The following is a 57671-nucleotide window of genomic DNA, read 5'->3' as shown; positions in this document are numbered from 1 at the left end:
ACGTTTCTCATCCGGCGAGGGGTGAAACCCGTCTCGGCGAAGGCCAGGTCCCGACGGACACCACACCGCTCCGCCAGATGGATAGCCTCCGCCGCAACCGCGTACCGAACCGACGCGGGTACAAGCCACGACACCAACGCGGCACCGTACCGCTTGAGGTTGTCCTGCGCGGCAGCCATCCGCTGCACATGCCCGACTTCATGCTCCATGGTCATACCCACCGGCCATAGCGGAACGCGCCACGGTCACTTCCACGGCCAGGGTCGGTACCTGCGGTAGTGGGCTCGGGATGAGAATCCGTGAGAGGTCCCCGACTACCGCGAGCACCGCCGCCAATTCTGCCGGCTGCTCGAAACCGGGGATGCCGACCGGTGAGGTCGTCGAACACGAGGACTCGCCATCCGTCGACCGCCAGCGTGAACCACACTGCCGGTGTCGGGATCCCCGCCGGGAGCTGCGACGTGGTGTCCCCCTCAATCCGGTACCGGTCTGCAAAGCTGTCCCTGGTAGGGATCGCTTTGGCGAACACTGTGCGGCCGTCCGCCAAGGCCAACCGAGACGCCATTCCGCAGCTGAAGCCTCCCAGTTGGGTCGATCCCGAACGCACTCCCGCGCCCAAGCGATTCTCGATCTCGCCTCGCACTGGCGCGGGCAGCTCATTCCCCGCGAGCCGGGACACCGGGACTTCGATCTCGATCATCAGACAATCGTGCAGCTCGAACGCCCGGCAGGTGCATGTCCAACTCGTCCCCCGCAAGCGTCCATCGGTCGATCGACCCGTGATAACCAGACTCTCCGGGCAAGGGTGTGCTTCGCTACACGAGGTCATGGGTGGCCGGTGTGCGACCATGATCCGCTGCCGAGCGGAGGGGTTTTGGGGAATGTGACCGGCAGTTGGTGGAGTGCTCGGTGGAAGGGTCCGGGTCGCCAGCGCAGCGCGTTGGCGGGTGTGGCGAGCTGGATGTCGGGGAGAGTGTCGAGGAGTTGGTTGATGGTGTGTTCGGCGATGAGGTACACGACGTTTTCGGCGGGGCAGACATGCGGCCCGGCACCCCAGGCGAGATGTGAGCGATTGCCAATGCGGTCGTTTCCGGTGATGGCGGGGTCGCGGTTGCAGGCGGCGAGGCTGATGAGGACGGGCTGGTCGGCGGGTATCCAGGTGTCATCGACCATGATCGGCTGACGTGGGTAGCTGGGGCAGAAGTTCGCCATCGGCGGGTCGGTGAACAGCAGTTCATCGAGCGCGTCGCGGGTCGAGAGGGCTCCGCTGAGCAGGCCGCCGCCGAACCGGTCGTCGGTCAGCATCAGCAGCAGAGTGTTGGTGATGAGGTTGCGGGTGGGTTCGATGCCCGCGCCGTAGAAGCTCATCAACTGGGCCAGCAGCTCGGTGTCGGTGAGGTTGGCACGATGGTGCGCCAGGCGTGAGGTGATGTCATCACCCGGCTGGGCGCGTTTGAGCCGGATCAGTTCCCGCAGAGCTGTTTTCAGCGCATTCATGCCCAGCGCCGCCTCGGAGCCGGAATCGAAGCGGGCAGCCATACCGGCGGCGATCTGGCTCCCGAGCTGCGGTGGGCAGCCGATGATCTGGTTGAGGGCGTGGAAGATGAGCGGGAAGGCGTAGTCGGCGGCCAAGTCCGCGCTGCCGTGGCCGCTGAAGGTGTTGATCAGTGGGATGGCAATGGCTTCGACGGTGACGTGCAGGCCGTGCAGATCGATCCCGGCGATGGCGGCGGCGGATGCCGTGCGGTAGCGCTCGTGAGCCGTCCCGTCGTGAAATCGTGCGGCGGGCTGCCAGCCGAGCATCCCTCGAATCGGTGAGTCGGGCGGGATGGTCTGTTCCCAGGTGCGTGGGTCGGCGGGGAAATGGGCGGGATCTTGCAGGATGTTCACCCCGGTGCGATAGCCCAGGACCAATGTCGCGGGTATGCCGGGGGCGAGTTCGATCGGCGCCAGCGCGCCGAACCGGTCACGCATCTGTCGATAGACGCTGTGCGGATCGGCGGCGAATTCTTCGGTGTGCAGCGGTACCCGGGGGACGTTTCCGGTGTCGACGGGCGATCCGTACCGCAGGGGGCAGCTTCCGCCGGATGTCGGGGACGTAGGCGGGGGCGGCGGAATGGTCATTCGAGGTGACTCCAGATGAGGATGCGGAGGTGACGGGCAGCACGGAGCCATGTGGCGAGACCCGGAGTGGTACGCCGGGCCGAGGACCCAGGAAGCGAAGACGCGTAAACAGCAAAAGGAACAGCGACGACGGGGTTGCCGCGTGGCTGAAGTTAGGTGAGGTCGGTGCCGAGTGTGGTGAGTAGCGTGTGCTGCTGCGGTAGTTCGCACAGGTGGTGGATGTGGCCGTCGGGGCGCAGCAGGCACAGGGCGTCGGTGTCGTAGGCGCCGTACAGGTTGTGGGCAGCGTCGCTGTCGGCGATGACAGCGCCGTCTGGTGCGAGCCAGCGCTGATCAGGGGCGGTGATCACCGATACCTGCACTCGCGCACCGAACCGCTGCCCGACGTGATCGCGCAACGCCCGCAAAGCCGGTGTTGACTGGGCGTGGCGCTGGAATGCCAGCACGGTGTGCCCGGGATGACGCAGCAGGTCGTGCACGCTGCACCGTGGGGTGAGAGCGGTGTCGGGGGCGCGGTCTCCGACGGCGAGCCCACCGCGCGAGTTTATCGCCGGGGTATTGGGGTCGGTGGCGCGGTACGTGGTCGCGATACCCGAGATTCCTGTTACTGCTCGGTGAGTGAAGCCCGGATCCCGCAGGATCGCGAGGCGCTCGGCCAACGGTGTGCCGTGCGCCATGAGCAGGTCGTGGAGCTGTTTGGTGCGTGCGATCACCTGGTGGGCCACCGGGACCCGTTCACGCTCATAGCCCTCAAGGATCGCTGGAGGGGCCTCCCCCCGGGCGACGAGCGCGAGCCGCCATCCGAGGTTGACCGCGTCCTGCATGCCCAGATTCATCCCTTGCCCACCCGCCGGTGAGTGGATGTGCGCCGCGTCACCCGCGAGGAAGATGTTGCCGCGCCGGAATCGGTTGCTGACGCGGTTGCGGATGTAGAAGTTCGCCGTGCCCTTGAGGTCGCCGAGGGTGAGCACGCCGCGGAAGTAGTCATCGAGCGCCGACTGGAAACCCGCCCGCGAGGTGCCGGTTCCCGACACCTGGTTCATGTCGCTGACCAGCACCCGATGGGTCCGGCCGGGCAGCGGGATCAGCAGCGCCATACGATGTTCGTGGATGTGGTAGTCCAGATCATCACCCGGCAGCGGAAGTTCGCTGGAGGTCGCCGTCAACACCGCGTCGGTCATTCTCATCTCGCCGGCGTGGTACTCGCCACCGACGAAAGCCAGGCCGATGTGGCGTCGGATGGTGCTGTTGAGCCCGTCGCAGCCAACGACCCACTGCGGATGCAGCGTCTCCTCACGGCCGGTCGTGGTATCGATCACCCGTACAGTGACAGCACCGGCGTGATCGCCACTGAGCGAACGTAATTCGGTGTTCCATTCGATCTCGCCGCCCAGACAGGCGAGATGCTCGCGCAGGATCTGTTCGATGACGCTCTGCGGAATGGTGAGCAGATAAGGGTAGCGGCTATCCAAATCCGTGAAGTCCAGCCGCGCGACCTCGGCCACCGCCCCCGCATCGTCGTAGAAGTGATAGTTCATCGCCCTGACGCGGCGGCCCCGCGTCACGAACGGTTCATCAATCCCGGCTTGGGCTAGGTGTTCGAGTGTGCGGGTGTGCACGACGCAGGCGCGTGAGGTCTCCGCGTGGGCGCTGGCCTTATCGAAGACTCGGCACGCCACTCCACGCCGAAACAATTCGATAGCATGCATCAGCCCGACCGGGCCCGCGCCGACGACAGCGATCCGGTTGCGTAAGACAGAATCAGACATCAGCGGACCTTCCTGATTCCGGTCACGGTTGGCGAGAGAGGGAGCCGTAGGCGAAGATCGGGCGGATCTGGCCGACCTCGATTTCGGTCGGGCGGTGTCACCGACCTGGGCGGGAACTCGTCCGTCGCTTGCTCAGGCAGCCTTATGAGCCCGCGCTGCACCCGATCGACCAACGCATCGAACGACTCGATGCACCATGACAATTCGACAGTGTCACGCTCATGGCATTCGAGATCGTGCTGCCGCAGCGCGTACAACAAGTACTTCCACACCAGCCACGAGACCCACTGGCCGTATGACGACGGCGTGACCGCAGCGTCGGCCTGGACCGCGATATCTCTCGTGTGACCGGCGGCTTCCCGGTCGATGAACCAGGTGTACAGGTTCAGCTGTTCATCGAGCGTGCCACCGTTCGCCTTCGCTGCCGCCCCATGTTGGAAGGTGTGCCGCCAGATACCGACGATCTCCCGCGCACTACGCAGCATGACCGTGGTCGGCTCCTCGACTCCGGCGCACATCCGCAGGAAGTGCCCGGCGTCCGGGAGCGGCTGGTCGGGTCGGGCTTCCACCGGCGGCAGTGTGATGGCGACCGGCCGGTCGGGGGTCAATCCGTAGTAGACGGCGTACTGCGGGCGATCTTCGGGCACAGCAAAGTCCGTTCGACATGAGTGAGCATTAAAAGGTCTGAAATACAGAGGCTTCAGCGATCAATCCCCGGCACGCGGCAACGGCGGCATGTCAGCGCGCACGTCGTCATCGACGGTCACCGCCAGCACCCCGCCCGCGAACACACCCGCCAACTCGGCCGCAACCTGCCGGGCTTGTTCGGCAGACGCCTGGTAATCCAAGATCAGAGCACCGAACTCGATATGGATGTGCCGGATACTCCGGGGCGGGCAGACAGGCCACATTTCGGATCACCCCCGGGCGTTAACGCCGACCGATTTCAATTTCGGCGACCAGAAAGCCGGACGCCCGGTACAGCTCCCGCGACTGCTCGGCTGCAGGGCAGTCCGGCTCCCGCTACGCAGCTTTAGCGTTCATCGTTTCCCACAGATTCCAGATCACCGGGGATGGGTCGTGGACGGCACGAGTCGGCCAGCGGCGGCGAGGGACTCGAGCGCGGCGGCTTTTCTGGGGCACCACTTCGCGCGGCAGGCAATATGAAACTGCGTCACGCGGTGGGCCTCGGCAACCGTGAACGGCGTCGGCGGTGGCTGATGAGTTTCTTGCTGGGTCATGACGACTGCGTGGTGCATGGCCAGGGTGTGCATCGGTACGGACCTCCGTCGCGCCAGAACATGAGTGGCACCCGGCACCGGGGGCGTTGCGCCACAGGAAGCCGCGCCGTTGCGGCGGCCCGTGCGCTGCCTCTCATGCGTGCGAGTTTGGCAGCGTCGGCCCGATGCCGGGTAGGTCCGACCGTAGGGCCGCAAATAGCCAGGTAGAAGCCATATCCGGGTTATGGATCGGTTTATCCGAGAGTCCGTATATGGTGCTAGGACAATGATTTTCGGATAGGACTGACTGAACGATCCGGCCGATAGGTTATGGGGGTTTGAGGTATGTATATGACGACCGGCGAAGTCATCCGGCGGGTCAGAAAGTCCCTCGGCATGACCCAGGCCGAGTTCGGACAGCTGATCAACTTCTCACAACCCGCAGTATCGCTGCTCGAAAACGGCGGCCCTGCCTCCCACGACATCCGGATCCTGCGTCTCGTAGCCCGCGCCCTCGGGGTACCGCTTGCCATACTGGTAGTGGACTCGGACGAGGAGGCAGACGTGAAACGACGCAAATTCTTCAGGGCCGGAGCTGTAGGAACTGCCGGAGCTGCCATGATGGCCGCCACGGGAGGACCCGCCTCATCGGCATCGGGCGTCAGGGTCGGTGCCGCCGACGTGGCCGAGATGCAAAACAGCATCAACCAAATTCACGAACTCGATCTTCTGGTTGGCGGAGACCGCCTCTGCCACCTGGCAGCCGGGCAAACACGCTACATTCAGCATCTGCTGGACACCGCCAGCTACAGCGACGATACCGGCCGGGCCCTCACCAGCACGGCGGCCGAGATGATGACCGCTACGGGTTGGGTCCATTTCGATGCAGGCCGCTTGGACGAGGCGCGGCGGTATTACGCGGATGCCGCTCAAGCCGCGACTACCGCTGATGACGGGGTCGGTGTTTCCCACGCCCTACTTAACGCCGCAATCCTCAATTACCAGGAGAAGTCCCGCCACCGGGAAGGCATCCAACTGGCAGAAGCCGCACAGTCGGCGGCACTGCGGCAGGGCGGACCGCGGCTGCGGGCACTCGGCGCCATCCGCGAGGCCGAAGCGCGTGGTGTGGCCGGCGACGCACCCTCCATGGCCAAGGCGATCAGTCGCGCACACCGCGCTTTCGACTCCAGCCACGGTTACGACCCCGAGTGGGTCTTTTTCCCTCCAGCGGAACTGCACGGCATCACCGGCCTGGCCTACATGCAGATCGGCGATCACCGAACCGCCACAAGACACCTGCAGGCAGCGATCGACACCTCCGCCTCATGGCCCCGTGAACGCGCGGAGTGGCGCATTCGTCTGGCCGAGAACCTCATCAAGGCAGAAGAGATCGCTGAAGGCTGCTCCGTTCTCACCAGCAACTTCCATGAGATAGATGGACCGATCTCCACTCGCCAGCGGTGGAAGCTCGACACTATTGAGCAGCAAGTACGGTCACATGCCGCAGTGCCAGAAGTCAAAGAGTTCATCGGGCTGCGCGCGACGCACACCTAGACCTGAATGTCTCGCAGTTGCGATCCTCGGCGCGTTCCTGAGCCTCCTGGACGCGACGACCAACCTGCCAACTTGGCGACCGGCCTGTCCGGTACCCGAAACGCCAGGTCGCGGCCCGAGATGGGATCGGCACCCGGCCTGACTCAGCGAGGGCCCGCTAGGGGCAGACCCCCCACGGTCGGCGATCAAGTTCTCAAACTTGTGCCTACGCACTTTCGCCCAATCCACGATGTGGTCGATGCCCACTGGGTACTGTCGACCGATGGGAATCGCGCAGCGGTGTGCGCTTCGACCAACACGACCGGCGAAGCTCGACTTTGCCGGAGTGAACTGCCGGGCTACGAGTTTCACTCGATCGCCGCAGCCTAGATCCGATCGGTACTGGTGGTCGAAGCTCCGGTCGCGCGGGGTACGGCGAACCGTTTGTGTCACCACACGGTCATCGGCGTATACCCGTGCGTCGGACTGGGCCAGTGCCGAGGAATTGGACACTGCCCCTCTCCCAGCCTCATTCCGAGGCTGGGAGATAGGGACTCCTCTGGCCTATTAACCGTTGTCAGTCAGGCGAACTGTCGATGGGACGATCGAGTTTCGGGCTGGTGGTTGTATCGGATGAGTATTTAAAACCTGCATGATCGCGACGACGCAGGTATTAATGTCTCGAACAATTTGGCCACCCCAGAAGGCCAGGACCGTCCAGCCGCTGGCCCGCATCGCATCCCGTTTGGTCTTGTCCTCGGCTTGTTGCTCTGGCGTGTGGTGGTGTTGCCAGCCGTCGCAAAAGACCGCGACTTTGTGCTCAGGCCAAGCGAAGTCAGCAATGGTGACGGGGCGGGGTGTGCCATCGGTGGATCCGCGGTCGCCCCAGGCGTACTGAGCATGCCCCCGCGGGGCCTGGGCTTCGATGAGGGCCAGGGCCAGGCGGCGTTCGATCGGGGATCGGGGCAGGCCGTGGAAGCCGTCAGCGAAGGAGCCGACGCGATGGAGGACGGCAGCTGGCGCATTGATGAACTGACGCAAGAAGTCCGCGGCAACGTGTCGATTCAGCAGGTGGCCTTCGAGCTGGTTGTTGTATGAGCGCAGGCAGGCGTAGCAGGCGCGCTCGCAGGTGCAGCCGTCGAGAACGGGGACGAGGGCGGTGGCGACTTCGCCGAAGCGTTCTGCGAGTTGGCGCAGATATCCTGCTCCTCCAGGGACCTCCTCGTACAGTACCGCCAGTCGTAGAAGCGCCTCGGCACTGTCTGGGTCAGGGCGCGGCCAGTCGAAGCCTGCGACCTCGTCCTCGCCGGCTTGCAGGACCACGCGGCACCCAAGGTCGAGTGCGGCCCTGACACTGGCGAGGAATTCCTCCAGTTGGCTGGCTCGGATGTCGAGCGCCTCTAGATCGGGAAGAACATGCAAGCAATCGACGCCACGAGCGGTAGACAACACACTGAGCTCATATCGGTGGCTGGCACAGATCGTGTCGTGCAACTTCGCGCGGCGACGTTGCGACTCGGTGGGGTTGGGGCCGGGAATGGAATCGAAGCACAACCCGCAACTGGTACAGATGGCGAATTGCTCGGGGTGGGCGCCATGCTGCACGCGGCCCCGGTTGAGCACGGTTAGGGCAGCATTGCGTTCCCACTGGAGCACCAAACCCGGACGCTCGAACAGCCACGTTTCGGCGGTGTTGGGAGCGCCGAGGTGGTGAGTCACCTCGAACGGCTGCCTAGAACGGTTCTCCTCGTCGGCGCCGATGCGCTGGCGGCGCGATGCCCGCATCGCCCGCATCGGGACTGTGACCAGTGTTAGGAGGTCGACGTTGTCACAGGCCAGACAGCTGGCCGAGGTGGAGTCGTTGATGGTGTCGCAGCGGGGGCAAAGGTTGGCCTGCGGAACGGCGCCGTGGCCGTCGGAATTGACGAGGTTGGAGCGCCGGAAGTCGACCTGATCGACAAACCATTTCGCGCCGCGCGCGTAAACGAGCTGTCCGGGTGCGTAGTCCTTAACGGCTTGGATGCTGTCTTGGGACAGCTCGGCAGTCTCGCCTTCCATGGATAAAGTGGCCGTGTCGGTCGGAAATGCATAGGAGGGCAGGAACCCGACGGTGCTCAGGTAAGACAGCACGTAGGCGCGAGTCCGGTCGCTGCGTCGCATCGCCATCAGGCTGGCACTAATGGTCTGCAGTGCCCTGGTGGAATCCGATTTCCCCGGTGTGGCGGCGGCTTGGCTCCACTCCTCCAGGAGGGTCTTCTGCTTGAGGCGATAGGGCCCGACGGCCTCGTCAAGGTTCTCCAGCCACGTTGTCACGATCCCGCGTGCCCAGTCGGCATCCAGCCACGGCAAGTCCTCCTCACGCAGGCCGTGGCGGAAGGTGGCATGAATCCGTTCAGCGATTCGGTCAGTATCGGCCGTCAGTGCGTCTCGTACCGGTTGCAGGGCTTGGAGTTCACCGGCGTCATCTTCGGAGACGAAATCGCCCATCCAGTTGGGCAGGTTTTCGCCGCACAGTTCTAGTGCCAGCGCGCGGGCATGTCGAGTGATAACCCGTTCGTTGTCCATCAGGAAAGTCGGTGGCCGGATGGCACCGCGGATCATTTCGACTGGCCGCCGGTAGTAATAGCTGTCGTGGGGCATCCCACCCGCGTAGGTAACGATGAGTGCGACTCGTTCCTCGCGGCGTCCTGCTCGGCCCGCACGTTGGGCATAGTTGCTTGGGCGCGGGGGGACGTTGCGCAACACCACCGCCAACAGTTGGCCGAGGTCGACGCCCAACTCGAGGGTCATGGTGCACACGAGCAAGTTCAGCTCACCGTTTTTGAACCGTTCCTCGATGTCCTCGCGCTGCGTCAGTGGTATTTGACCAGAGTGTTCCTCGGCGGTGACCGCCAGTGGGTCGTGTCCTTCCGCCAGCTTCCTTTCGTAGTCGTCCGGGTTGTGCTGCCAAGGCTCCATCACGCCCTTGCAGTTGAAGGTGGCACAAATGTTGCGGGGCGAGGATTGTGATTGCACGGCGCGGCAGGCTCGGCACTGGTAGAGGCTGGTGGCCGGGGGCCGGATCTCCATGGCCTGCGGCGCGAGCTGCCACAGCACTACCTGAGAGCGGCCGGTACCAACCTGTGTCCTGTCAAGAAGGTTGTGCTGCCTCAAGAAGGCAACGAGCGCTCGAACCGTCCGTTCCTGGTCATCGGCGTTGATCAAGTGTGGGAAGGCGATTCGGACCAAGCGGGCAACGGTGCCTCGCGCGCCGAGACTGATCGGGACAGCACCTTTGACCTTCGCCGAGGTCTCACCCAGCCCGACTACGCTCGAACTCGGTCGCATGATGGCCCCAGCCTCAACGAGGTCGTACTGGGCAGAGGGCTCCATCCTGGCCCGCAGCAATTCGTGCGCGACTCCACCACGTGTACGCACCAAGTCCAAGATGCGCCCCAGCAGCCAACGCAGGGAGTTCAGGTCGTTGCCCAGGCTCTCGGTCAAGGAGGACAAATCTTGCGGCGTGAGTCCGTCCAAGCCGGGGTAACCCACGGTGATCATGCCGAGGCGTTCCAAAGTTGGCGGGCGGCGTTCGTCACTGGCCACTTCGCCGAGGACGTCCCATTCGCAGACTCGCCGGACCCGGTTGCTGGCATCCCGACCGGCGGGATCCCCATACAGTCCGATATCGCGTCCCATGCGGAAGACATCCTCGACCAGTCCATCGAAGCTGGCCGCCGGTCGCCCTTGTGTGACGCGCGCCCGAACGGCGCGCGTGATCAATCGCCGAACCTGAACCGCGCGGGAGCGGCCACGGATGTAACCCGCCTGGAAGGCCGTGTCCTGCCGAGAATCGGCGAACACCAACAGCCGACGCAGCATCAAGTCGTCGCTCTGTTCGGCCAGTCCCAGATGCAAGCTGAAGGCGGTCGCCGCAATCGCTGAAGCGGTACGCGCGGTGAACTCCTGTACCGCACCGACGTTGCGCCCGTATCCGCACACCGGACACCGGGTCAGTGGCTTGTCCGGCTCGGGCTCACAGACAAACACGCTTCTGGTAGGTGCGCCGCATCCATGGCAGGACAGGCCCGTGGTGCTCGTGCCACAGCGCACGCACCGCCGCGAAGTAAACCACCGGGTGCGCGGCAGCGGCTGCTCCACTGGGTCGAATGCGGTGCGGCGAACTACGTAGCTGTTGGGATGACCGCCACGGTTGTCGATCTCCAGATCAAAGTCTTGACCGCAGCCCAAGCACACCCCCAGCGGCGTGGTCGCCTGGGCGTCGCAGCCCGCCTCCGGGCAGACCTCGGCTCCGTCCAACAGCAGGTGCTCTCCCTCACCACAGCATCGCACCAGATGGGGAAGCCCTCGCAAGAACAAGTGGACTTTGGCCTCCAGCACCGGCGGCCCCTCCAGGGTGGAGGTACCGGCACCCAGCAGTAGCCAGCCGGCGACCTCGTCGTGCAGCTGGCCTGGGTCGGTCGTGGCCCGTGCCGGTATCTCCGCCAGTTCGGCTACCAGCTCGGTAATGGTGCGGGGTTCCGACAGCTTGGCCCGCAGTAGGTCGAGCATCGGGCTGTCGTTGGGGTCACCGAGAACTGCGCGCAATGCGATCAGGTCGGCCCCATCAGCCAGGGCGGCAGCCAATGCGTCGGCGTCTGGCGAGGGCCCTATCCGCCCCATCTCGGGCGCGGTGGGCGGGATCGGAGTTTCCTCGATGATGGCGCCGACATCGAACGGGGCACCGAAAAGATTGGCGGCGAACTCGGCGGTACGTTCGAGATCGGCGGCGTGGTCACCGCCTGCGCTGACCGTGGCGGACAGACCGACGCAGACCAAGCCGTCGACAACGATGTGGCCGCGCAGGCGCCGCACCAGGCAGGCAATCTCGGTGCCCAGTGCGCCCTGGTAGGTGTGCACCTCGTCCAAGATGAGGTGCCGCAGCACGCCATCCCCGAACAGCTTGCGATCATCGCGGCGGGTGAGCAGATATTCGAGCATGGAGTAGTTCGTCAACAGAATGTCCGGTGGGGAATCCTGCATCGCGTCGCGGAGGTTCTGCGGGGTCGCGCCCGTGTACACCCCATAGCGGAGACCGAGCTGCTCGCAAGCCGCCTTAACCCGGTCTTCTTGGTCGTTGACCAGGGCATTCATCGGATACAGTGCAATCGCCTTCACCCCCCTCCGGTGCCGGTTGGCGTAGGCGTGCGCGACAACCGGAATCAAGAACGCTTCGGTCTTGCCCGAACCTGTACCGGTTGCGACCAGCGTGTTCAATCCGGCGTTGATTCGGGTGATCGCGGAAGCCTGATGGGAGAACAATCGCTCGATCCGAGGAAATGCGGCACAGACCTCCGTGGGCAACCCGATGTGGTCCCCGAGCTCAGCAAGGGTGGTTGCCAGTTCGAACCGGGGCTGGACGGAGAGGAACGGACCGTGCCACAGCAGTGAGTCCTCATCCGCCATTCGCTCCAACCGCTCCCGCAGCAGCGGATCAGCGATCGGATAGGTGGTCCAGGTAAACCGTCGGTAGTCCTCACGAAGGCGGTCAGCAAGCTTCAACGGATCCACGAGTCCGCGTCCCTCCCTTACATGCTTACGGCCAGTTTGCTGTGGGCAATAGCCGTACTCTCATCATGGCGAGCGTCCTGGTGGGCACTCTAACGACCACCACCGACACTTGCCGAGTATTCCGGACGCGCAAAGCTATTGGGTCAGCCGCGCGAATTCCTGGCGAACAAGCTGCTTGTACTCGGTATTCGGACGCACCGGGCTGCTCTCGCTGCTGGCGCTCTGCGCGAAGTCTGCAAGTACCAGTTCCAACTGTTGTGCCGATAAGCCGTACAGGTGCGCGATCCGCGCGTCCAACGCCGCTCGAAGCGCCTGCTCCTGGCCCTGGGACAACGGACCGCACTCAACCCCGAGCACCTCGGCAAGCTCGTTGAATTCTGGTGTGCGGCAAGTCAGGCGGGCCGACAAACCCACTACGGTCTTGCCAGGACCACGATCGAGCGGAACATCGGCAACTGGCAGCGTCGCCATCACCGATTTGCTGACGGTGCTGGAAACCTTGCGTCTTACGACGAAATCAAGGGTCAGGCTGTTTAACAGCGCAACAACATAGACCATTGCCTCCGGACTCAGGACGGTTCGATATCCGTTGGCCGCATGGTCAAATGATGATCGATAGAAGAAATGAAGCTTGCGGGTGAGCGCAGTACCTGGCGGGATCACAGCTGAGATGAGGGTTCGTTCATCAGTCCCCCTCGCCACTTCACGAAAGCATGGGCGGTAGTGATCACACGGAAGCTCCAGAACCCCGGTGCGAGGTTCGACCTGAGACAGAGGCCATTCACCTCGGTGGCGTTTGAGCGACTGGATATTTTTCTTCTTGGCACGCTTTTTCGCGCGAGTCACCAAGGCATCTTCGCCGATCCCCGATTTGAGTCGATAAGTCGGCTTGGCGAAATCATGGACGTACTGGTGGATATGTTTCCCTTCCAGCATCGGCATGCCCGTCGCATCAGCCGCGAAAACCGCACGATCATCGTGGAGGTCAAACTCGCGCCCCCAGTCGATCAACCAACCGCCTGCAGGCATTGTATCGAGCAACAGCGGGCGCCTATCGTAAATTGTGCCCAGTAGTTCCAATAACTCCGAGTCGCGGGCATCGGGGATAGCCAGAGTGTCAGGGGCTAGTGCCTCGATGACCTGCCTCGGGATGGCAACCGTGCGTTCATCCAGTTGAAGCAAGTGTTCAAGGTTGGTGACGCCGCTGGTGAACGACAACGGGTCCGTAGTGCCCCCACGGCCAGCGACCAGCAAAAGGAACTGCTCGCGACTGTCTATGGGGAAGATCTTCTCGTTGTTGTCGCATAGCACGAATCGGTCGACCGTGCAGCGCTCCAGCAATTCCCGGCGGTGTTCTGCCGTAGCGGCATCAGCAACTACCCCAGAATCGATGACCAACCCGATCCGTCCGTTGGATGTCAGCAGCGCCAATTCGCGTTCCAGGAAAGTGCGATAGTAGTTAAAAGTCGTCCCGTGCGAGTACAACATTCGGTAGGTTCCAGATCTTTTGATGAACAGCTTAACACCGTCAAGATGACCATTGTCACGCTTTTTGGCTTCTAAGATGTCCACACGTTCAAGTAAGTGTCCCTGCCGAATCTGTTTGTCAGCCTTTCCTCTCAGCAGGATGTACTCGGGGTCGAAACGACCATAGAATTCGGCGGCCTTGAAGGTGATGCTTTCCCATGGCGGGTTGCCGATCATTGCGTCGAAGCCCCCGTCTGGTCGATGAATACCTGACCGGTCGAAGAACACCTCGGGGAATTCGATCTCCCAGTGAAAGGGTCGTACCTCCTCACGAGTGCGGTCGAGCAACCGTTGACTGTCTCCGTACACAGGTTGGCCGGCAATGATGTCTCTTCGACCTTGCCGCCAGCTGGCTGCGCTCTGCTGTAGCTCGGGGTGAAAGTAGGGTGCGACCCACCAGTCGCCGAGGGCGCGCAGTCGGGTCCAGTCGTCACTTTCGAGCAGCCGAGCGAAGACCTCTTCCTTCTTCCGAACCTGGAGCCGATCATCTGACGGCGTCTCGGCGAGTAGGCGGCGTTGCCGCAGGACATACGTCAGATCGGGGGCATCCGACTCGAACAGCGAGGGCTGTTCTTCGAGGTCCCTTTCGACCCTGCGACCCCGGTCGATTGCCGGCTCTGGGACGCCTTCCCATCTATCGAGGGCAGCGCCGATGACGGAGTTGCCGCAACGCAGGTGGGCATCGAGGAAGGAGAGCGGTTTGCCTGCCGAGCAGGTGGTCAGCCACAGTGACACTTTCGCCAGCTCGACGGCCATCGGGTTGAAATCGACACCGTAGATGCAGCGTTCCACGATCAGTCGGCGGTAACGGGCGCGTTCGGTGTCGTCCAGCTTGTGATCGATGTCCTCACCAGCGCGGGCCAACGCTTCGCCGTATGCCTCGGTGAGAAAGTGCACGGCAGGCACAAGAAATGCGCCGGAACCCATCGCGGGGTCACAGACCCGCAGGTTGAGGATCCGCTCCGGAGTTGCGTTCTCGACAAGGGGGCGCAACGCTTCGCCGACAACGAAATGGGCGAGCTGGCGTGGTGTGTAGTAAGAGCCGGAGCCTTTACGTTGTCCGGTGGCTTCGAACAGGTAGAACGATCCGGTCGGGTACTCCTCGATGACCACTGCCGCGGGCGGGGTGTCCTCCGTGGCAAAGATCTGTTGGCGGGCCTGCTGGCCGGTGCCGACCTGCACGAGCGCTTTCGAGGTGTCGGCGATCTGTGGTTCGAAGGCGAGTAGGCCCTCGTAGATGCTGCCCAACTGTTCCACGCCGAGTTCGCGATAGTTGATCCGTCGGCGGCCGACCTGCCGGTTGTTTGTGCCGGTGATGGGCTGGGTCCAGGACAGAGCGCTGATCATGTCGCGGACGTACCTATCGCCGACAACAAGTTCAGGGTCGTCGAGTTGGGGGCATTTATCGGGGTCGAAGAGCCCGCCATTGAAGCCAGCGATCTGGAGTTCGCCTGCGTTGATGCCGTCGCGCAGCAAACCCCATTGGGCGCGCAGGGCTGCCCACAGGTAGCCGCCGTCGGGCGCCCACACGACGTTGGGGTCGGCGGCATGGTCCCGCAGCATACGCAGCGAGTAGCCGTGGTCGTATGAGGGAGTGCCGACGGGCAGCAAGCCCCGGTCCTCCGAGTATGCGACGAACAGCAACCGGTAGGCGATCTTGAGGGCATCAGAGAACAGTTCGCGCGGGCCAGGTATCGGTGCGCCGCGGCGGCGTAAATCTGCCAAAGCTCCATCGGCGACTGCGCGGATGGCAATGCGGACACCGTCGGAGAGGTTCTCGCTGACAGTGTCTGCGGCTTCGGCACTAGCTTTCTCTGCCCGATCCCACAGACTTCTACCGTCGGTGTCCGGCGTGAAGGCTTCCGGCCGTAGCAGGGCCCACAGCACGCGCCATTCGTGGTCGTCGCCCAGCTCTGCGAGCCCGGCGAGGTCGACGGCCAGGTAGCTGGCTTCCCCTCCGAGCCCGGGATCGCGGCGGATGACACGGAGCTCCGCGCCGTTGGACAACAGTACGGCGGGCAACTGGCCTGACCGGGCCACAGTTTCGGCTTGGCGTTGGGGCCGCAGTTTCCCGGCCCGTCGGCCACTCGGAGATGTATCGAGGTGCTGCCCGGTTGTGGTGATCAGAACCCAAGCCCGGGGTTGCCCCACCCCGGCGTCCTCAGTTGGGTCGTCGTAGGCAATGAGAGGTTCATCGAGGCTGTTGGGCACCACTGGGAAGCGCCAGCCAAAGTAGGCCAGCCAACTCATCATTTGTCTGCGGGCCACCCCGAGAGTGGTGGTTTCGTCGAGGTCGGCAACCAATCGTCGTAATTCACGGCGAGCCGCCCGGATGCCGTCACGGTGTCCCTCGGAGTCGACGCGCGTGCTCTGATCGTGCAGGAACAGACCTGGGTCGGCCAGATAGTAGGTGGACAGGGTAGCCCCAGCGACGGTGATATTGAGCATCAGCGAGCCTCGACCAATAGGAGGCAGCCCACCGGTTCTACGGGGTCGACATCGGCGACCTGGTGTCCCTCGGCCAGGAGCTGGCGGCGCCGGTCGAACTCCGCATTGATCGCTGCCTGTGCATCTTCCAGGGTGTGGAAGGCACTGTGCCCGAGGTCGGTGAACAACCCGAGCTGGAAGAACCCGTCGCCGACGTGATTGCTGAGCCGCTGTTCTGCTTCGTTCAGTTCCGCAGCATGCCAGCGATCCAGCTCACGCGCCATATGCTTGGCTTCCTCGTGCAGTTGGGCTCGCAAACGCTCACCACGCTCGACAAGCCTGCGATTCGCTTCCACCGCTGCAATTTTTGCGGCCTCGATGAACCTGGGTTGAAGGAGCTGGCGCGCCACAGCGACCGGGTCGTGGCCATTGGCCGGAGCTGGCCGCATCCGGAGTTTCTTCAAATCTGCGACGGCGTCGCTACTGGCGGAGCCAGGGGTACCGTCGGCACAGGCGGGCACGAGCACCGGAATGAGAGGCTCTTCCAGTAGCCGTCCATCGGTGGCCGTAATGCGGCCTATATGGGTGAACAGCCATCCCGATTCGCCGTCGGTGATCGCCCTGACGGCCACCCGATCTTGGGGATTTTCCTCGTACAAGCGAGCGCGAACCCGTTGCAGTACAGCATGAACCAGCGGGTGACCTGGAGTCAGGAAGGCCAGTCCCTTGTTTTCTGGCGCTAAAGCGACCCCCCGGCTGAAGGTCGCCTCGAATGCCCACGAGGGAACCTGTGGGTACTGCGATAGCAGCGGGCCCGGCGTGATGGTTACGGTGTCGCCGCTGCCATCAATGCGTCCTCCGTTCTGCTGCACAACTGTGGTCACCAAGCTGCGAAACTCGTCGAAGTCCGGAAGTAGCCATCGACTACGGTCCGTCGCCTCGGTGGCGCCGCGCTCGGCTGCTCCCTCATCGCTCATTCCACGCAGCAGAGCGAGCGCGCCGCTGCGGGACAGGTAGTCGCGGATTTCGACGGCGGCTTTCTCCAACCGCGCCTCCAACTCCTCGGCGGGAATGTCCTCCAACAGTCCGTCGATCACCTCACTGCGACCGGCGACCCCGAGGATGTCGCTGGTGGAGCCGAGCTGCCTAGCGATCTCGGCCAGCTTCTCGCGCAAGCGTTGCAAGATCTCCTCGTCGCGAGTGTCGGCCAAATACAGGTAGCCGATCTCCACGATCTGTTTCTGGCCGAACCGATCTACGCGGCCGTTACGTTGTTCGAGCCGGTTCGGATTCCACGGCAGCTCATAGTGGATCACTACATGGCAGGCCTCCTGCAGGTTCAGGCCCTCCCCGGCAGCATCGGTGGCAAGCAAGAGAGCGCTTGGCGTTGCCGCAAACTCGGCGAGCACGTCTTTGCGTTTGGCCAGCGGCACGGTGCCATCAATTCGCAGAGTCGGCCCGAGGCCGAGGCGTTCCTGCAGGTAGTCCAGGGTGTCGCGGTATTCAGTGAACACGATGATCCGCTCACCCGGCCGAGCGGCGCGGAAGCCTTCCAGCCACCCCCGCAGCCGGGTCAGCTTGCTGTCATCGCCTGCGGTCAGTGCTTCGACCTGCTCGATCAAGGTGCCCACAAGTCGGCGTTCTTCCTGCAGCTCGTCGGCGGCTAGATGCGCCGCAACGCCTTGGAGCGCAAGTTCTTCGGTCTCGATCAGCTCATCCTCGGGAAGAGCGGAATCGCCTCGATAGAGCTGCAGAGCATCCAGTCGACGGTGCCCGGTGTGCTCCACGGGTGTCACTCCGAGGCTTTCAGCCCGTCGACGCAGACTTTGCAGCAGCGCGTGCGGGCTGGACAGGGCCCGCTTGCGGAGCACCTCCAGCGCGAATGCTTGCACGTAGTAGGAGTCGGTGTCCTTCAGGGCGCGCAGCACACGCTTGCTGTGACCACGCAGCCGCTGATGGATCTCCTTCTCCCGAGCGGTCGGCTGTACCTCGATCGGGCGCGGCGGGTGTCGGCGACTGATCGGCTGAGGTGGGTCACCACGCGCAACGTCGTCTTTGAGGCGGCGCACCACATACGGCTTCACCAGCTCAGGCAGCAGCTGACCGTCGTCGCTGGCCAGATGCGGTGAGAGAAGTTGCAGCAGGCTCGCGAACGACTCCTTATAGCCGTTGTGCGGAGTCGCCGACAACAAGAGCAGCTCCTGACTGTGGTCAGCGAGAACACGGGCCAAGCGGCTGCGATCGGTCCCACTCGAGCGGCCCTCACCGGCGTAGGCACGCGCGACATGATGCGCTTCGTCCACGATGACGACATCGAACGGAGGTGCGGCTTGAATGGCGGCAAGGTTGTTCTTCAAATAATCGATCGAGGATACTGCCAGCGGCGCGGCCGTCCACGGGCTCACCGTCGTGGGGTAAGACCGGCGCAGTTCCAGCCACTGCTTGCTGTCGACTTTGGTGAAGTCAAGGTTGAACCGGAACTGCATCTCCTCGACCCACTGCTCCTGCAAGCCAGCGGGACAGGCGATCAGCACACGATCGGCGCGACCTCGCCGGGCAAGCTCCAGCAGAACCAGGCCTGCTTCGACCGTTTTTCCCAGGCCCACGTCATCAGCGATCAGCAGCCTGGTCTTGGACTGGCGCATGGCGGCCAGGACCGGCACCAGTTGATAAGGCTCGACATCGATGCGGCCGTGTTCGACGGCCACCAGGTCACCGCGGCCGTGGGCCATGGTCAGCGCCAACGCATCATGGAGCTGGTTGAGTCGCACCGGGTTGCCCAGCTCGAAACGCAGATCACGCGATGGCTCAAGGTGCAGGCTCGGCTCCAGACTTGGCAGCACCGTCAACCGACGCGGTCCCGGCCTGTCATCCGCCAGGCGCAACTGCAGAAGCGTCTGGGCACCCGCACCACGAACGGATTCGACCTCCCACCGACGGTCACGCAGAAGCACTCGCATCCCGCGCTCAAACACTCACGCCCCCTATAGAACTCGTAGCGAACCTTGAAGGCTCATGGCATGCTGCCGAGGCACCGAGCCTACCTTGCCGCCAACTAGGCAAAGCGACTACGGCGCCAACGCGAGTGGCTGCGGGTGGTGACTGCGCGCATCACCGGCGGCCCGTTGTGCTCGACCTGCATCGATCACGACCGGAGCTGTTTCGGCCGTGCCCCAACTGCGGCACCGCGGCACGCCTACACTACCTCGGGCTCTGCGACGGGTACGCGGCACTGAAACTGCTCGATGCCGCGCTCTCCGGACCGGACGGCACTCTCCGCACCGATCTCGAACTGGTACGGCGCGCGCTGGCTGCCAGCAGATCGACCGGGCTGCTGAACTCGATCCGGCGACGCCCGGCAGCGACGTTGCTGGCGCAGATCGTCGCGTCCGATGGGCCGGTCACCCACGACGCCATCTACCCGGCTCACATCCACCGGACCCGGCCCGCTACCTCCGCCAAGCACTGATGCCTAGGCCGTTCTGTCCGATGGTGACCGGCACCTGGACTATCTACAGCACTGGTTCGACACCAAAACTGGCCGAGATGGACGACCTCGACGAGGGAAGGATCCTGCGGAGCTACCTCACCTGGACCTATCTGCGACGGTTGCGTGCGGCCGAGGTTCCGAGGCTGCTTCTGCGATCGGGAGTATTCGCGATGACTCCTGCCTCACCCGATCATCGCCAACCGCGAAGTCATGATCCACCCCATGAACCTGAACGACGCCGGATACCGACCCGACATCATGATCGATGCTGTAGAGCGATGCGATGAAACCACCACAGGTAGATCCGATCAACCCCCATGGCGGGAACAGCATAGCCAACACCGCCGTGCGGCTCGGGCAGGGCACGGCGAGTGTACCGTTCGACCTTCGTGCTCGAGCGGCCTGTTCGGGCGACAGCGCCTCAGCGGTTGGTCAGCAGCATCGCCGTTGCCCGCGGCGGCCCGCCAAACAACGGCACTGCCCCGCCTACAGCAGGTAAGCGGCCGATCACCAACCGCCCCCAAAAAACCGCAGGTCGTCCCCGTTCCCATGTTCGACCCGCCCCGCCCGAGGCACCCCCGAGTCGGGGCCGGTTGACCCCCTCCCGCAGGGCAACATGATCTCTCAGACGGCATACTTACCCATGATGAACAGGCGTTTCTTGGTTGCCTATGTTTTGTGTGTCCTGCCGAGCACCGGTACCTGCGAGGCACGTTTGCCGAGACTTCTTGAGCTGGGAGTCTCCCGAGGCAACGGCGTCGCCGGTGCCTTGTCCTCAACAAGGTTCAGGATGCCCCTGTGCCGCCGCGACGGCCCCGCTGGTGTAGCAGGTCGCTCGGTCACGACTAGGCAGTGTCTCGAAGTCGGTGTCGTGGTCACAGCCATCGGTCGATGGTGGCGATCTGGATGACGGCGAGGTAGCGGGTGGCGAGTTTCTCGTAGCGGGTGGCGACGGCGCGGTGTTGTTTGAGTCGGTTGATGCCGCGTTCGATGGTGTTGCGGTGCCGGCAGATCTCATGGTCGAACGCCGGTGGTCGTCCGCCTGCGCGGCCGCGGTTGCGGCGGTGCCCCGGTTGATCTGCTGGGACCGGGATCATGGCGGGAATGCCACGCTCGCGCAGGTAGGCGCGGTTGGCGGCCGAGGAATACGCCATGTCCGCCAACACCCGGTCCGGACGCACGCGTGCCCGTCCACGACCCAGGCGCGGGACCCGCATGCTGTCGAGTACCGCGGCGAACCGGGGGCTGTCGCCGGCTCGACCGGCGGTGAGCAGCAGCGACAACGGGCGCAGGCTGTGTTCGCAGGCCAGATGAAGTTTGGTTCCCCATCCGCCCCGGAACCGCCCGAGCGCGTGATCGGCCGGTTCGCTGTGGTGGCCGCCTGGTGCTTCGGCCTGGCGGTCGCCGTCGCGGCGGGCTCCGGCGGCGTGAAAGTGGGCACGCATGATCGTGGAGTCCACGCTTACCAGCCAGCCAGCCGATCGGTTCGCCCGCGTCGGCGATCGCCTGGAGTTGCCGCAGCACATGTGCCCAGATCCCGGCGCGGGTCCAGCGGCCGAACAGTGCGTAGATCGCCTGCCAGGACCCGTACTGCGGTGGGATGCCACGCCACGGGCAGCCGACGCGGATCCGCCAGCGGATCCCGTCGAACAGACGGCGTCGAGTCCATCTCGAGGGGCGGCCGAGTCGTTTCGGGGTGGGTAGCAGCGGTACCAGCCGTGCCCATTGCGCATCGGACAGGTCCGCTCGTGCGGTCACCGCTGGGGTGGTCACGAGGTCCTACCTTCAGTTCCGGGTCGAGCAAGCCAGTCGTAAGGTCTTGCAGGCCCCTGGGGAACCGGGTGTGGCTTTCACGAGGTCGCCGAACATGGCTCCGGAGACTTGGCCGCACGGTTCCCCGTGACGACCCCGGCCGCCAATTGGGATGTGCGAGCAAATCGCTGTGTAGGACAACGCCCGGCCACCTGCGGTTCCACGTGCACTTCACCCCGACCGGCTCGTCGTGGCTCAACCAAGTCGAACGCTGGTTCGGGCTCCTCACCCAACAGCTCCTGCGTCGCAGCGTCCACAAATGTGTTGCCGCACTCGAGAAAGACGTCCGCGACTGGGTCGACCCGCCAGGCACGGGCACATCCAGCGGTCCGCGTGACTTCGACTGCCCCACGTGGCAGTTAAGCGGTAGCGATTCACTATCCAGCAGGCATGCAGGTGCTCTTCCGCACACGCGACGTTGTTACGATGTTGCGGAGTGTGCTTCGTGATGTGATTGACCTGCTGACAGCTGCCCACTGAGATCATTGTGTCGCTGCGCATACCCGTTGGATCCGCCGCTCTCGTGCTGCTTGCTCGGCCCGATGTTCCGTAGACCGTTGTCGTGATTCTGCCGCCGACCACCGGGTTGGAGAAGGACGCCGGCTCACAACGACGCAGGCTAGCCCACGATGCTTGCCGCCCCTTGTCGCATAGGAGCGGTATGTTGCTGCGACACACGTTGTCTCGGCCGTATGACGAGGGGTGGAGCCCATGAAGTGGGTAGATGGTCGAACTGCCGCGAGGAGAGCACGGCATCATCTGCTCGTTGCAGCGATTCACCCGCAACGAGACCCAACCTGCACAACTATGACCGCTACCTGCGATAATAGGGGATCTGGAGTCGTCCGCCGGATTAACCAGGGCTACACAATGGCGACTGGACGGTTTTATTCCCACAGAGGACCGCGTGCGCGAATGCCCGCGACATTAAACCTTCAAGCCGCTAATCTCACTCCTGGAGTCAAGATCATTTCTCTAGAGGGGGCGAGATGGCATCAATTGCACGCCTCGGTCTGCGGCGAAGGAGGCAGGGGTGAGCGCGAGAGTGTGGCAGCGTCATGGTCGATCGGGGGTGCTCGCATGAGTCCGCTTCCTCAGCCGAAAGGGAAGCAGTCCAAGGTTGTCCATCTTTCGTCGGATCGCCACCACGTCGTTCTAGGTACTGCTGGAACCGGAAAATCCACCATGGCGATGATGCGCGCCCTTCATCTCGCCCGGAACTCAACGATCAATAACGGCCCCGTTCTGGTTGTGACGTTCAACAACGCCTTAGTAACCTATTTGAGGTATCTGGGCCCTGAGGCAGCAGAAGCTTCGAGGGTTACGGTACAGACTTATTCCAAATTTGCCACCGGCTACCTTAATTCCATGGGACGGATGTCCAATGGAATAATTGCCCAACCGGGACATGTCGAAGCAGCCATAGGGCAAGCTCTAGAGAAGGTAGTTTCCGAAGGCAGTAGAAGCAATGTACTGGACAGGGAACTCGGCTGGTTCGTTGATGAGTTGCATTGGATCAGCGGTATGGGCATCCCTACTGAAGACAAATATCAGCGCATTCAGCGTGTGGGACGTCATACTCCGTTACCGCCCGGGCAGCCTCGGTCGGTCGTGTGGAGAGTGCGAAATCTCTATCTCGAGTTTCGATCAAATGCCGGATTCAAATATGATTGGTACGATTTGGGCTCCGCCGTCAAAGACGCCCTCCTGGTGGATGACCGCCCGCGACTGTACCGGCATGTGATTATTGATGAAGGACAAGATCTTTCTCCTGAGGAGATACGATCTTTGACTCTGGCGGTCCCCGAAGGAGGATCGGTAACTTTCTTTGGAGACTATCATCAGGCAATCTATGGGCAAGGGATGTCTTGGCGTAGCGCGGGAATACAGCTTGGAAATAGGCCTGTAGAAAAGTTTAAGGACAATTACCGGAATACAGCACAGATTGCACGTGTAGCCATTTCGCTCGCACAGTCACCGTATATGAAATCAAGTAATTCCGATCTCGTTGAGCCGGTTCAACCGACGGCGGCCGGACCTGCGCCGACACTAATCAGATGCCGAGATAAAGCCTCCGAGGGTGCCCTTATCAGGGAGCTTGCCCGCGAAGCTAGCAAGGATCAAAAGGTCGCGATACTCATACGGAATTGGTCAGACGATTGGGTTGTGGAAGGAATACCTCATACGCGACTCAAGAAGAACATGTCAGCCTGGAACGACAATCCCGGCCTGCATATTGGCGCTTACCACTCGGCCAAGGGGCTAGAGTTCGATACAATATATATGCCTTTCCTTTCGGATGACAACGTCCCCGATCATGAGGTAATGCAGAACTTCATCGAAGACGAAGCATGTGCAAGAGAGGCCCGACTTCTGTACGTCGCGGTAACTCGCGCACGTTCCTCCCTAGTGATGAGCTATAGCGGCAGGCTGACGCGGCTGCTGCCTGAGAACATTGGCCTCTGGGACGAGGCGCATATATGACGATTACGGTTGAAGAAGCGCTCAAAAGGGTCCCGGTAAGTCGGCTCATCCATTTCACGCCGGTCTCGAATCTGGAGGGAATCTTCCGCGATCAGGCGATCCGGAGCAGGAGCGACCTCGCCACGAACTCCGCCGATAGCTATGATGCGACAGATTATCGACGGTTCGACAATAACCACGGGCATGTATGCTGTAGTTTCGAATATCCGAACTCCTACTATCAGAACCAGGCAAGCCAAAAAACTGAATTCGTTAATTACCCCGACTGGGTAAGCCTTGTGCTAAATGTTGAGCTAATCAAGCGGCCCGGAACGATGTTTTCTCCTCGTAACGCCGCGAAGCAGAACGGAGCCTGGCTAGAGGAGGGTGGGCAAGCGATGCTCAACTGCTGGGCGAACCCGTCTCCGGGCGGCAGATACCCTCGGCGTCCGAAGCATAACCCCGCGGTACCCACCGACCTTCAGTCGGAGGTTCATATCCCTGGCGCAATATCGCTGTCCGAAGTATCAGCAATTATTGCTCGTAGCGCAGAGCACGCCCGGAGCTTATTTGGTTTCCTGCATAGTTTTGGATATCAACCTGCCCGCTTGGAATGGAGGTACGCACCCATGTTCTTTGAACCTGTGCGGCTCAGGGACGCGATATGGTCTGGCGAGTCGGTGCCCGAGTATGTGTGGTCACCCACAGCTGAGGACTTGGCATGACTGCTGCCGGAACTCAAAAGGTCGCGGGTATGCTGCTTGGCGGTGCTGTCGGTGACGCGTTAGGTTGGCCGCAAGAGAACCGTAGCCACATCGTTGGCGGTAACGCGTCTAGAGCAGTCAATCCGAGTCCTGAGTTCCGAAGTTGGTCCCGCTATGCCGGGACTCAGTTTGGGCGATATGTTGATCCCGTTGCCGCTGGTGAGTACAGCGATGATACTCAGCTACTTCTTGCCGTCGCTCACGCTTGTCTGCGAGGCCACGATTGGCTCAATTGGCTCACGCGAGTCGAGCTGCCCCAATGGATAGAATACCAACGTGGTGGCGGAGGCGCCGTTCTGAGGGCCTCAAGAGCCTGGGCAGAAGGAAGGGCTCCTTGGCAGGTTGTCACACAAAAAGACGAGCCTCAGGTATTGAAATATTATGAGGCTGGAGCCAACGGTGCAGCGATGAGGATCGCGCCACATGTAGTCGTTACAGCGCGATCAGGGCTAGAAGAACTCTATAAACGCGTGATACTCGACAGCCTCTCTACTCATGGGCATCCCCGTGCAGTTATTGGTGCGATCGTTCACGCCCTAGCGCTTCGGAAAGCACTTCTTCAACAAGGAACGTTAGAGTACGGGGCGTTGCTGGAATCAGTCTTGGAAGAAGAATCATGGCAGGACCCGATTATTCTCTTTGAGCACGTACCGACAGAGTGGGTCGATTCATATATTCGAGCAACTCACTCACTCGGATCACAAGATCCGGAAGTCGAATGGAAGCGGGTGGTCGAAGAGACACGAGCAAAGATCCGCATCGCGCTTAGGGGGTTGTCGCAAGGCGCGATCGCGAATGATCAGCAGATTCTTAGTGAGATAGGCTGCTTTGGTCCCGAAGGAGGGGCAGGTACGGTTGCCGCTGTAGCAGCCCTGTACGTCGCCGCACGAACTGCCACACGGCCGATGAGCGGACTCTTGCGAACTGCCTTCCTAGAAAACGCCGATACAGATACGATTGCTTCTATGACCACGTCGCTGCTCGGCGCCCTGCATGGCCCAGGATGGCTAAATGGTCTGGCGCATACAGTTCAGGATCGCGATCACATCATGTATATTGCGGAAATTCTTACCCAGAAGGATCTCCGCAATTTTCGCGTATCTAACTCGTCTTCGATTTCGATCTACAGTAAGCAGACAAAAGCCTGGGCAAAGAGGCTTTTCGATACGGTTTCGGCGTACGCTATACCCGACGGGCGCAGATTCGAAGTGGTTGGAGCACACAGACTTCGTACCAAAACCTCCAATTATGTAGCCCGAGTCATAATACGCACGGTAGACGGACAGACAATGTTCATAGATCGCGTATCTAAGACACAAACTAAGGCTTGGCAGGAGGCAGATCAGGCCGAGAATCTAGCTGTAGATGACAGTGGGAGAGAACTCGCTTCACAGCTCCAACTGAAGGAGGATGTCAGTCGACCGCCAAACGGCACGGTGGTTTCGATCGAGCTACCAGTTAATAGTTTGACCGAGGTGTTCGAGTTTTATAACGATATATTAGGACTCCCCTGCTATATCGAGGGAGACAGAATGCAGGTCGGCGAGTTCCTTCACTTTGTAGCACATGGGCGGACCAGTCGATCCCTCAGCCAGGAAGGTATCATCATTACACTAATGGTACCGGATCTCGAAAGATTGTCTGTTCGTGTCAGGAGTTCCCCTGGATTGCAGTCGAATCGGACACACGATAGGGATTCCCTGTGGGTGGTGGATCCCAACAACAATCGGGTTCGGCTAACGCAGATGAGGCCCAGCGGCTGAAGTATCTCGTCGAATCTTTCGCATGTGACAAGGAAGTGCGTTAGTTTGAGATTCCTCTGAAGTTGAATCAGTGTTGCGCTTGCTGATCGACACCTCAACGTGGCTGGACATCGCCAAACGACGGGACGGTCAACGGTTGATCGGGCCATTGTACGAGCTTAAGCGTCAAGGGAATTGGAATTACTCGTTCCGGAGGTGTTGATCGACGAGTTCGAGCGCGACCGGTCTCGAATCGAGACGTCGATGAAGTCCAGCATCGGACGGGGAACCGTTGCCGGTTGGGCACACCCGACTTCCGCCGCCTCGCTCGCCAACTGCCCCGAGGTGTCAAGAAGTGCAAGCGCATCACTGACGGCTGACACGACCCCACCCCCGACGTCCATCACCCAACCACGTCTTTATCGCCCAGGAACAGAACCTCGCCTGGGACGCCCGCCGGCGCCGAGAATTCAACGGGCGATCGAGCTTCAAGCCGCGGAATACCTCCGTTCCCAGACATTCTCGCTCACCCGACTGGCAACCTTGACCATGCAGCTCGGCGACCCGAAAGAAGCAGTCGCCCTTGGAATCCGTGCAGCCACACAGGCCAGCCAGCTCGATTCCCATCGCATCCACAACGAGCTGCAGCGATTGGCCGCTGCTTCGTCACGTCACCGGCGAATGACCGACGTCGTGGAACTGCGCGAGGTCATCACCAGCCGATGTGCGGTGAGAGCAGCGCTATGACTACCATGACGGAATCCAGCGAAGTACTGGCCAAGGCCGCCCGAAAAGCCGGGCTCGAGCTGCATCAGCCAGAGGCGATCCGCGAAGGATCCCACGCCATTTTCCGGGTCGGTGACATCGTCGCGCGGATCGGGAAGCCCAGCAGCCTGAACGATGCCGAGCGGGAGCTGCGGGTGTCGCGGTGGCTTAACGGTTCTGGTATCCCAACCGTGGAGGCGACATCGGAGCTACCTCAGCCGATCGTTGTCGACGACCGACCCGTCACCTGGTGGCGCCTCATCCCGGACCATCGGCCAGCCACGCCCGCCGAGCTCGGAGCCACACTACGAGCACTCCATTCGTTGACACCGCCGGCCATTCCCGCCTTGCCGAGATATGACCCGTTCAGTGGACTTCGCGAGCGGTTGGTGGCGGCGGGCACGGTGGACAACGATGACCGAACGTGGCTGCTGACGCGCCACGACGAGCTGCGCAAGCGATATGACAAGCTGCTGGATCCCCTACCGCTCACGGTGATTCACGGTGATGCCTGGCAAGGCAACCTGGTCGTGCCGCCATCGGGTATTCCGACGGTGCTGGATCTCGACAAGGTGTCGCTTGGCCGACCGGAATGGGATCTCATTCAACTCGCAGTCGACTACACCGACTTCACAAGAATCCCCGACGCCGACTACCTGTCCTTTGTTGACGCCTATGGTGGCTACGACGTCACGACCCGGCCAGACTTCCGCGTCTTCGCCGACATCCAGGAACTCAGATGGGTCGGTTTTGCTGTTAAACGTGCCTCTGCGAGCAAAACTGCTGCGAGGCAGGCAAATCATCGAATTGCATGCCTCCGGGGAGCAGTGCCGCGGCCGTGGCAATGGGAAGCGCTGTAACGGTGGCAGTGTCGACCAGAAGGCCCTCGTGCCCGCTTAGGCGGAGATCGCGAATTCCTCTCGCGCGTAGTCGACGTACACGGGGTCAAGCCAGGGGTAGTTACACCGTTCACAGCACACCCGTCCTCAGCCCTCCGGTAAAGAAAGGTGCCGATCCCGGAGCAGACCCCACGATAGATCTTGGCCTTTCAAGTTCTATAGCGGTCGGGTTGCGGCGTGATGTCGCAACTCTTGCCGACCGCGTACGAAACATCGGAGCCGACCACCCCGCCGCACTGGATACTCGCAACAAGCTCACCCGATGCGTGTTCATCTTGAGGTTGAAATATTCGAGAGTTGCATGTGGGCCGTCGTGGAGCGCGATCTACATGAGCTGGCTCGATCTGTTCGGGCGAAGCTCTGCGGTGAAGCACACAGGTCGGTCAGTAGGTGTTGGTCCAGCCGTCTCGGTTTCTGCGTTCGAAGTAGGCGTCGTCGGCGGCTTGGATCTCGTCTTCGGAGGGTGCTCGACGGCGATCGTCGGATGGAAGCTCGGTGTGCAGGCGCCGGAGCTGGTTGTGGATGCGGGGGTCGGTATTTTCCAGCAGGCGGTCGACTTTGGTTTTCGCGTCGGCGCGCGCCTTGCGGTGGCAGTCGAGCAAAGCTGTAGTGAGTTGATTGCTACTCCAGCGCATGGCGCCGGGGGCGATCTGCAAGTTGGTGATGTCGCCGTCGGCGTCGATCTCAACGAGGACACCGTGCACTTCGCCGCGGCCACGCACCCCCGAAACGGCACTGGCCAGTTGCTCACCACTGCGGCGAATCTCGGCGAGTTCCGCCTTCAGCTGGCGCTCCCAGTCCTGCATATCGGTCACCACGACTGAGTACCGCCCTCGACCGAAGACGAACCGATCAACCCAGACGCGGCCCGCAACACTGAAGCCGACGCGACGAACGAGACCTTATCCACTCCAGGCCGATGGAAGCCGAGTGCTTCCACAACGTCCCAGTGGATCGTTTGTCCATACAACCACTCAACCCCGTTACCGCCGGTGAATTCTCGCACTGTCCTGCTGACCATGAACAGAGTCGGTTCGACGCTCGCCAGGGAGAGTCTTTCGACGCGGTGATGGTTGATCATGTCATTCCTGGCGTTGGATAACGGTTCCGGCGGTGACGATGGACCGGAGGTCGGCATCCAACACGATCGTCGTCTTGCCTGGCCGACTGTGCAGCTCAATGGATTTGATGGTCGTGAGCGTCGCTTGGTCACCGTTGCGGATAGTCACCTGGTCGCCGATGTTGACCGGGTCGCCGGAGAGCACGCCGGTGACGAACATCCAGCCAGCACGGCTCGGGAGAACATCGACCCGCTCGACGACCATCCGTGAAACCTCGTTGGTCATCGGGTGTTCCTCCTCCAAGTATCGACGAACGCGTCTTCGGCCGCGTACGCCTCTTCCTCCAGGCCACGTGTCATCGAATTGATCTTGCCTTCCGCATATTGACGGACATGCACATTCTCATGCGCCAGCGTACGCACCAGTGTTTCCGGATCCTGAAAGGCCGCCGGTCCCAGCTGGACGCCCTGGGCGTCGGTCCTCGCTATCGCGCCTTGGAAGTCGAGGTAGGAAATAGTGTCGGCATCGTCGAGGATCTCGATCTTCGCGCCCCGAAGGTCGATACCGGCCAATCGGGCGTATTCCTCGATCGTGTCCATATTCCTGGGCAAACCGATATTGCCTTCCAGGACCTCACGATTGGTCAACGCCCCGCCACGCGAAAAAAGAGCGTTGGGGCCGCTGCGACCGAGGAACTTGGCCCGAGCCGCCTGAACCCATGAACGAACCTTGGCGACCAGCGGTTTCAATCGTTCGATGAGTGGTCTGACCACGTCGGTGACGATCTTGGCGACCTTCGTCGCGAGCTCGCCGATGATCGTGGCGATGCGCCGGGCTTTGGCGGTGACACGCACGACCAGGGCCGCGTTGCCCACCCACTCCGAGACCGTCGCCGTGACCGGCGCCAAAGCCGCGAAAATCACTTCCGCTGCAACGGTTTCGATCGCGATGTCCTTGAGTTCTTCGAGGATCCGTGAATGAGCATCATCGAGATAGTGGGCGTACTCCCCGCACGCGTCACCCAGTGCCTGACAGGAGTCGGCCAACGCGTTGAGATCGGCTTGGCGCGTAGTGCAAGTCTGTACCCCGATCTCGATCTCGGGAGACTGCTGGTTCCTCAGCAGATCGACTGCGTTCGGCACCGTGCCGGCCACGGTCCGGAAATCCGACGACGCCGTATGCCACGCCGCCTTGGCGGCGTTCAGCTGGTCTTGATGCCCGTTGGGCCAGGCCCACCCGACCAGATCCTTGATGACCGACCACCCGAACGGCTCCGGTATCCCATCCCCCGCCGCTGAAGCCGCGGTTTCGGGCAGACACGGATCCACCGACAACGACGGTGCCGGCGGCTCCGGCAGTGCTCGGAGATTGGCCGTCGCTTCGGCGACCTGATGGTTGTAGGCCCCGACAACGATCAGGTCCCTGGTCTGCCCACACGCCGTCGTCAGGCTCGACGAGGTCGACAACGCAAGTTGAGCGGCTTCGTCGTAGCCCGCTGCCCACTGCGTACCGACACTGTCGCTACCGGCCATCCCCGCATACGCCGACAGCACCGTGAACAATCCGGAGTGCGTCGTCATGCAATCGGCCGAGACCTGGCCGAAAACCTCACCAGCCGAGGTGTATTCCCCCGCCCGGCAAACAATGATCGGCACAGTCGGTGTCACTGAGGCCACATCTCGACATTGGTCTGCACCGCCGTGGTGTAGCTCGTGTGGGCTCGGCGAGCCACCTCACGCAGTTCCTCAAGGTTTTCTCGCATCTCCGCGGCACCGGCCATCCACCGATCGTGCGCATCGCGCTGGGCCTGTGCGGCCTGGCTCGACCACGACAAATGCAGTTCAGCGACTTTGCCATCGACATCCCGCAGCCACCGCTCGACATCGGCACCGAACGCAGCCATCGTCGCGATCGCTTCATCGAGCTGCGTGAGATTCACCCGATAGCTGTTATCACCCGTCACCAGCTACACCTGCTCGCCAGCACGGTTGACCGCGTCCCGAGTAGCGAAATCACGTACTTCGTACTCATCAGCCGCAACCAGAAGCTTCGTCGCCGACACCTCGAGGGCCGCGACGACCTCCTCGGCACCCTGCTTCCATTCCACCCATGACTCGTCGTAGGCAGACGCCGCACTCCCCTGCCAACCATCCATCAACAACTCCCGACCCACCGTCGCGTCCAGTTTCCCGACCCGATCCCTGATGACCTGGGCTTTCTCGGAAATGAACCGCGCCGTCTCACGCAGCTGCCCCACATCGACCCGCAACTCCGACATGCCGCCTCCCCTCACACGGCCTCGACCAGACCGCCCAAGCATCATAAGACAGCGTCCGACACCGCCCAGCTGCCAATCCGGCCAGCCGAACCCGATTCGAGGCGTCAACACCACTTGCCCGGCATCGGTTTCTCAGGGTCGATATACCCGCCTCGGACGGACGGCCGTCATGAGTTGCATTCGCGACACCCTGCAGTTGGTAGTAGGCCTCGATAACGAGCTGGGGCATCCGAAACCCCTTGTCATCCGCTAACGATGCGGGTGGCTCAATCGCCGAATCCTTATGCTAGGCATGCTTGCATGGGGGGTTCATTGTTAGAGGGAGTTCGCCTGATGAAAGCTGACGCGCTGGCGCCGCGAGCGTTGTTCGACGGTGCCGTGCACTACGAGATCCCGGTCTTCCAGCGGCCGTACGTTTGGTCTGAGGAAGACCAGTGGGCTCCCCTTTGGCAAGACGTCAGGCGGGTCGCTGAGCGGGTTGTAGACGCGAACGGCGACCAGGACACGTTGAAGGAGATCGGTGGACACTTCCTCGGCGCCATCGTCTTCAAGTCCAAACCCCCACTCTCCGGGGACGTCACACGGCACGCAGTCATCGATGGCCAGCAGCGCACGGCCACCCTGCAGCTGCTACTCGATGCCGCTCAGAAAGCCTTCACCGACCTTGGTTTCGCCGACGAGGGCGAGGCCCTCGAGGAGCTGACGGTCAATGCCGCCAAGCGGTTTCGAGGCAAGCCAGAGCAGTTCAAGCTCTGGCCGTCCCGCTCGGACCGTGAGGCGTTCGCCGCCGCCCTTACCCGGACCGACGGCGGGCAGTATCCCGACCACCGCATCACTGACGCGCACGAGTTTTTCAGCACCGAGATCCGCGCATGGATCTCGGGTGAATACGAGGAGAGCGACCCAGAACCGGTTGGGACTGAGAAGCAGCGCGTCGAAGCCCTCACCGACGTGCTGCAATCCCGCCTGCTCGTCGTGGCGATCAACTTGTCCGGGCATGACGACGACCAGCTGATCTTCGAAACGCTCAACGACCGCGGCACACCGCTGCTCAAGGCGGATCTGATCAAGAACTGGGTCTTCCAGCAGGGTGAGCGGCTGCATGCCGACATCGACAGCTGGCCAGACCGGTTCTGGGCCGACTTCGACGACGAGTGGTGGCGCGATGAAGTCCCCCAGGGGCGCCACCTGCGCTCACGTATCGATGCATTCCTGCAGTACTGGCTGACGATGCGCACGCGGGACGACATCCTGGTCGACGACACCTTCCGGGCATTCATCAAGTACGCCGACGATCACATGAAGACTGCCGAATCGGCCGAAGCACTGCTGAGCGAGTTGATCCGTGACGCAGAGACCTACCGCACGCTGGCCGAATGCCCGCCGGACACTGCAGCGGGACGGTTTTACCGGCGGGTGATCCAGGAATTCGAGCTCGCGGCCACGACACCGCTGCTGATGTGGATCGTTTCCGAGAACCACCGGGTCCCTGAAAACCAGGTCGAACTGGCACTGGGTGCGTTGGAAAGCTGGGTGGTGCGCCGGACCTTGCTGCGCTACACCACAAAAGACGTCAATCGGTTCATGGTCTCGGCCCTAGCGATCCTCGACGGCATCGCTCCGGACAAAATTGGCACCGCGCTGTTCGGCTACCTCAGTGTGCAGACCGCAGAGACACGACTGTGGCCGAGTGACGATGAGCTGCACAAATACCTGCCGACACTCCGCATCTACAGGACGATTCGACAAAGCCGACTTCGGGTCGTACTCGAAGCGATCGAGCAGCGGCTCCGATCCGAACGCAATGAATCCGTCAGCCTCAGCGGCCCGCTGCAAATCGAACATGTCATGCCTCAGAAATGGCAGCAGCACTGGGATCACCAGCCACCCCTGACCGGCGAGGCCGCCCGCGAGCGCGACCGCCTCATCAACTCACTCGGCAACCTCACCCTGGTCACACAGAAGCTCAACGGCTCCCTGTCCCATCGCCCCTGGACCGACAGCGAGGCGCAACTCATCGCTCCCACCGGGCGCGAGGCCGGCAAAGGCAAGCGCTCATTGTTGAGCAAGTTCAGCTTGCTTGTCCTCAACAAAGAGCTGATCGACGACCACCCCGACGCATGGACCGACGCCGACATCGCCAAGCGTTCGGCCGAACTGACCAGGCTGATCTGCCAGGAATGGCCCGGTCCACACCAGTTCGGGCCAGCCCACACCACTAAAGATGAGGTGTGAGGGTGGCTGCGGCAATCGACAAGGCACAATGGGTCAACCCGCAGGATCATTCAGCAGCGTCGCCCCGCGAGGTATGAGTGGCAACCAACAACGCCAAGCATGTGGTTGGAAACAGCAACGGTGACCGCATTTCCCTGTTCTACGACGGTCGCGTGAAGGTCCGCTCAACAACCCACCTTTGGACTGTTGGTGGCAGGGAGCGCCAGACCGCTCTGGGTGAGAGTGTCCAGATCGAGATCGGTGAACGCCTAGAGGCCCCTGGGCCAAAGCCGCAGCGTCCCGATATCGACATACCCACCGATCCCGCGCTCGGCCTCACGGTGGCCGCTACTGTCTGCGCCGACAACGGCACATTCGTCCTGCTGTTCCACGATGGCACCATCACCGTCGGAAACGATGGTCGGGATATTGGTGCACTGCTCAACGCGGGGCGATACGCGGACTCGAAACGGAAGCACAATGGGGTGGGTGGCTCGGTCATGGTGCTGTTCGAAGGAACCTACCGCCCGCAGCAGCACCGCCCCTCGGACCACCCGCTGCTTCACATCCCCGAAGACCGGCCACCGAGTCCGCTCAGGCTATACCCGGATGAGTTCGAGATCGAAACACCCGGATTCAGCTGACCGGATCGAGCTGCAAAGAGAATGTCTGTCGCACTCCGCCCGGAAGGATGTTGGGCTGCCCACTTCGGCAGCGCCGAACCGGGCTGGCAACCAGTGAGCAGCGAGAAGGGCAAAGACGAAGACACAATGGTAAGTATTCCGCTTTCACCATCGTTCGAGGTGAACTACAACGCCTATGCGTTCCCAACCGCAGTAAATCCGCATGGCCAGTTGAACTTTCGGACCGAAGAGTTGGCTCATGCACTGTTCGCTACAGGGCGTGCTCCTGGTGACCGCTACCGCTATGGCAGCGCGTCGACCTGGGAATGGCTGTACCGAACATCCCTCATCCCGGCGTACATTCGCCGCCGGCCCTATGGTGCCCTCACCCGTTCACGCCTGGCGCATGAGCTCGACCGATCCGAACTTGTCGGCCTCTCCTATGCTCTCGGCACGGCGATGACAGCCATATTCTGCCGCCGGGTGCTTGATGTCAGCCATCTGCTGCATATCGACCGCTACGCCTCGACATACGGCGTCGTCTTCGGGACCGGCCGTAAGCGCGCGGATCTGTTCGGCCGAGCTCCGTCGGGGTGGGTGGTAGCCGAGGCCAAGGGGCGTTCGCGCGCCATGGAGCGCACTCTTCCCGAGAAACTTCTGGATCAGAAGCGTTCCGTATTGTCGATCGAATCTGGCCCGCCGTGGCTCGCACTGGGATGTGTCGCATCCTTCCCCACCGGGCAGAACCTCGTGGTCGATGCTTTCGACCCCGACGAGCCGGCGGAAGACGCCATTCGACTCGACCACGTCACTCGGGACCGCTACCTGTACGCCTACTACCAGCCGTTCATCAATGCCCTCCAGGCTGGCGACCGCCTTGAGGACACGTCGGTTGAAGTTCCGTTCGAGACGGTCAACTTCGGGGGCTTCCGCGTGCAGCTCGGACTCCTGAGAGGAGTAGCTGACCTCGCCAGAGAGATTTCCGCAAATGATCCGGCCGGATTCGGTGAGCAGGTCTCGGACCTGCTCACTTCAGCTCGCGAACGCGAAACTCGAATGTTCTCTGATGGGTCCATCATCCAAACGGACTGGACGGAAGCCATACAGGCACAAGACTGGCTGATCGGGCCAGAGTAGGTGGTTGAGGCACCCCCGCTTCCTTGGAGGGCGGGACGGACCCGGCGTTCAATAGGTGTAAGGCGATGTTGATCCGCAACGATACGAGTGCGCATTGCTCCGACATGAGGAGCACCTGCATCGTCTAGGGAGGCAGACATACCGCGTGATCTGGTCGAGGTGGCGGTCGGCGAGCTTTGGGCGTATCGGAAGGGAGGAACCGACCCAGTCACTTGTGTGGAAGTGCTTCGGCTTGGCACTGGCAAGCCACCGCGTGTGCTGGTCAAGTTCACCGACGACGGATTCGAAGGACGATCGGAATGGGTGCCGCCCGGAAGTCGGGGAAGCCGCTTTCGAGCAGGTCGAGGGCATGGCCTTCGGTGCTGTTGCGAATGTACTCAGAGCCGTCACGCAACGTCGCCCAGCGCTGTTCGCGGGCTGACCACTCGTCGGCCTGGTCCCACGGCACCTTGAGTCGCTAGCTAACCAGGTCGGTCGGTGTCGGCCGGAAGACGATGTCAGGCTCCAGTCGGCGCGGCTGCGGCCGGTGACCGTGGCCGGGCCCGATGGACAGCGCCAGCGCGTGATGCAATGCGAGCAGCGCGAGGAATTCCAGGACACGGTGCGCCGGGTCCGTGCCGATGTGGAGCCGGTGCGCAAGGACGCCGACATCTTGGGTCGAGTGGACCACCGTCAACGGCGCCCGGTGGGTGGGCTCGACGCTGAGCGGGTTGCAGCGGATCATCGGCGGCCCGTTGCACGACTGTGTCGACTCGTTTGTCGAGGCCGCGCATCGACATGACGCGGCACGGGCAAAGCAACGGCACGCAGCCGCTCGAGGGTCGACACCGAAGAGCGAATGGCCGCGCCGAGATAGGCGCAATTCCGAGCGCCGTAGCTGCGCGACAAGATGAGGGTGGCGGATATCCCGCGTTCAGGAGCCGCCGAGTGAGCGATAGGCGAGCCGATCCGCATAAAACGATCCGAGCCACAGTTCACCACCGACCTGTACGGCGCTCGCAGTACCGGGGAAGTCCGGCGTTGTCGGCCCGCTCGCCAGTTCCGTGGCGACCATCGTCGTCGGGTCGATCGTGTCGACCTTGTAGCCGCGCGAGCACTGGAGCAGGCTTTCTTCCTTTATCGGCGTCCCGCCACAGGAAGGCTCACCGTCGATCATCCCCGCGGTGATCAGCCGATTGTCGGCAGTCCAGTGCACGTTGTCGGGCACGAATCCTGCAAGCTGCGCGAAGCGGAGCGGCGTGCCGGGATTGTTGCGCGCGAACTCGACAACGCGTCTTTCTCTCGGCGACACGACGTAGAACTTGCTGTCGTCCGGGGAAGTCTCGATGCCGTTGTTCCCCAGGAGCTCAGTGCCCGGGAGCGCCTGGAACGCGGCCGACCCAGGCACCCACATGTGCACAGCGCCGGTGGTCTCGCCAGCGAGCACATCGTCGAAAGTTTTGCCCGGCATGTAGGGCACCGTGGCCATGATGGTGCCGTCATGGAAAGCTGCGACGCTGTTTCCTTTCAGACCATCCGGCATGAGCACGCACCCTGTCCAGGTTGCGGACGGCGCGGGTCCGCGGGCGTCGAGATCGAAGACCTCGACCGACTCACGGCCGCCGTGGTTGATCGCATAGACGGTGTATCGGCCGCTTTCGGTTTGCCGGATGCTCAGACCGTGCAGGTCGGCTTCCGCGGGATCCAATGGGCTCGGGCAGCCCGCGTACTTCGCCTGGTCGGGTTCGATCTTCGAGGCGCCGGCCGCGTACAGATTGCTCACGGTCTTCCCGCGCGTGTCGACGAGGTGCAGACCACTGCCTGGCTTCATCCCGCTGGCGAGTATCCAGTCGCTATTCGGAACCAGGACAACGTCTTCCGGGTTCTCGACCCCGCAGATGAAGGTCAGCCCGTCTGACGGCGCACACGAGTCCGGCTCGGAGCTGGTCGGCGCCGACTCGGACGAGTTCGATCCGCAACCTACGACGGCGACCCCCAGCAGGGCGCCGATAAGAATGGTGAACAAGCGTTTCAATTGCCTAGCCCTTTCGTTATCCTGCGTCAGCAACCACCGGCAACCGGGACTGACCAGTGTGTTCGCCGACGACCACCATCTCGCCATCCTGCTGAGCTGGAGCGTCTACCAGCGCATCATCACCGCCTACAGCCATCCGACCGGTCGCGGCAAAACCATGGTCACCACCGTCATCGACTCTCTACACCGCGGTGTGCCCGCCGCACTTCGAGGAACTGGCTCAACTCGGGCACTATCGAACCCGCGACGGTTCCCGGCTGGTCTCGGTCGTGCTCAGCGTGGTGTGGTCGACCCTATCCAGGCCGTCTCGGTCTCCGCGAGGTAGCGGTCGGCGGTCCGCTGCAGGATGACGCCGTCGGCGACGAGCGCGTCGACTACGTCCTTCACCCGCGCACGGTAGTGGTCGTCGCTGGGATAGAGCGCGCGGATCTTCTCGATCGGGAACGGGGTGCTCGTCCCCGAGAGCCCCGGGAAGCCTCGCATGTCCGGTCCTTCGCCGGCGTTGACCGCCGCGGGCACCGCCACAGCGGGCAGGCGGATCCCGCCGAGGACGATCCCGTCGGCGTCGCGGGCAAGGCGTTTGCCGTCCGCGACGAACTCGAAGCGGGGCTGTGCGGACGGCGCCTGGCCGGATTCGAGCCAGCGGTGCATGGCATGCATTCCGGCCTCGACCACTCCGGAAAAGTCGATCAGGCTCGGCGTCACCTCCGACATCACCACGCCGGGAAGCCTGTCGCGCTCGGAGGCGCGACGGCTCACGTCGCCTCCGAGGGCACCCATGTGTGCGCTTCCGGAAACGAACCAGGCGCGGTGCTCATCGGTATCGGGCTGCGCCACGGTGTGCCAGGTGCGGGCCTCGGTCTCGCTGTTGACGACCAGAACTTTCACTCCCAGGTCATCGCGTTTGCGAGTCATCGGGACCCCGTTGGCCGCGAAACCCTCCGGCGTGTACTCGGTCTGCCCGGCCTTGCCGTCATCGGCATCGGCATCGTTGAAGCCTACGTATGCGCCGAAGTCGACGACTTGCAGGTAGCCGTCGAACGCTTTGTCGATCGGCTGGACCGCATTGAGTTGACTCACCAGGCGCTGCGCGGACTGGGAAGCACCCATGGCGACGCGGTGGCGCACCGCAAGACCGTGCAGCGGATCGGCACCGCGCCGCGCGCCGCCCGCACCAACGGCCAGAGCGGACTGCGAGAAGATGTCGAACGAATAAGAATCGCCCGCAATGTGCAGAGAGCCGTACCGTTCGGGATCCCAGGCCTTCAGGCCGAACGGCACATCCGGGAAGCCTTCCAGCCCGACGCGTTGCGCGCTCACAGCCAGGAACGCGAATCCGTCGGCGACAGCCTCGAAATCGTCAATATGCTCCCACCCGGCGCTGACGTTGCTCCAGTGCACGATCAGCGTGCCGTTGAACCGGGCCGGGTCGATGGGGCGGCGCACCACCAGGCGGGTGCGATACGGCGCCGACGCCGCCTCCTTCTCCGAAGCAAACCTGCCGTCGGCAGGTGTGTCGGTGACGACGATGCGATGCGCCTCACCCTCGATGAAGTACTCCTCCTCGACATATCCCAAAGACGCGAGGTCACGCACGGTTCCACCGAACACGTGACCGCGAGAGCCTCCCGAGACGGGACCAGAAATCGTGGGCACAGGCACGGAACCTCCTCGGTCGGGTACCTGGGGGGCGTCCTGTTCACAGGCGGCCAGCACTGACGACATGCCGGCGACACCAAGGCCCACAATGGCGAAGTGCCCCAGTGCCGCTCGCCTCGATAAGCGGGATCGACCCTGATCCGCTGGTGTGTCGCCGAGGCCTGTTGATATGTTTCTTCTCATAGCGTGCTAGCCTCTCGACGGCTGTACTGCGGAGTGGTGAAAAATGCTGTGGGTGAGGGCTATTCGGTCGATGTTGTAGTGAGCCGCAGGGTGCTCGACGTCGGGGTAGCCGAAGGAGATACCGAACAGCAGCTTCATGTGAGAATGCGAGCCCTACGGGAAACACAAAGCAAGGGCAACCGGACCGACGGCTGGGACCAGTTGAATTGGATCTCGGTCGATGACGTCCTGATCTATCGACGGAATACCGAATCGAACATCCGACAGAGTTTTTGCACGGGCCGTAGACATCACCGAACCGACTTGCCGAGCCGCCGCCGGGTCTACGCGAGGCCTTCGATGCCGCCTCCGCACCGAGTCGGCCGTAAACGGAGCATCAGGTGTGCGCACGGGCGGGGAGATTCACATGAATACCGCACGGTTCACGATGACGGCGTGTTCGGGGGTCGACCTCAATTCCTCGATTCGCTCGAACATGACCGCCGCCGCCAGGTCGCGGCGCTTCGGCAACCTCGCGACCTCGGCCGCCGCCAGCGCGGTCCGCATCTCGTCGCTGGTCAGGTCGGTGCAGTAGCAGGGGGCGCCGGGCTGCTGGCGCCACGATTGCGCCAGCGTTCCGGCATCGAATCCGTCGAATCCGGTGTCCTCGACCAATGCCATGCCCACCGCGCGTGCTTTTTCGTCATCGGCGGCGACCGGGATGGCGATGCGTCCATCGGTTCCCGCGGGGGTGCCCCTTTCAGCGAGTGAATAGGCTCCGATGGCGTTCCACGCCTTGACGATCGGCAGACCGAGTTGCTCTGCCACCCACAGGCTTTCGACCTGACCGGCTTCGATGGCCTCGATGACGGAATCGCGTGACGGGTAATAGTTCGAGGTGTCGATGACGACCGTCTCGGCGCGAACGGCGGCGACCAACGGCGCGATGTCCGGAATTCGGTTCAACGGGATGGACAAGATCACGACGTCCACATCCCGCACCGCGTCGGCCGCGGCAACCGCGCGCGCACCCGAGACCAGCAGGTCGGCACCGATCGTCTCCGGGCCCCGCGAGTTGGCCACCTTCACCTCGTGCCCGGCCGCACTCAACTTCACAGCCAGGGTTTTGCCGATAAAACCGGTGCCGATAACGCCTATCCTCATGCAGAAACTCCTTATGTCATTCACCATTTCATCAACGCAGGACGCTCGTTCTGCATGTCCGGTCACGCTGGACATGCACGCGCATCCCGCGCTCTGGTCGGCCTGCTTCACCCGCATGGCCTCCTGCCTGCACCACACCGGACGCAAAGCGGAGGCGCCGTCCGTATTTGAACACCATAATACGGAGGCAGCATCCGGTCAAGTCTGGTGCCGGTAGGGCCTAATCCACGAACCGCTTCCGGGACTACCAACAGAAAGAAACGTCCAGGTCGAACAGTTGCCCCGGTTGGAGCCCACTTGGAAACACGAAACATGGACAACCGGGCTGGCAGCTTGCCGGGATTCAGGACGGGCCGAGTTCAGCGTGGCCCCGCTGCCACTTCAACAGTGCGGCAAGAGCCTTCGCCTGTGCGGCACACGATACGCTTACCTTCCGCGCCGCCAACCCGACGAACCCCGCAACACACCTTCAGCCTCGTCACACACCAGATTTACACCTCGACGCTCGAACACCGCCCCCGTTTCCGAGCGTCTGGCCGCCGCCTCCCGGCCGACCGCTGTCTCGCCGAAGCCGAGACGGCCCGGATAGGGTCGACCGCGCCGCGCCGAGCCCACTTGACCGGATGCCGCCTCCGCTTTATGCTCGAACCCATACGGAGGCGGCATCCCATTTGATTCGGCCGCAGGCCGGTCGGATATCGGGAGGGTGCGTGAACGGGAGTGAACCGCGCGGCCGCAAGCCCCGCGTGGATGTCCAGCGCAACCGCGCAGCCCTGCTGGAGACCGCCCAGCGGCACTTCCGGCAGTACGGGGTCGGCACCTCGCTCGAGGCGGTGGCCAAGGAGGCGGGCGTCGGGCCCGGCACCCTGTACCGACACTTTCCCACCCGGGAGACGCTGCTGGCGGCCGTGCTGCAGACGCGCTCCGAGGAGCTGGCGGCCCGCAGGGCGGATATCGAGAAGCTGGGCGATGCCGGTGCGGCATTGGAGCAGTGGCTGCGGGCCATGGAGGAGTACTTCAGCGCCTTCAGCGGGCTGCCGGAGCCGCTCATGACCGCCGCCCGGGCGCAGGACCCGGACAACCCGCTCACGATTCCTTGCGACATCTTCATCGCCGCCACCGACAAGTACGTGGCAGCCGCACAGCGCGCGGGGTATGTACGCGCGTCGGTACGGGGGACCGACTTGTTCCTCGCGGCCTGTTCGTTTGCCTGGATCAAGGGCAACGGCGCCGATGAGGAGTCGCTCGACCGGCTTCGCACGCTCCTCGCGAGCGGCTACCGCGAACGAGTCGAGAAGGCGTAAAGCGCTGGGTGCCCGGCACTTCGGTAGTGATCCGCAGGTCCACCACCGAGTTCTTCGGCGAGGAGGGACCAGTGCCGAGGTAGCCACACCTGTGCGTCCCAGCCATCGACCAGCTCATTCAGCTCGGCATTGACGACACGGCAGCACAGACACCGGGCGGTCGCGCCGGAACCCGCCGACATCTGTTCGCTGAGCTGCATCGCAACGACGATCGGCGCATCCGGTCGATAGGCTCGGGCCAACACCCGTCCGCACGCCAGGCGAGCGAGAAACGCCATGGCCGCCCGGCCGCCATGGCCGCCGAACAGCCCGAACAATCACTGCTTTCGATTGCCACTGCGTAATCGGCAGGGTATCGCGACACTCAGACCTGGTACGTCCCTACGATGACCAGGCATTTTCCAGTTGCCCATGTTTTGTGTGCCCCGCCGAGGACTCACCGATCACGCTGAGCGGACCGACCTGTGAGGAGTGCGCGACGTGGGTACCGCCGCACAGTTCGCGGCACCATTCCCCGCCGATCTCGACCGCGCGAACGTCTTCGTCGGTCTCGCCGAAAAGGGCCAGGGCTCCGAGTTCGCGGGCCTTGGGCAGTGGCATGTATTCGACGCCGACGGGAAGGTCACGCAGTATGGCGAGGTTGGACACCTATCTCCGTCCGGGTCTCCGGTGAGAGCCCACCGATCCAGGAGAAGCCCAGGCGTAGGTATCCGGGATTGTTGTACGAGCCGCTTTGCAGGGCGGTGGGGCCGAGGACCTTTGGAAACGGCAGGACCGTTGGGCTTGGCGGTCGAGGCTGGCGAGTTATGTCCTCCGAACACAATTGCGCGCAGCACGATTCGCGCCTGCCGAGGCACTATGGAAGCAAGGTCACCAACGCGGCCGGTGCGGTGAAGGGGGGCGGGATGGATCAGGCGTGGGATATCGGTCGGCGGGTCATCGTGGACGCGATCGAACTGAGCTACCACACCGAGGCAACGAGCGGCCCCTACGAATGCGTCGGCTGCGGCTGCCCAGTCACTCCGGCGGCACTGACGTCCGAGCACGTCACACCATACTTCCGGGCAGGAAGACAGCAGCCACATCTACCTGACTGTCAGATCGCCGGGGACCCGGTTCTGGTAAGAAGTTCCGGTCCGCTCGAACCCGCGCGCACCGAACGTCTGGGCGGCGGGGTGAGCGTGCCCTACCAGCTGGTCCGCGCCGAACGCCGCGAACAAGTCGACCCTCATGCGCCGCAAGATCCCGAACGGCAATCCAGCCAAAGCAGAACAAGCTCGACCACCACCAGCGAAGGCAAACGCGGCCTACGGGAAGCCACCGCCTCCACCATTCGCCCCTTCTGCCGCACGTTCACCCGCTACCCGAACAGCCGCACCGTCCTGCGCATCAACCTCCCTGACGTGGACGCCCAGCACTACCAGTACGCATTCAAACGACTAGATCTCTACGCCATCACCGACTACCCCCACCAGCGGATCTTCTACGCCGAGGTGGCCTGGAGCAGTCCGCCTGAATTCACAACCAACACCGCAGTGATATCGCTGTACGCCGGAGACCGAGACCCGGACAACCGGGCGCGAGTAGCCCGCCCGTACCGCGTGGTCATCGACTGGTCGACATGGGGAACGAAACTACGTGCGGCGCTGCGCCGCGAGATCACCGCAGCCAGGCGCGAAGCCCGCGAGTCCACCGGGTCCGAAGCCCGCAGCTGGTTATTCTTCCTCGCACAACAGGAACCCCTCGAACCCGAACGATTCTGGGTAAACCACCACGCCGACTACGCATTCATTACCGCCCACCTCACCTACCCGAACACAAAGAAACCCATCACACGCCCCAGGATGCCGCGGCGAGCTTGAAAGACGCTGCGAGCGCAGGACATCCCACATCGCGGTTGTGGACGGAACTGGTTGGGGTGGCCGGGCGTTAGTCGGTGGCATGGACCCGGATGGCGCTGTGCTTGGTCTACGGGAGACCGGCGAGCGATGCCCCGCGCGCGGGACACCCTCGGCAGATAGGACCTCGAAGCAACGTGCAGTACGGTCCCCTCTCAACCAGGCGGCGGAGACGGCCGTCGAACCGCCGAGCGAGCAGATCCTTGTACGTCGTGAACGTGAGCTGTTGTCGATTCCGTTCGGTCTTTCTGTCGGCGGAACGTGAAAACTGGATCTGGCACGAATTTCGTGATTCGAACCGCCGGGTTTGTCAGTCGTTGAGCAGGATTCGTTTCCGGAGTAGGTCTGGGTTCGCACGTCCGAACATCTGGCGTTTGATCATCTTGGTGCGGTTGACGTGGCCTTCGACCGGGCCGCTGCTCCAGGGCAGGGTCAGGCCGGCGGTGACCGCATCGAGGTCGCGGCGCAGGCCGCGGACGAAGGAGTGCAGGGCGGGCAGGTCGTCGGTGTCGACGGCGGCCATCCATCGCTCCAGCTCCCGGCCAGGAAGATGGGTCATCATCGTCGCGAAGTCCCGCACGTGACCGACCAGGGCGGTGAGGGTGGTGCTCGTGGCGAGGATGGCGTCGAGTCGTCGTTGGTCGTCGGGATCGATGCGTGCGGGATCGCTCATGATCCAGCTCACGACGCGACGGACCGACGGCGGCTTGGGGGCCGGGCGGGGAATGCGCCCGGTGGTGCGGAACGGTTGCAGGTAGTTGAGCAGGGTCTTTGCGCTTCCGCGGTAGCCGAGTGCCTGGATTTCGGTGAACAGCCGAGTGGCGTTGGTGCAGCCCTCGTTCCATCGTTGATGCAGGTAGGGCTTGAACTCCTCGAGCATGCTGGGGCGCTGTCCGGTGCCGTTGTTGACCAGTAGTTCCTCGACGTGGGCGGCGCGGGCGAAGCGGCGAACGGTTCCTCGGGCAAGACCGAGCCGGATCCCGATGGCTCGCAGGCTCACACCGTCGCTGAGCAGTGCGTGGACCGCGGTGTGACGTTCGCGGGTCCGGACAGCCCATTTGTCCGTCCTGGCTGGTGGTGGCTCGATCACGTCGGAAGTCGCCGGTGGCTGCTGTCGGGGCATGATCGCCGGCGCGGTAGCGGAGTCGATATCGGCTGCGGCGGGCAAGCAGTCGCGGTGCCGGGCCACGACGCGTTCGACCGCGTCGCCGAGGTTGTGCCAGATGTGCCATCGGTCCGCGACCTGCAGGGCATCGGGTGCGCCCGGCCCTCACACCTTCGGCGTAGGCGCCGGCACGGTCACGGCAGACGATCTCGACTCCGGGATGAGCACGCAACCAGCCCGCGAGAGTGTCGGCGGTGCGGTCGGCGAGCACGTCGACCGGACGCCGGGTTTCGATATCGATCAGGATCGTGCCGTAGTGGTGCCCGCGACGCAGCGCGAAGTCGTCGACACCGAGGACGCGAGGTGTGCCCGGGTCCGGATCGGGAAGTGCCCGGATCAGCCGCAACAGCGTCATCCGGCTGACCGTGGCCGCCAGATGACCGGTCATCCGGGCGCCCGGGCGGCCACCCAAGGCCAGCGCGACCGCGCACAGAAGACGCTGCAGAATGTTCGTGCGCCGGGCATACCGCCCCGCCAGCCCGGACGGTTGCTCGGCGAAAGTCGTCCTGCAGCACGCGGAGTTGTCGCAGAACAACCGCCGTACTCGCAGCCGGATCACCACCTCCCGGGCGGTGATCGCGGTGTCGGACAGTCGCCGCCGGTAGCGGCTGTGGACCCGCCGCGATGACGTTCCGCAAGCCGGACAGGTGACTGCCTCGTCGATCGTGCTCACGTCGAGGTTCACCCGATGCCCGCTTGAGGTCATGGCGTCGATCTGCAGCCCATCCAGATGCGGGAACAAGACCGCGAACGGCCCAGGATCAGAACACCGGCGACATGATCGAACATCAAGCGCCCATTGGCAATTCAGGCAGGGTCAATCACGCAAACCGTGCCAGATCCTGGATTGGCGTTCCGTTGACACTTTCTGGGACTTGAGGGCCGGGCCTGTAGCCCGATCGGCTCCTGCGCCCTCGCCATACACCGGATTGCGGCCGCCCAAACATGTCTAATTTTCGTCTTGCAGGCCTGCAGTTCGAGCATTCCTTCCGTACTTGCCGATGCAAGCACAGGTGCACAAAACGCCTCGGGATGGATCGACATAGGACTCTCCCCGCGTCAAGACGAGATACTGACGTCCCAAAAGCGCTGATCAGCGACAGTTTCCGAGGTGATCTTGATTCCGCAGCACCCCATCGACACGATGTTCGAGATACTTGAATGTTATGCAATATTAGTTTGAAACGCAGGTGCGCCGATTATCTGACCACGCGCCACTAATTCACGCGAATTTCACGATAAACCAGTCGGATCACGGTTATTCTTCGATGACGATTCGGTTTACGCCACGCCTGAGGTTGGGGGTTGTCGTGGATCGCTTGCCGGTAATCGATCATCCTGCTCTGGCGGTACGTCTGTCCGTGCCACGGGAGCGCTGGGGGTGGGAATTCACAGTCCCCTCCCCGCCACAGCCGAGCCCGCTGCTGGCGCGGATGCCGCGGTGGGTTGACCCACCGCTGCCCGCGCATGTTCAGCGGGAGCAGCGTCGAGCCATCTCCGCGCCAAAGGTTTTCGGCGCGGGATGTGTCGTGTCGGTGTGGGCGGCTGGATTGGCGGCTGCGTGGGGGTTGGCATTGTGGCCAGTGGTTCTGCCAGCGGGGGTTGTGGTGTCGGCCGGGTGGTGGGCGCAGGCGGTGCTGCGGGCGGGAGCGGCGCGGCGCATCTATTTGGACTGGCGCGAGGGCGAGCTCGCGAAATATCAACGTGCCCACGCCGAGTGGTCAGCGCAGGTAAGTGAACATGAGCGGCGTGAGCAGCTGCGGGTGTCGGCGTCTGCGTTGTGGCACCCGGTGGGCTTGAGCAGGCGAGTGCGGCGCGTCGATGTGTTTGGAGGCACTGCCGACGGCTGGGCGAGCCTGTTGGGCACCTTGGGCATGTCCTTGCTGGCTAAGGATGCCCGGTTACTGGTGCTGGACTTCACCGAGCAGCAGGTAGCTGCGGATCTTGCCGCTTTGGCGCGTGTCAGCGACCACGCCGTATCGGTCGTTGATTTCCCGGACGCCGGTGGCGGCCTACTCGAAGGTCTGTCGCCGCAGCATGTCGGCGAGGTGATAGCCGAAGCGTTGACGGAGCTGCGGGTTGGTGAGGGAAGGGCTGCGCAGGTGGTGGCCTTGGACGCCGAACTGGTCACACTGGTGGCGGGGGTGCTGACGGCGCCGGTGACATTCGGTCGGCTCGCCGCAGGGCTGCGAGTACTGCGCAGCATCTATGACGCCGAGCACGAAACGTGGTTGTCCGCCACCGAAATCCTCCGGCTCAACCGGCTGCTGGATGTTGTCGGGTCCTCGGAATCGGTGCGTGAGGAGCTCCGGTTCTTGGCTGGCGTCCTGGGGCTGCTGTCCGATCGCGACGCGGAGTTGGGTGGTAACCCGCTGGTGTGGCCACGCTCTGGACTATCGGTGATTGCGACCTCGGGCGCGAGTGCGCGTAGCAAAGATCTGCTGGATCGGGTCGTGTTTCACCGAGTGCTGCATGCTGTCCGGGCCGGCGACAACGCCGCTTCCCGCACCGTGCTGGCAGTCGCTGGTGTCGATCATCTGGGACTGACCGCCGTAGAGCTCCTCGCCCGACATGCCAGCCGAGCCGGCGTGCGGCTAATCCTGATGCTTGAGCACCTACGCGGCGAGTTCACTCAGCTGCTCGGTGGCGGTGACAGTGCGGCAATCGTGATGCGCCTGGGGAATGCCGCTGAGGCAAGCGCGGCGGCAGATTTCGTCGGCCGGGGGCATCGTTTCGTGCTATCGCAGTTGACTGAGCAGATCGGCCGGAGTTTCACCGACGGCAGCTCTGACACCGTCGGCGATTCAGTGACCTCCACGACGTCCGATAGCTTCTCGGGCGGATCGGGTAGCGTGTCGGATTCACTGTCGCGGGCGAGTACCTGGTCGCGTACCACGAATTGGTCGGAGTCGGACTCTGTCTCCCACAGCCGTACCTACGCCCGAGCCTACGAATACGCGGTGGAACCGACCACCTTCCAGGCTCTACCGACGACTGCCTTCGTGCTCGTCGAAACGGGTGAGCAGGGCAGACGAGTGGTCGCTGGCGACTGCAACCCCGGCATCGCCTTGCTCGACCGCGTCGCCACGAAGCCTCGGCAGCCGCACCGGAGCCGAGCATGAACGAGTTGCGGGGCTTTCGTTTTCATCAACTCGTGTCTGTCCCTTCTGCGGTTGCGAGCGAACATGAGAGCGCCCGCGAAGGGCAGGCAGCGCTATTCGCGGCTCTGACGGCGGCGCATCCCGAGTTGCTTCGCGAAGGTCCGGCGGCGGGGCTAGCAGTCGCGTGGGACCGTAGGCCGGCGGAGCGGGCCATTCGTGTCTTGGTGGGAGGCAATCCTCGGTTTCCGCCGGTAGCGTCCGAAGCTGGAGAGTTGCGGGTGCTGTATCCGCCGGGTACTACCGCCCACTGTGTCGACGATGTCGTTGATCAGTGGGCGCAGCTGCCACGCTGGGTGCGCTGCGGTGGACGCGCTGATTCTCTGTGGTCGGCGGATGGTCCAGCTGGGAAGACACCGCTCCGCGGATGTTTTGAGGACTATGTGGCCCATCTTCCGGGCGCATTTGTATGGCTGGTCGTCGCGCGACCGCTACCAGACACCGATGTCGAGGCCGAGCTGGCCGACCTGGAAGTGCGGCTTCCGCGTTTGCGGGCACGCGAAAACTCCGAACCGGACCGCATCGCACTGCAGCGCGGTGAAGCGCGGTACCGGGAACTGTCCCGCGCGCGGTCAGCGGGCATGTGGGCGGTACATGTGCTCGTCGGCGGCCCGGATGAAACCAGCACCGCTCGCGCAGCTGGGTTGCTCTGCAGTGCTTCGGATTTGGATGCCCTGCCCTATGTACTCAGCCCGCAATCGGACGCGGCGCCTCTGAGGCATACGTGGGAATCGACCACGACCAACGGTACAGGATTTGCTTCCCCGTTCAACGCCAGTGGTGAGCTGCTCGCCGCGCTTGCGCGGCCTCCGCGGCGTGAACTGCCCGGCATCCGCGTGTGCGAGCCGGTCGCCTTCGACCTGACCCCTGAACGCGACGGGCAGATAGATCTCGGGGCGATCCTCGATGACGCCGATACCGAAGTCGGGCGGTTCGGAGTCGGCCTGGACACCCTCAACCGGCACGGCTTCGTCGCCGGAGCGACCGGCTCCGGCAAGTCACAAACCGTCCGACACTTACTCGAAGGATTACATTCCGCCGGAGTGCCGTGGCTGGTGATCGAACCCGCCAAAGCCGAATACGCGGGAATGGCCGGGCGCATCGGCTCCCCGGTGATCCGGATTCGGCCTGGCGATCCGGATGCGGTGCCGGTGGGGCTCAATCCGTTGGAACCCGAGCCGGGCTTCGCGCTGCAAACCCATATCGACCTCGTACGTGCACTGTTTCTGGCGGCATTCGATGCAGTCGAACCCTTCCCCCAGGTGCTCGCGCACGCCCTGAGCACCTGCTACACCAAGCTCGGCTGGGACACAATCATCGGCGCACCGCGCCACGAGACGATCACCCCAAAATACCCCACGCTTTCTGACCTACAGACCACCGCTCTGGCCGTCGTCGACGGCATTGGTTACGGCCGCGAAATCACCGACAACGTCCGCGGATTCATCGACGTCCGGCTCAGTGCCTTGCGCCTGGGTACCCCTGGTCAATTCTTCGAAGGCGGCTACCACCTCGATGTCGCGGATCTATTGTCGCGCAACGCGGTGCTGGAGATCGAGGACATCGGCAGCGACACTGACAAGGCCTTCTTCATCGGTGCAGTCCTCATCCGTGTCTTCGAGCACCTGCGCGCGCACCGCACCAACACCCCACCCACGTTGCGTCACGTGATGGTAGTAGAGGAAGCCCATCGCCTCCTGCGGCGCGCCGAACCAGGCACGCCCGCAGCGCATGCTGTGGAGTTGTTCACCGCGCTGCTGGCTGAGATCCGAGCTTACGGCGAAGGAATTCTCGTCGCCGAACAGATCCCCACCAAGATCTCGACCGATGTCGTCAAGAACACCGCGCTGAAGATCGTGCATCGCCTACCCGCTGCCGAGGACCGTGACCTCGTCGGCGCGACCATGAACATCGACCCGTCACAATCCCGTCACCTTGTCTCGTTACCAGCCGGACGCGCAGTCGTGTTCAGCGACGGCATGGACCGCCCCATCCGTATTGACGTTCCCCTCGGTGAGTCCCGCGAAGCAGACCGACCAGCCCCAACACCAGCGCTTTTCCCCATCCCAACCGAGACACCACTGACCCTGCGAGAGCTGCATCAAGCCCACGCGCTCGCCGATGACCCGAAGTTGACGGTATGGATCGAGCTGATGGTGATCGCGCACCTCGTCGGCCGTCCTAGCCCACGCCCCCGCCTCGACTGGCTCTCGGCATGGGCCGTCGGAACCAAGCCAGCGATCCTGGCCGAAGCCGTCAACCGCCGCATCCGTCTCGCAATCGACCAGCGATACACCGGACTGGCGCTCTACTTTCCACCAGAGCCGCTCGCCGACCATCTTTCTGCACTCGCCACAGCAGCGCTTCACCACACAGCCACCGCGTGCTCGGAAGACGAAACATGCTGGCAGGCAGGCAGATACCGCTGGGCGGATGTCGAATACGCGCTACACGATCCCGCCGTGCCGTTGGACCGACCACACCCCGCCACGAGCATGTGGGCACAGCGTGGACTCCACCTCCATGGCGCGACAGTCGCCGAGCAACGCGACCTTCTTCACGATCACCCGGATAACTGGGCCGACCCCTCTATCGTGACCGGTCCCGATCCTATGGTGCTGACTTCCAGCATTGAACGGCTCAGCCATGCCCGCTCAATCGAGCAACGACTGCGCCACGCTACAACGCACCTCGATGGGCTGACGAGATGGCCGCTGTCCCTGCTTGAAGCGCCCGACGATGCACCGACACCGCTGCGAGGTGAGCCGCGATGATCGCTAGTCTTTCGCGGACACGCAGCGCAATCCGGCCGATGATGTCTGCAGGCGTGCACGCAAAGAGGCATCCGCCCTCCTACCAAGCGGCGCGGCGATCGACGGATGGTCCCCGTCGCTGCGCATTCATCCCCGCACATCGGCCGATACCAACGGCTTCGCGATGTAACCGAGCAGCTTCTCTCGGCACTTCGGTGACCGCTGTTCCTTCTCACCGATCCCACCGCGCAGGACTCGCCATGAACGTCGATGCACGCCGCCACCCGGATGACGATCAAAGCAACCTTGCCCCCGCCGGGGACGAGGCGTCCACGCCGGGTCGCATGCTCGACAACGGCCGCGGCACCACCGATGCCCAACAGATGCGGCACGTCGACACCGGTGACCAGTCCAATGACCGTTCGTTGCAACCTATGACCGGTGCAGACCCACCCCGCACCACTGCCGTCGAATGGCTGCGGCAAAACGACTACCTGGATCCCGTTGCCATCAGTTCGGAACCCGACACCGACTCCAGTGACGGAGTGCTCGGCCAAGCTGCAGAACAGACAGCGACTCACCCGACGTTCGATAAGGCCGCCGCGAGAGACAACGACCTGCCATCAGTTGTCGAGAACCCGCCCGACGCCCGGCTCGAATCCGTGCGGGAGCGGATTTTGGCCGACGCGGCTGCACGCGCTGATCAGCAACTTGATGAAGTGTGCGCCGTTTTCGGCGTTGATACGCCAGACCGGATCAGCGCGGTCGCGAAGGCTCGGGATGTCATCGCAGAGACTTTGGCCCCATTCACCGTAGATGCCACGATCCGGTTGCTTCGCGCCGTACGCAGCGAGATCGCAGAACGACCCGACGCAACTGTTGGCATCGTCTACCGCGACGGTGCCAGCATCGGCTTGGCAATCAAGGAACTCGACCCCGACCTGTTCGAATCACATTGCCGACCGGTGTACCTGTCGCGAAAGACCACGGAGGCCGTCCTGCAGGACCAGGAGAACACCGCAGAACGCGAATTCACCCTCCCCGAGCAGTTTCGCGTGCGGGACAAGGCGGACCCCGAAGAGATTCCCGGCGCTTCCATCCGAGTCGGCAGGCATCTGGTGCTCAGCGGACTACCGGTCACCACCCCCGGTGCCCACATCATCCTGATCGACTCCGGACACAAAGGCACCATCCAGGAGCAACTGAACGCGGCGTTCCCGAAACCGACTTACAGCGGTCACTACCTGTTCTACGTCCAATCCGAACACGATCCACACCCGAACGCCAAGACCGGGCACGTCCTGCACCAATCGCCCGAACGAACCTTTCCGGCCGAAGCCGACGACCCGGCCAGAATCTACGCTGAGAAAGACCCGGCCGTGGTGTTCGAGCACCTTCTGCGCGGAACCATGTCGACCACCCACGGCCACGACAACCGCGGCAGCCCGATCCACGACCGTGAGAGCCCGTCGCTCGACGAGATCAATCCGTTGGTCGTTGCCCCCGAATACGACGATCCAGGCGTGCGGATCGCGATTATGGATATCGCCCAGCGCACCGTCACCAACTACGCCCGAACTATCGCCGAACTCGACAAAGCCGGTATCGACTACCAGCCAAACCTATCCGAACAGGCCCGTGCCTGCACCCAACGAGTGCGATCATGGGCCCACGGCCACGACACCGGTGACCCTGCGTTCAACGCGCTGGCGGACTCGTTCGTCCGCCGCGCCGATAAGGATCTGATCCCCCGATTACGCAACGTCATTACCGACCTCGAACTCGGTGAGGCCGCTACCACTGCGGCATGGCGGGGCTACCAGCAGCTCTCACTCGCCGATAAGGAGCGCTACGTAGAGCAACTCGAACTCACCACTCGATCGCCGGGCTCGGCTCCACCGGAAGGAACACCCCATGGGTGACTACGACGACACCGACGAAACCATCGAATCCGCGCACGCAGCAATGCTGGGGTTCGCCACCCGTTACCCCGAGTACTCCTCCCTTGCCGCCAAACTCCGTGCCGCCGGACCACCATCACCACGAGTCCTCGGCACGCCGATCATTCTGGACACCGACATCGGCGGCGACCCCGATGACGCCGTCGCCCTCACCTGCGCCGCCCGACAACCCGAGCTTGCACTGGTGATCACCGCCGACGAACACAACGGTCAGCGAGCACGGCTCGCCCGCTACCTGCTCGATCTGGTGGGGCGACCTGATGTTCCCGTCGTGGCTGGCGCCGACCTCGGTAACACCCGCGACTGGGTTGCCGAGGGACTGACGCCCACCACCATCGCCCCACAGCCAGATAACGTCATTGCCGCTGTCCGCGCTATCTGCACGGACACCGACGGACCGGTGCGCTGGGTCGGGTGTGCGCCGCTCACCAACCTCGCCGCAGTCCTGCGCGCCGAGCCCGACCTCGCCCGACAACTGGTTATCACCCAGATGGGCGGTGCGATCAACTACCGAGACCCCGCCCGTGCCGAACACAACTTCCGGCTCGACCCCGCCGCCGCCCGCTTCGTCGTCGCCACAGCCCCAGAACTCACACTTGTGCTGTCTGATGTCACATTTACCGACGAGATCGCGATCAGTGCCAGCACCGACGTCTTCACGACCCTCTCGGCACCCGAGGGACCGGAATGGGCCGCGCTGTTGACTGCTCACCTCGAGCGCTGGTTCAGCTTGCGCTACCCCGCCAGCAAGCAGCACGACCCGCTCACCCTCACCGTCGCCCTCGAACTGCCCTTCGTCGAACTCTCTCGTCCCAGCATCCGGGTCGATGCCGACGCCCGAATGAGCGTCGATCCCGCCGGCCGCCCCACCTGGGTGACCTCTGACGCCGACTACCCCGCATTCCGCCGCTGGCTTGCCACCCAACTCGCCACCTAACCCGTGTCGTTCCAGTGCCTCTCCGACAGTGCGAGCGCACATCGGACGCTCACCTGCGGCCACGGACCACCCGCAGGACGACCCCCACAACAGCCGCAATCGCCATGAGCCCCGCTAGCACCACACCAGCGTCGACCGATTCTCGATACCGACTGTGCCTGCCCATCTCGTGATCACTTCCTCTCTCGCGCTTGAAGATCCGGTTGTGACACGTCCGTCGGCAGCGGCCGCGGGCGTCAGGACAGAGCCTACGTCCAACCCGAACCTCCAGTGGGAAGCAATCTTTCGGCGATCTTTGGTGCGGAGCGCCACACCGTCCGCACACAGGGCATCATGTGCCTGTGAGATCATCACGGACCAACACGCCACTTGCTGATGCGCTGTTCAACTTCTTCCGCAAGGGGGCCCGGAAGCTGACGACCGAGGCGCTTGCGGCCACCGGAGATGACGTCATGCGCGCCCTAACCGGCGCTCCCGCCCCTGAAGACCTACCCACCCGCACCGCGCTAGCCAGCTGGATAGTCCACGCTATCGAAGAGCAGATTGCAGCGCTCAATGACCCTATGGAAAAGGGAATCGCACAGATCGCACTTGCTGCACACTCCGATCTGCACGGAAAGTACGTCGAGGAACGTCTCAAACTTATCGGCACCGAGTGCGCACTAACATGGAACCAGTACTGGCGCCATCGCAATCGAGTCGTCGACGAGATCGTGGTTGGCCTCCTCGGCGCTTACAGGGCGCGTCCGCGGAACGAGCCATGTTCCCCGGTACAAGCTCACCACATCACAACACCCGACATCCCCCGCAGCGCAGCCACCCCCAACGTGTTCCTCGCTGGCTACTACACCGGCTCTTCCCTGGATCCCTATGCAACCAGGTTAGGTACTGCTCTGGCACACCAGCCCGTACCCGTCAACCTTTTGTCGATGGCATCCAAGGCTGGACTCCTGACCGGTTACGCCATGGCGGCCGAGTCCAGGAACATGAACACCTACACGCCCGAGCGCTACACCCTCGTCCGCCGCACCGGCTCTCGCAGGCGGCAGCCCATTCACCGCTACCTCGGACGGACCGAGTGCCTTCCTGGGAGTCTCGACGAAGCGCGTCTGAGCATCCTCGGTTCCTCCGATATCGCCATCGTTTTTGCCGGTGACGCTGGAACGGCCTATGAAATCGAGTTGGCCGACCAGCTCGGCATTCCCGTCGTGCCGTTTGCAGCTACCGGAGGAGCTGCCAGGGATCGCTGGCACACGGGCAGCGCCGCCATAGCGCAGCACGACCCGACCATCGCAGCTACGTATCACGATCTTGCCAACCCCGACAAGACCACTTCTTTGCACGCAACGGTTCGTATGGTCACTCACCTGCTCCTAGAACCTGCCTCCTAAGCCAAGTGGCGGGGCCTCAGCCGACGATCAAACGACGGCAGGCCGCGCCATCACGGACGCACACGTCTAGAGCTTCGTCATGACCGCCACCGGGCCAAGCCGTCGCATGTGCTGGCCCCGGCGGCGGTCATCGAACACTCGCGACGCCGAACACAGCCACGCGCACATCACATCAACGGCTTTGTGCCCTGCCCTATTGGCGCCCTTGACCTAACCGAGGAAGTACAGCCCAATGCCCCTTCCGTCCCCAGCCGACTCCCATTGCTCTGCTTCCGAGACTGCTCCGCAAAAACGCAAAACGATACGAGCACCAGGTTTGCGTCTGATCCTCATTCGGCACGGCGAAAGCTTGAGCAATGTCGACGGCGTGGTCGCCGGTCCCCGAACTTGCCTCGGGCTGACCGACCGCGGCCACAGCCAAGCCGTGGCCGTCGCTGACGACCTTGCAGCTGAATGCCATCGATTCGGCACCATTGTGGTGTACTCAACCGCAGTGCGACGAGCTGTACAAACCGCCGAGCCGATCGCAGAGAAACTCGGAGTGCCTCTTCGGCCGGAGTTCCCCTACCACGAACACGGGGACGCCGAAGGTCAACCACGGGTCGAAATCACTGCGGATCCAACACACCCACTGGCTCTGTCCCCCGACTACCCACTTGCAGCAGGAGCCGACTCATGGCCGGTGGCAGCCCAACGAGTCGGCCGCAAACTCGACATGCTGGCGACACAACACCCAGGTGCAACCGTCATACTCGCCTGCCACCGAGAGACAATCCTCGCTGCAGCCCAACACTTCCAACGGATTCCACCAACTCTCGCCTACGCGAGCGCCGAAGTCGATTACACCGCAATCACCGAATGGGAGCGCCGCCCACGGACGAGAAACCCTCAGCAGTGGCGATGGGTACTGATCAGGCATAACGACACCCGACATCTCAGGGGTTCCGGGACACCGGGGGTCTATCTCGCTAACGGTGTTTGCGGCGATCTCCATTAGTAGGTTTGGGCGTCGGGCCAGCGGTCGGCGAAGGTGATCGCGAACGCGTTGACCGCAGGCTTCCAGCGCATCGTCCATCGTGCCCGACCGGCCCCGGTCGGGTCGAGTGATCGGGTGACCAGATACAGGCACTTCAGGGCGGGGTGGATTCAACTGGCCAACGCAACACCGGGTGGATTGCTGTCTGGTTCTGAGAGTAGCTGCTCAAGTGTTTCGGCAGGGCTGCGCCAGCCGAGACGTTTGCGGGGCCGGTTGTTGAGTTCGGCGGCGACGAACTCGAGGTAGTCCGGGTGGTAGCCGGACAGGTCGGTGAACTTCGGAAAATACTGCCGGAGCAGACCGTTCGTGTTCTCGTTCAAGCCGCGCTGCCACGGTGAGTGCGGGTCGCAGAAGTAGATGTCGAGACCCGTCGCGGCGGCGATCTGGATATGGTTGGCCATCTCTTGGCCTTGGTCCCAGGTCAACGTCCGACGCAAAGTCCGCGGCAGCGTCGACATCGTCGTCGTTATCGCTTCCTGGACGTCGAGGGCCTTGTGGGTGTGCGGTAAATGCAGCAACATGACGAATCCGGTCGCGCGCTCGACGAGCGTGCCGATGGCGGAGCCGTTCCCGGCCCCGGTAATGAGATCGCCCTCCCAGTGTCCCGGCACTGTCCGGTCCTCGACTTCGGCGGGCCGTTGACTGATCGAGACCGCACCTGCATGCCGACTTCGGCGCTCGTCGGGCTTCCGGTGCGGCCTGCGCAGCGCACGTCCGGTTCGCAAGCACTGTGCCAGTTCACGTTGGAGCGCCTCACGTCTCCGAACGTAGAGCGACTGATAGATCGTCTCGTGGGACACCCGCATACGTGGATCGTCGGGGAAATCGATCAGCAGTCGACGGCTGATCTGCTCGGGGCTGTGCTTCAACAGCAACTGCCGCTCGACATAGGCACCCAGCAGAGAATCGCGGCGAAGCAACGCGATCTTGGGACGGCGGGCGCGCTTGTGGGCGAGTGCCTGAGCAACAGTCGCCCGGTATCCGGTCTTCGGTCGTCGAGTGCCACGGGCGAGCTCGCGGCTGACGGTCGAGGCAGACCTTTCGATGGACCTGGCGATCGCTCGCATGCTCTCGCCGGCCGCTCGGCGACAAGCGATCTCTTCCCGCTCGGCGAACGACAGTCGGGCCGGGCGAGTCGATTGCTCACACCATTGTGGCGGCATCACTCCGCCAGCCTCGCGGAACCACCGCCAGCCGACCGTCTTCGACACACCAACCGCCGCGGCCGCGGTGTCGATGATCTCGCCCGTACGGATGCACGACCAGAACGAACGCTGAACCTCAACCGATATCGCAGGACGCCCCAACACGAACCCCCACGTCATGCAGGGTGTTGCGTTGACCTCTTGAACCTAGGCGGCTTGCTCGGTCGGGAAGTGGCCTCGGGCCTTGATCGCGCGCCGGTATCGGGCGTTCAAGGATTCGATGGCGTTCGTGCTGCAGATGACACGCCGGATCTCGATGTCGTAGTCGAGGAACGGAATGAACTCCTCCCACGAGTTCTCCCAAAGACGCACGATCGCACCGTATTTCTCGCCCCATCGCTCGGTGAGCTCATCCAGCGCTGCTCGGGCCGCGGCGGCGTTGACGGCGGTGTAGATCGGTTTCACATCCCGCCGCAGCGCGTCCCAGTGCTGGCGGCCGGCAAGCCGGAAGGTGTTGCGGATCAGA

At 63.1% G+C, this 57671-nt stretch carries 41 protein-coding genes and 4 pseudogenes (1 of these 45 running past the window's edge); 18 read left to right on the top strand and 27 right to left on the bottom strand.

Annotated features, from left to right (window positions below; all coding sequences use genetic code 11):
• The 5 genes from ON19_RS37010 to ON19_RS36990 form a co-directional block, all read right to left on the bottom strand.
• A protein-coding gene (locus ON19_RS37010; RefSeq protein ID WP_051169731.1) for a HalD/BesD family halogenase crosses the window boundary here: on the bottom strand, positions 1 to 215 show its beginning. Its footprint begins 502 nt before the window's first position; 215 of the gene's 717 nt are visible here — the first part of the coding sequence; its start codon is at positions 213 to 215; its stop codon lies off the left edge, out of view.
• A gap of 610 nt (positions 216 to 825) precedes the next feature.
• Positions 826 to 2124 (bottom strand): cytochrome P450 family protein, encoded by a 1299-nt coding sequence (locus ON19_RS37005; RefSeq protein ID WP_051169730.1) that lies wholly within the window; start codon positions 2122 to 2124, stop codon positions 826 to 828.
• Positions 2125 to 2276: 152 nt separating this feature from the next.
• Positions 2277 to 3893 carry an FAD-dependent monooxygenase gene (locus ON19_RS37000; protein WP_083899956.1) on the bottom strand — a complete coding sequence of 539 codons (1617 nt, stop codon included), beginning with the start codon at positions 3891 to 3893 and terminating at the stop codon, positions 2277 to 2279.
• Complete coding sequence (locus tag ON19_RS36995; protein ID WP_043704043.1) at positions 3893 to 4540, bottom strand: hypothetical protein; 648 nt, start codon at positions 4538 to 4540, stop codon at positions 3893 to 3895. Before ON19_RS36995 ends, ON19_RS37000 begins: the two co-directional genes overlap by 1 nt.
• A 60-nt stretch (positions 4541 to 4600) precedes the next feature.
• On the bottom strand, positions 4601 to 4804 hold the full coding sequence (locus ON19_RS36990; protein ID WP_043704032.1) for a hypothetical protein: 204 nt from the start codon (positions 4802 to 4804) through the stop codon (positions 4601 to 4603).
• A 660-nt stretch (positions 4805 to 5464) separates the two neighbouring features.
• Here ON19_RS36990 and ON19_RS39585 point away from each other — a divergent pair.
• Positions 5465 to 6667 (top strand): helix-turn-helix domain-containing protein, encoded by a 1203-nt coding sequence (locus tag ON19_RS39585; protein WP_157230066.1) that lies wholly within the window; start codon positions 5465 to 5467, stop codon positions 6665 to 6667.
• A gap of 546 nt (positions 6668 to 7213) precedes the next feature.
• Here the strand turns inward: ON19_RS39585 and ON19_RS36980 are convergent.
• From ON19_RS36980 to ON19_RS36970, 3 genes are all read right to left on the bottom strand, one after another.
• Complete coding sequence (locus tag ON19_RS36980) at positions 7214 to 12196, bottom strand: DEAD/DEAH box helicase (protein ID WP_083899954.1); 4983 nt, start codon at positions 12194 to 12196, stop codon at positions 7214 to 7216.
• 135 nt (positions 12197 to 12331) lie between these two features.
• Positions 12332 to 16171 carry an Eco57I restriction-modification methylase domain-containing protein gene (locus ON19_RS36975; RefSeq protein ID WP_043704019.1) on the bottom strand — a complete coding sequence of 1280 codons (3840 nt, stop codon included), beginning with the start codon at positions 16169 to 16171 and terminating at the stop codon, positions 12332 to 12334.
• Positions 16171 to 19104, bottom strand: coding sequence for a helicase-related protein (locus ON19_RS36970; RefSeq protein ID WP_218006550.1), 2934 nt, complete (start codon positions 19102 to 19104; stop codon positions 16171 to 16173). The genes ON19_RS36975 and ON19_RS36970 overlap by 1 nt, the downstream gene beginning before the upstream one ends.
• A 173-nt stretch (positions 19105 to 19277) precedes the next feature.
• On the opposite strand from ON19_RS36970, the gene ON19_RS36965 reads away from it, so the two are divergent.
• Positions 19278 to 19619 (top strand): hypothetical protein, encoded by a 342-nt coding sequence (locus ON19_RS36965; protein ID WP_043704014.1) that lies wholly within the window; start codon positions 19278 to 19280, stop codon positions 19617 to 19619.
• 896 nt (positions 19620 to 20515) lie between these two features.
• Here the strand turns inward: ON19_RS36965 and ON19_RS36960 are convergent.
• Both ON19_RS36960 and ON19_RS45160 read right to left on the bottom strand, forming a co-directional pair.
• Entirely contained in the window at positions 20516 to 21100 is a 585-nt protein-coding gene (locus ON19_RS36960; RefSeq protein WP_372478697.1) for an IS5 family transposase, read from the bottom strand.
• A gap of 121 nt (positions 21101 to 21221) precedes the next feature.
• Positions 21222 to 21398 (bottom strand): annotated as a pseudogene (locus ON19_RS45160) (transposase); the annotation flags it as partial.
• Positions 21399 to 22532: 1134 nt separating this feature from the next.
• Here ON19_RS45160 and ON19_RS39850 point away from each other — a divergent pair.
• The 5 genes from ON19_RS39850 to ON19_RS36950 all read left to right on the top strand — a co-directional run bounded on the left by ON19_RS39850 (position 22533) and on the right by ON19_RS36950 (position 28046).
• Positions 22533 to 23936, top strand: coding sequence for a 3'-5' exonuclease (locus ON19_RS39850; protein ID WP_043704010.1), 1404 nt, complete (start codon positions 22533 to 22535; stop codon positions 23934 to 23936).
• Entirely contained in the window at positions 23933 to 24640 is a 708-nt protein-coding gene (locus tag ON19_RS44935) for a DarT ssDNA thymidine ADP-ribosyltransferase family protein (protein WP_083899949.1), read from the top strand. Before ON19_RS39850 ends, ON19_RS44935 begins: the two co-directional genes overlap by 4 nt.
• Positions 24637 to 26442, top strand: coding sequence for an ADP-ribosylglycohydrolase family protein (locus ON19_RS41220; protein WP_083899947.1), 1806 nt, complete (start codon positions 24637 to 24639; stop codon positions 26440 to 26442). Before ON19_RS44935 ends, ON19_RS41220 begins: the two co-directional genes overlap by 4 nt.
• Positions 26443 to 26964: 522 nt before the next feature.
• Positions 26965 to 27168: a hypothetical protein gene (locus ON19_RS42680; protein WP_157230064.1), complete on the top strand. Its 204-nt coding sequence runs from the start codon at positions 26965 to 26967 to the stop codon at positions 27166 to 27168.
• Positions 27165 to 28046 (top strand): phosphotransferase enzyme family protein, encoded by an 882-nt coding sequence (locus ON19_RS36950; RefSeq protein ID WP_043704006.1) that lies wholly within the window; start codon positions 27165 to 27167, stop codon positions 28044 to 28046. The genes ON19_RS42680 and ON19_RS36950 overlap by 4 nt, the downstream gene beginning before the upstream one ends.
• Positions 28047 to 28468: 422 nt before the next feature.
• Here ON19_RS36950 and ON19_RS36945 read toward each other — a convergent pair whose 3' ends face one another.
• From ON19_RS36945 to ON19_RS36920, 6 genes are read right to left on the bottom strand one after another with little or no spacing between them, the layout of a single operon-like run.
• On the bottom strand, positions 28469 to 28891 hold the full coding sequence (locus ON19_RS36945) for a hypothetical protein (RefSeq protein WP_227955045.1): 423 nt from the start codon (positions 28889 to 28891) through the stop codon (positions 28469 to 28471).
• A gap of 5 nt (positions 28892 to 28896) precedes the next feature.
• A complete protein-coding gene (locus tag ON19_RS36940; RefSeq protein ID WP_043704003.1) occupies positions 28897 to 29166 on the bottom strand; it encodes a hypothetical protein in 270 nt (89 codons plus the stop codon).
• A gap of 1 nt (position 29167) precedes the next feature.
• Positions 29168 to 29431 carry a hypothetical protein gene (locus tag ON19_RS36935; RefSeq protein ID WP_043704002.1) on the bottom strand — a complete coding sequence of 88 codons (264 nt, stop codon included), beginning with the start codon at positions 29429 to 29431 and terminating at the stop codon, positions 29168 to 29170.
• Positions 29428 to 30813 (bottom strand): WXG100-like domain-containing protein, encoded by a 1386-nt coding sequence (locus tag ON19_RS36930; protein WP_043703998.1) that lies wholly within the window; start codon positions 30811 to 30813, stop codon positions 29428 to 29430. The genes ON19_RS36935 and ON19_RS36930 overlap by 4 nt, the downstream gene beginning before the upstream one ends.
• On the bottom strand, positions 30810 to 31109 hold the full coding sequence (locus tag ON19_RS36925; RefSeq protein WP_043703997.1) for a WXG100 family type VII secretion target: 300 nt from the start codon (positions 31107 to 31109) through the stop codon (positions 30810 to 30812). The genes ON19_RS36930 and ON19_RS36925 overlap by 4 nt, the downstream gene beginning before the upstream one ends.
• A 3-nt stretch (positions 31110 to 31112) precedes the next feature.
• Positions 31113 to 31424, bottom strand: a complete 312-nt coding sequence (locus tag ON19_RS36920) for a WXG100 family type VII secretion target (protein ID WP_043703994.1) — start codon at positions 31422 to 31424, stop codon at positions 31113 to 31115.
• A 333-nt stretch (positions 31425 to 31757) separates the two neighbouring features.
• On the opposite strand from ON19_RS36920, the gene ON19_RS36915 reads away from it, so the two are divergent.
• The 3 genes from ON19_RS36915 (at position 31758) to ON19_RS36905 (ending at position 35398) form a co-directional block, all read left to right on the top strand.
• The gene (locus ON19_RS36915) at positions 31758 to 33659 is read left to right on the top strand and encodes a DUF262 domain-containing protein (RefSeq protein WP_043703991.1); all 1902 of its coding nucleotides are present in this window, start codon (positions 31758 to 31760) and stop codon (positions 33657 to 33659) included.
• A 77-nt stretch (positions 33660 to 33736) separates the two neighbouring features.
• Complete coding sequence (locus ON19_RS42675; protein ID WP_157230063.1) at positions 33737 to 34282, top strand: hypothetical protein; 546 nt, start codon at positions 33737 to 33739, stop codon at positions 34280 to 34282.
• Between the two features lie 159 nt (positions 34283 to 34441).
• The gene (locus ON19_RS36905) at positions 34442 to 35398 is read left to right on the top strand and encodes a hypothetical protein (RefSeq protein WP_157230062.1); all 957 of its coding nucleotides are present in this window, start codon (positions 34442 to 34444) and stop codon (positions 35396 to 35398) included.
• Positions 35399 to 35666: 268 nt separating this feature from the next.
• Here the strand turns inward: ON19_RS36905 and ON19_RS36900 are convergent, their stop codons facing one another.
• The 5 genes from ON19_RS36900 to ON19_RS36880 all read right to left on the bottom strand — a co-directional run bounded on the left by ON19_RS36900 (position 35667) and on the right by ON19_RS36880 (position 40508).
• Positions 35667 to 35846, bottom strand: a complete 180-nt coding sequence (locus ON19_RS36900) for a hypothetical protein (protein ID WP_043703977.1) — start codon at positions 35844 to 35846, stop codon at positions 35667 to 35669.
• 9 nt (positions 35847 to 35855) lie between these two features.
• Positions 35856 to 36122, bottom strand: coding sequence for a hypothetical protein (locus ON19_RS36895; protein ID WP_043703973.1), 267 nt, complete (start codon positions 36120 to 36122; stop codon positions 35856 to 35858).
• A gap of 189 nt (positions 36123 to 36311) precedes the next feature.
• The gene (locus ON19_RS36890; RefSeq protein ID WP_051169727.1) at positions 36312 to 37412 is read right to left on the bottom strand and encodes an ABC transporter substrate-binding protein; all 1101 of its coding nucleotides are present in this window, start codon (positions 37410 to 37412) and stop codon (positions 36312 to 36314) included.
• 273 nt (positions 37413 to 37685) lie between these two features.
• On the bottom strand, positions 37686 to 39137 hold the full coding sequence (locus ON19_RS36885) for an alpha/beta hydrolase domain-containing protein (protein ID WP_227954891.1): 1452 nt from the start codon (positions 39135 to 39137) through the stop codon (positions 37686 to 37688).
• A 519-nt stretch (positions 39138 to 39656) separates the two neighbouring features.
• Positions 39657 to 40508, bottom strand: coding sequence for an NADPH-dependent F420 reductase (locus ON19_RS36880; RefSeq protein ID WP_227954892.1), 852 nt, complete (start codon positions 40506 to 40508; stop codon positions 39657 to 39659).
• Positions 40509 to 41107: 599 nt separating this feature from the next.
• Here ON19_RS36880 and ON19_RS36875 point away from each other — a divergent pair.
• Positions 41108 to 41701, top strand: coding sequence for a TetR/AcrR family transcriptional regulator (locus tag ON19_RS36875; RefSeq protein WP_043703962.1), 594 nt, complete (start codon positions 41108 to 41110; stop codon positions 41699 to 41701).
• Between the two features lie 381 nt (positions 41702 to 42082).
• Here the strand turns inward: ON19_RS36875 and ON19_RS43505 are convergent, their stop codons facing one another.
• Complete coding sequence (locus ON19_RS43505; RefSeq protein ID WP_043703959.1) at positions 42083 to 42349, bottom strand: hypothetical protein; 267 nt, start codon at positions 42347 to 42349, stop codon at positions 42083 to 42085.
• 293 nt (positions 42350 to 42642) lie between these two features.
• On the opposite strand from ON19_RS43505, the gene ON19_RS36865 reads away from it, so the two are divergent.
• On the top strand, positions 42643 to 43563 hold the full coding sequence (locus ON19_RS36865; RefSeq protein ID WP_157230060.1) for a hypothetical protein: 921 nt from the start codon (positions 42643 to 42645) through the stop codon (positions 43561 to 43563).
• A gap of 346 nt (positions 43564 to 43909) precedes the next feature.
• Here the strand turns inward: ON19_RS36865 and ON19_RS45155 are convergent, their stop codons facing one another.
• On the bottom strand, positions 43910 to 44272 hold the full coding sequence (locus tag ON19_RS45155) for a transposase (RefSeq protein WP_438803657.1): 363 nt from the start codon (positions 44270 to 44272) through the stop codon (positions 43910 to 43912).
• Between the two features lie 649 nt (positions 44273 to 44921).
• Positions 44922 to 45470 (bottom strand): annotated as a pseudogene (locus tag ON19_RS44345) (transposase family protein); the annotation flags it as partial.
• 928 nt (positions 45471 to 46398) lie between these two features.
• Here ON19_RS44345 and ON19_RS36855 point away from each other — a divergent pair.
• The 6 genes from ON19_RS36855 to ON19_RS44930 all read left to right on the top strand — a co-directional run bounded on the left by ON19_RS36855 (position 46399) and on the right by ON19_RS44930 (position 55961).
• A complete protein-coding gene (locus tag ON19_RS36855) occupies positions 46399 to 47886 on the top strand; it encodes a hypothetical protein (RefSeq protein ID WP_157230059.1) in 1488 nt (495 codons plus the stop codon).
• 419 nt (positions 47887 to 48305) lie between these two features.
• Positions 48306 to 50696, top strand: a complete 2391-nt coding sequence (locus ON19_RS36850) for an ATP-binding protein (protein WP_227954894.1) — start codon at positions 48306 to 48308, stop codon at positions 50694 to 50696.
• Between the two features lie 239 nt (positions 50697 to 50935).
• Positions 50936 to 52597: a hypothetical protein gene (locus ON19_RS36845; protein WP_043703949.1), complete on the top strand. Its 1662-nt coding sequence runs from the start codon at positions 50936 to 50938 to the stop codon at positions 52595 to 52597.
• Positions 52590 to 53573, top strand: coding sequence for a nucleoside hydrolase (locus ON19_RS36840; RefSeq protein ID WP_043703947.1), 984 nt, complete (start codon positions 52590 to 52592; stop codon positions 53571 to 53573). Before ON19_RS36845 ends, ON19_RS36840 begins: the two co-directional genes overlap by 8 nt.
• Positions 53574 to 53914: 341 nt before the next feature.
• A complete protein-coding gene (locus tag ON19_RS36835; protein ID WP_157230058.1) occupies positions 53915 to 54964 on the top strand; it encodes a hypothetical protein in 1050 nt (349 codons plus the stop codon).
• 232 nt (positions 54965 to 55196) lie between these two features.
• Positions 55197 to 55961, top strand: a complete 765-nt coding sequence (locus ON19_RS44930; RefSeq protein WP_083899943.1) for a histidine phosphatase family protein — start codon at positions 55197 to 55199, stop codon at positions 55959 to 55961.
• Here the strand turns inward: ON19_RS44930 and ON19_RS42670 are convergent.
• The 3 genes and pseudogenes from ON19_RS42670 to ON19_RS36825 form a co-directional block, all read right to left on the bottom strand.
• A pseudogene (locus tag ON19_RS42670) lies at positions 55958 to 56101 on the bottom strand (IS256 family transposase); the annotation flags it as partial. The gene ON19_RS44930 and the pseudogene ON19_RS42670 sit on opposite strands and share 4 nt — an antisense overlap.
• A 9-nt stretch (positions 56102 to 56110) precedes the next feature.
• Positions 56111 to 57325, bottom strand: a complete 1215-nt coding sequence (locus ON19_RS36830) for an IS30 family transposase (RefSeq protein ID WP_083899942.1) — start codon at positions 57323 to 57325, stop codon at positions 56111 to 56113.
• Positions 57326 to 57355: 30 nt separating this feature from the next.
• Positions 57356 to 57671 (bottom strand): annotated as a pseudogene (locus ON19_RS36825) (IS256 family transposase); the annotation flags it as partial.

Source organism: Nocardia abscessus NBRC 100374 (genome assembly GCF_000308455.1).
In the GTDB taxonomy this organism is placed as follows: domain Bacteria; phylum Actinomycetota; class Actinomycetes; order Mycobacteriales; family Mycobacteriaceae; genus Nocardia; species Nocardia abscessus.
Note: the sequence above shows the minus strand (reverse complement) of the source record. Positions and strands in the feature narration are given on the sequence as shown.

Excerpts from the sequence above, each read along its gene's own strand:
- ON19_RS44930 (WP_083899943.1), top strand. The coding sequence starts at position 55,197 with ATGCCCCTTCCGTCCCCAGCCGACTCCCATTGCTCTGCTTCCGAGACT.
- ON19_RS36935 (WP_043704002.1), bottom strand. The coding sequence starts at position 29,431 with ATGACCAACGAGGTTTCACGGATGGTCGTCGAGCGGGTCGATGTTCTC.
- ON19_RS36950 (WP_043704006.1), top strand. The coding sequence starts at position 27,165 with ATGACTACCATGACGGAATCCAGCGAAGTACTGGCCAAGGCCGCCCGA.
- ON19_RS41220 (WP_083899947.1), top strand. The coding sequence starts at position 24,637 with ATGACTGCTGCCGGAACTCAAAAGGTCGCGGGTATGCTGCTTGGCGGT.
- ON19_RS36975 (WP_043704019.1), bottom strand. The coding sequence starts at position 16,171 with ATGCTCAATATCACCGTCGCTGGGGCTACCCTGTCCACCTACTATCTG.
- ON19_RS45155 (WP_438803657.1), bottom strand. The coding sequence starts at position 44,272 with ATGAGCGATCCCGCACGCATCGATCCCGACGACCAACGACGACTCGAC.
- ON19_RS36830 (WP_083899942.1), bottom strand. The coding sequence starts at position 57,325 with ATGACGTGGGGGTTCGTGTTGGGGCGTCCTGCGATATCGGTTGAGGTT.
- ON19_RS39585 (WP_157230066.1), top strand. The coding sequence starts at position 5,465 with ATGACGACCGGCGAAGTCATCCGGCGGGTCAGAAAGTCCCTCGGCATG.
- ON19_RS36895 (WP_043703973.1), bottom strand. The coding sequence starts at position 36,122 with ATGATCCGCTGCAACCCGCTCAGCGTCGAGCCCACCCACCGGGCGCCG.
- ON19_RS37000 (WP_083899956.1), bottom strand. The coding sequence starts at position 3,893 with ATGTCTGATTCTGTCTTACGCAACCGGATCGCTGTCGTCGGCGCGGGC.
- ON19_RS36885 (WP_227954891.1), bottom strand. The coding sequence starts at position 39,137 with ATGTCGTCAGTGCTGGCCGCCTGTGAACAGGACGCCCCCCAGGTACCC.
- ON19_RS44935 (WP_083899949.1), top strand. The coding sequence starts at position 23,933 with ATGACGATTACGGTTGAAGAAGCGCTCAAAAGGGTCCCGGTAAGTCGG.
- ON19_RS36840 (WP_043703947.1), top strand. The coding sequence starts at position 52,590 with ATGGGTGACTACGACGACACCGACGAAACCATCGAATCCGCGCACGCA.
- ON19_RS39850 (WP_043704010.1), top strand. The coding sequence starts at position 22,533 with ATGAGTCCGCTTCCTCAGCCGAAAGGGAAGCAGTCCAAGGTTGTCCAT.
- ON19_RS36940 (WP_043704003.1), bottom strand. The coding sequence starts at position 29,166 with ATGATCAACCATCACCGCGTCGAAAGACTCTCCCTGGCGAGCGTCGAA.
- ON19_RS37005 (WP_051169730.1), bottom strand. The coding sequence starts at position 2,124 with ATGACCATTCCGCCGCCCCCGCCTACGTCCCCGACATCCGGCGGAAGC.
- ON19_RS36945 (WP_227955045.1), bottom strand. The coding sequence starts at position 28,891 with ATGCAGGACTGGGAGCGCCAGCTGAAGGCGGAACTCGCCGAGATTCGC.
- ON19_RS36990 (WP_043704032.1), bottom strand. The coding sequence starts at position 4,804 with ATGTGGCCTGTCTGCCCGCCCCGGAGTATCCGGCACATCCATATCGAG.
- ON19_RS36915 (WP_043703991.1), top strand. The coding sequence starts at position 31,758 with ATGAAAGCTGACGCGCTGGCGCCGCGAGCGTTGTTCGACGGTGCCGTG.
- ON19_RS36845 (WP_043703949.1), top strand. The coding sequence starts at position 50,936 with ATGAACGTCGATGCACGCCGCCACCCGGATGACGATCAAAGCAACCTT.
- ON19_RS36920 (WP_043703994.1), bottom strand. The coding sequence starts at position 31,424 with ATGTCGGAGTTGCGGGTCGATGTGGGGCAGCTGCGTGAGACGGCGCGG.